Annotated in this window: 55 protein-coding genes, 1 tRNA gene and 1 riboswitch (1 of these 57 only partly in view); of the genes, 42 read left to right on the forward strand and 14 right to left on the reverse strand. The window is 71.8% G+C overall.

From position 1 onward, the window contains the following. Positions 1-358 precede the first annotated feature (358 nt). A complete protein-coding gene (locus ABEB03_RS37285; RefSeq protein ID WP_345657360.1) occupies positions 359-907 on the reverse strand; it encodes a MarR family winged helix-turn-helix transcriptional regulator in 549 nt (182 codons plus the stop codon). 194 nt (positions 908-1,101) lie between these two features. Here ABEB03_RS37285 and ABEB03_RS37290 point away from each other — a divergent pair, with 194 nt between their 5' ends. After that, positions 1,102-2,376, forward strand: a complete 1,275-nt coding sequence (locus ABEB03_RS37290) for an MFS transporter (protein ID WP_345657361.1) — start codon at positions 1,102-1,104, stop codon at positions 2,374-2,376. A 73-nt stretch (positions 2,377-2,449) separates the two neighbouring features. Here ABEB03_RS37290 and ABEB03_RS37295 read toward each other — a convergent pair whose 3' ends face one another. The 3 genes from ABEB03_RS37295 to ABEB03_RS37305 form a co-directional block, all read right to left on the reverse strand. Further along, complete coding sequence (locus ABEB03_RS37295; protein ID WP_345657362.1) at positions 2,450-3,265, reverse strand: class I SAM-dependent methyltransferase; 816 nt, start codon at positions 3,263-3,265, stop codon at positions 2,450-2,452. A 120-nt stretch (positions 3,266-3,385) separates the two neighbouring features. Continuing rightward, positions 3,386-5,044 (reverse strand): ATP-binding SpoIIE family protein phosphatase, encoded by a 1,659-nt coding sequence (locus ABEB03_RS37300; RefSeq protein ID WP_345657363.1) that lies wholly within the window; start codon positions 5,042-5,044, stop codon positions 3,386-3,388. A gap of 131 nt (positions 5,045-5,175) precedes the next feature. Then, positions 5,176-6,543, reverse strand: a complete 1,368-nt coding sequence (locus tag ABEB03_RS37305; protein WP_345657364.1) for an NAD(P)/FAD-dependent oxidoreductase — start codon at positions 6,541-6,543, stop codon at positions 5,176-5,178. 372 nt (positions 6,544-6,915) lie between these two features. Between ABEB03_RS37305 and ABEB03_RS37310 the strand changes: the two genes are divergently transcribed. Both ABEB03_RS37310 and ABEB03_RS37315 read left to right on the forward strand, forming a co-directional pair. Further along, positions 6,916-7,683, forward strand: a complete 768-nt coding sequence (locus ABEB03_RS37310) for a TetR/AcrR family transcriptional regulator (protein WP_345657365.1) — start codon at positions 6,916-6,918, stop codon at positions 7,681-7,683. A 459-nt stretch (positions 7,684-8,142) separates the two neighbouring features. Next, positions 8,143-10,188, forward strand: a complete 2,046-nt coding sequence (locus ABEB03_RS37315; protein WP_345657366.1) for a sigma-70 family RNA polymerase sigma factor — start codon at positions 8,143-8,145, stop codon at positions 10,186-10,188. Positions 10,189-10,201: 13 nt separating this feature from the next. Here the strand turns inward: ABEB03_RS37315 and ABEB03_RS37320 are convergent, their stop codons facing one another. Next, on the reverse strand, positions 10,202-13,498 hold the full coding sequence (locus tag ABEB03_RS37320) for a BTAD domain-containing putative transcriptional regulator (RefSeq protein ID WP_345657367.1): 3,297 nt from the start codon (positions 13,496-13,498) through the stop codon (positions 10,202-10,204). A gap of 700 nt (positions 13,499-14,198) precedes the next feature. Then, positions 14,199-16,295, reverse strand: a complete 2,097-nt coding sequence (locus ABEB03_RS37325; protein WP_345657368.1) for an asparagine synthase-related protein — start codon at positions 16,293-16,295, stop codon at positions 14,199-14,201. A gap of 805 nt (positions 16,296-17,100) precedes the next feature. Between ABEB03_RS37325 and ABEB03_RS37330 the strand changes: the two genes are divergently transcribed. The 4 genes from ABEB03_RS37330 to ABEB03_RS37345 all read left to right on the forward strand — a co-directional run bounded on the left by ABEB03_RS37330 (position 17,101) and on the right by ABEB03_RS37345 (position 22,384). Then, positions 17,101-18,525 (forward strand): MFS transporter, encoded by a 1,425-nt coding sequence (locus ABEB03_RS37330; RefSeq protein ID WP_345657369.1) that lies wholly within the window; start codon positions 17,101-17,103, stop codon positions 18,523-18,525. 133 nt (positions 18,526-18,658) lie between these two features. Continuing rightward, positions 18,659-19,864, forward strand: a complete 1,206-nt coding sequence (lhgO, locus tag ABEB03_RS37335; RefSeq protein WP_345657370.1) for an L-2-hydroxyglutarate oxidase — start codon at positions 18,659-18,661, stop codon at positions 19,862-19,864. Positions 19,865-20,036: 172 nt separating this feature from the next. Beyond that, positions 20,037-20,882, forward strand: a complete 846-nt coding sequence (gene trmB, locus ABEB03_RS37340) for a tRNA (guanosine(46)-N7)-methyltransferase TrmB (RefSeq protein ID WP_345657371.1) — start codon at positions 20,037-20,039, stop codon at positions 20,880-20,882. Positions 20,883-20,998: 116 nt separating this feature from the next. Beyond that, the gene (locus tag ABEB03_RS37345) at positions 20,999-22,384 is read left to right on the forward strand and encodes a PrsW family intramembrane metalloprotease (RefSeq protein ID WP_345657372.1); all 1,386 of its coding nucleotides are present in this window, start codon (positions 20,999-21,001) and stop codon (positions 22,382-22,384) included. Between the two features lie 12 nt (positions 22,385-22,396). Here ABEB03_RS37345 and ABEB03_RS37350 read toward each other — a convergent pair whose 3' ends face one another. From ABEB03_RS37350 to ABEB03_RS37370, 5 genes are all read right to left on the reverse strand, one after another. Further along, positions 22,397-23,341, reverse strand: a complete 945-nt coding sequence (locus tag ABEB03_RS37350; RefSeq protein ID WP_345657373.1) for an aldo/keto reductase — start codon at positions 23,339-23,341, stop codon at positions 22,397-22,399. Positions 23,342-23,813: 472 nt separating this feature from the next. Next, positions 23,814-24,854, reverse strand: a complete 1,041-nt coding sequence (locus ABEB03_RS37355) for a M23 family metallopeptidase (protein WP_345657374.1) — start codon at positions 24,852-24,854, stop codon at positions 23,814-23,816. An 11-nt stretch (positions 24,855-24,865) separates the two neighbouring features. Next, a riboswitch (cyclic di-AMP (ydaO/yuaA leader) is annotated at positions 24,866-25,020 on the reverse strand. 233 nt (positions 25,021-25,253) lie between these two features. After that, on the reverse strand, positions 25,254-26,459 hold the full coding sequence (locus ABEB03_RS37360) for a PP2C family protein-serine/threonine phosphatase (RefSeq protein WP_345657375.1): 1,206 nt from the start codon (positions 26,457-26,459) through the stop codon (positions 25,254-25,256). Between the two features lie 188 nt (positions 26,460-26,647). Beyond that, positions 26,648-26,721 (reverse strand) — tRNA-Met (locus ABEB03_RS37365). A 142-nt stretch (positions 26,722-26,863) separates the two neighbouring features. After that, complete coding sequence (locus ABEB03_RS37370; RefSeq protein WP_345657376.1) at positions 26,864-28,009, reverse strand: dihydrofolate reductase family protein; 1,146 nt, start codon at positions 28,007-28,009, stop codon at positions 26,864-26,866. A gap of 101 nt (positions 28,010-28,110) precedes the next feature. Between ABEB03_RS37370 and ABEB03_RS37375 the strand changes: the two genes are divergently transcribed. After that, positions 28,111-28,614 (forward strand): MarR family winged helix-turn-helix transcriptional regulator, encoded by a 504-nt coding sequence (locus ABEB03_RS37375; protein ID WP_345657378.1) that lies wholly within the window; start codon positions 28,111-28,113, stop codon positions 28,612-28,614. Positions 28,615-28,810: 196 nt separating this feature from the next. Continuing rightward, on the forward strand, positions 28,811-29,437 hold the full coding sequence (locus tag ABEB03_RS37380) for a GTP cyclohydrolase II (RefSeq protein WP_095935266.1): 627 nt from the start codon (positions 28,811-28,813) through the stop codon (positions 29,435-29,437). Between the two features lie 344 nt (positions 29,438-29,781). On the opposite strand, the gene ABEB03_RS37385 is transcribed toward ABEB03_RS37380, so the two are convergent. Both ABEB03_RS37385 and ABEB03_RS37390 read right to left on the reverse strand, forming a co-directional pair. Beyond that, complete coding sequence (locus tag ABEB03_RS37385; protein ID WP_345657379.1) at positions 29,782-31,422, reverse strand: site-specific integrase; 1,641 nt, start codon at positions 31,420-31,422, stop codon at positions 29,782-29,784. 429 nt (positions 31,423-31,851) lie between these two features. Further along, the gene (locus ABEB03_RS37390) at positions 31,852-32,271 is read right to left on the reverse strand and encodes a helix-turn-helix domain-containing protein (RefSeq protein ID WP_345657381.1); all 420 of its coding nucleotides are present in this window, start codon (positions 32,269-32,271) and stop codon (positions 31,852-31,854) included. A gap of 223 nt (positions 32,272-32,494) precedes the next feature. Here ABEB03_RS37390 and ABEB03_RS37395 point away from each other — a divergent pair, with 223 nt between their 5' ends. The 24 genes from ABEB03_RS37395 (at position 32,495) to ABEB03_RS37510 (ending at position 48,345) form a co-directional block, all read left to right on the forward strand. Further along, positions 32,495-32,836, forward strand: coding sequence for a helix-turn-helix domain-containing protein (locus ABEB03_RS37395; protein WP_345657382.1), 342 nt, complete (start codon positions 32,495-32,497; stop codon positions 32,834-32,836). Continuing rightward, positions 32,833-33,150: a helix-turn-helix domain-containing protein gene (locus ABEB03_RS37400; RefSeq protein ID WP_345657383.1), complete on the forward strand. Its 318-nt coding sequence runs from the start codon at positions 32,833-32,835 to the stop codon at positions 33,148-33,150. Before ABEB03_RS37395 ends, ABEB03_RS37400 begins: the two co-directional genes overlap by 4 nt. A gap of 16 nt (positions 33,151-33,166) precedes the next feature. Beyond that, positions 33,167-33,655 (forward strand): hypothetical protein, encoded by a 489-nt coding sequence (locus tag ABEB03_RS37405; protein WP_345657384.1) that lies wholly within the window; start codon positions 33,167-33,169, stop codon positions 33,653-33,655. After that, positions 33,652-33,897 (forward strand): hypothetical protein, encoded by a 246-nt coding sequence (locus ABEB03_RS37410; protein WP_345657385.1) that lies wholly within the window; start codon positions 33,652-33,654, stop codon positions 33,895-33,897. The genes ABEB03_RS37405 and ABEB03_RS37410 overlap by 4 nt, the downstream gene beginning before the upstream one ends. Beyond that, positions 33,894-36,773 (forward strand): DUF927 domain-containing protein, encoded by a 2,880-nt coding sequence (locus ABEB03_RS37415; protein ID WP_345657386.1) that lies wholly within the window; start codon positions 33,894-33,896, stop codon positions 36,771-36,773. The genes ABEB03_RS37410 and ABEB03_RS37415 overlap by 4 nt, the downstream gene beginning before the upstream one ends. Positions 36,774-37,101: 328 nt before the next feature. Next, positions 37,102-38,712, forward strand: coding sequence for a DEAD/DEAH box helicase (locus tag ABEB03_RS37420; protein ID WP_345657387.1), 1,611 nt, complete (start codon positions 37,102-37,104; stop codon positions 38,710-38,712). 59 nt (positions 38,713-38,771) lie between these two features. Continuing rightward, positions 38,772-39,890: a DNA cytosine methyltransferase gene (locus ABEB03_RS37425; protein ID WP_345657388.1), complete on the forward strand. Its 1,119-nt coding sequence runs from the start codon at positions 38,772-38,774 to the stop codon at positions 39,888-39,890. Further along, positions 39,887-40,210: a hypothetical protein gene (locus ABEB03_RS37430; RefSeq protein WP_345657389.1), complete on the forward strand. Its 324-nt coding sequence runs from the start codon at positions 39,887-39,889 to the stop codon at positions 40,208-40,210. Before ABEB03_RS37425 ends, ABEB03_RS37430 begins: the two co-directional genes overlap by 4 nt. Before the next feature lie 65 nt (positions 40,211-40,275). Continuing rightward, the gene (locus tag ABEB03_RS37435) at positions 40,276-40,878 is read left to right on the forward strand and encodes a DUF4326 domain-containing protein (protein ID WP_345657390.1); all 603 of its coding nucleotides are present in this window, start codon (positions 40,276-40,278) and stop codon (positions 40,876-40,878) included. Further along, positions 40,875-41,075, forward strand: coding sequence for a hypothetical protein (locus ABEB03_RS37440; protein WP_345657391.1), 201 nt, complete (start codon positions 40,875-40,877; stop codon positions 41,073-41,075). The genes ABEB03_RS37435 and ABEB03_RS37440 overlap by 4 nt, the downstream gene beginning before the upstream one ends. A 19-nt stretch (positions 41,076-41,094) precedes the next feature. Then, positions 41,095-41,316, forward strand: a complete 222-nt coding sequence (locus ABEB03_RS37445) for a hypothetical protein (protein WP_345657392.1) — start codon at positions 41,095-41,097, stop codon at positions 41,314-41,316. Positions 41,317-41,384: 68 nt separating this feature from the next. Next, entirely contained in the window at positions 41,385-41,741 is a 357-nt protein-coding gene (locus ABEB03_RS37450; protein WP_345657393.1) for a hypothetical protein, read from the forward strand. After that, positions 41,738-41,965, forward strand: coding sequence for a hypothetical protein (locus tag ABEB03_RS37455; RefSeq protein WP_345657394.1), 228 nt, complete (start codon positions 41,738-41,740; stop codon positions 41,963-41,965). The genes ABEB03_RS37450 and ABEB03_RS37455 overlap by 4 nt, the downstream gene beginning before the upstream one ends. Positions 41,966-41,969: 4 nt before the next feature. After that, positions 41,970-42,611, forward strand: coding sequence for a hypothetical protein (locus ABEB03_RS37460; RefSeq protein ID WP_345657395.1), 642 nt, complete (start codon positions 41,970-41,972; stop codon positions 42,609-42,611). Positions 42,612-42,640: 29 nt separating this feature from the next. After that, on the forward strand, positions 42,641-42,889 hold the full coding sequence (locus ABEB03_RS37465) for a hypothetical protein (protein ID WP_345657396.1): 249 nt from the start codon (positions 42,641-42,643) through the stop codon (positions 42,887-42,889). An 80-nt stretch (positions 42,890-42,969) separates the two neighbouring features. Continuing rightward, positions 42,970-43,284, forward strand: coding sequence for a hypothetical protein (locus ABEB03_RS37470; protein ID WP_345657397.1), 315 nt, complete (start codon positions 42,970-42,972; stop codon positions 43,282-43,284). Continuing rightward, positions 43,281-43,535: a hypothetical protein gene (locus ABEB03_RS37475; RefSeq protein WP_345657398.1), complete on the forward strand. Its 255-nt coding sequence runs from the start codon at positions 43,281-43,283 to the stop codon at positions 43,533-43,535. The genes ABEB03_RS37470 and ABEB03_RS37475 overlap by 4 nt, the downstream gene beginning before the upstream one ends. Continuing rightward, the gene (locus ABEB03_RS37480) at positions 43,532-44,641 is read left to right on the forward strand and encodes a hypothetical protein (RefSeq protein ID WP_345657399.1); all 1,110 of its coding nucleotides are present in this window, start codon (positions 43,532-43,534) and stop codon (positions 44,639-44,641) included. The genes ABEB03_RS37475 and ABEB03_RS37480 overlap by 4 nt, the downstream gene beginning before the upstream one ends. Then, complete coding sequence (locus tag ABEB03_RS37485) at positions 44,641-44,814, forward strand: hypothetical protein (RefSeq protein ID WP_345657400.1); 174 nt, start codon at positions 44,641-44,643, stop codon at positions 44,812-44,814. The genes ABEB03_RS37480 and ABEB03_RS37485 overlap by 1 nt, the downstream gene beginning before the upstream one ends. Beyond that, positions 44,811-45,125 carry a hypothetical protein gene (locus ABEB03_RS37490; protein WP_345657401.1) on the forward strand — a complete coding sequence of 105 codons (315 nt, stop codon included), beginning with the start codon at positions 44,811-44,813 and terminating at the stop codon, positions 45,123-45,125. The genes ABEB03_RS37485 and ABEB03_RS37490 overlap by 4 nt, the downstream gene beginning before the upstream one ends. 14 nt (positions 45,126-45,139) lie before the next feature. Then, positions 45,140-45,325 carry a hypothetical protein gene (locus tag ABEB03_RS37495; RefSeq protein WP_345657402.1) on the forward strand — a complete coding sequence of 62 codons (186 nt, stop codon included), beginning with the start codon at positions 45,140-45,142 and terminating at the stop codon, positions 45,323-45,325. A gap of 88 nt (positions 45,326-45,413) precedes the next feature. Further along, the gene (locus tag ABEB03_RS37500) at positions 45,414-47,555 is read left to right on the forward strand and encodes an FtsK/SpoIIIE domain-containing protein (RefSeq protein WP_345657403.1); all 2,142 of its coding nucleotides are present in this window, start codon (positions 45,414-45,416) and stop codon (positions 47,553-47,555) included. Positions 47,556-47,742: 187 nt separating this feature from the next. Continuing rightward, positions 47,743-48,129, forward strand: a complete 387-nt coding sequence (locus ABEB03_RS37505) for a DUF6221 family protein (RefSeq protein WP_345657404.1) — start codon at positions 47,743-47,745, stop codon at positions 48,127-48,129. A gap of 15 nt (positions 48,130-48,144) precedes the next feature. After that, complete coding sequence (locus ABEB03_RS37510; RefSeq protein ID WP_345657406.1) at positions 48,145-48,345, forward strand: helix-turn-helix domain-containing protein; 201 nt, start codon at positions 48,145-48,147, stop codon at positions 48,343-48,345. A 185-nt stretch (positions 48,346-48,530) separates the two neighbouring features. Here the strand turns inward: ABEB03_RS37510 and ABEB03_RS37515 are convergent, their stop codons facing one another. Further along, on the reverse strand, positions 48,531-49,100 hold the full coding sequence (locus ABEB03_RS37515; protein WP_345657407.1) for a hypothetical protein: 570 nt from the start codon (positions 49,098-49,100) through the stop codon (positions 48,531-48,533). A 68-nt stretch (positions 49,101-49,168) separates the two neighbouring features. Here ABEB03_RS37515 and ABEB03_RS37520 point away from each other — a divergent pair, with 68 nt between their 5' ends. From ABEB03_RS37520 to ABEB03_RS37560, 9 genes are all read left to right on the forward strand, one after another. Continuing rightward, positions 49,169-49,393, forward strand: a complete 225-nt coding sequence (locus ABEB03_RS37520) for a hypothetical protein (protein ID WP_345657408.1) — start codon at positions 49,169-49,171, stop codon at positions 49,391-49,393. Positions 49,394-49,640: 247 nt separating this feature from the next. Further along, entirely contained in the window at positions 49,641-50,096 is a 456-nt protein-coding gene (locus ABEB03_RS37525) for a phage terminase small subunit (RefSeq protein ID WP_345657409.1), read from the forward strand. Beyond that, positions 50,077-51,687 (forward strand): terminase, encoded by a 1,611-nt coding sequence (locus tag ABEB03_RS37530; protein WP_345657410.1) that lies wholly within the window; start codon positions 50,077-50,079, stop codon positions 51,685-51,687. Before ABEB03_RS37525 ends, ABEB03_RS37530 begins: the two co-directional genes overlap by 20 nt. Before the next feature lie 14 nt (positions 51,688-51,701). Further along, on the forward strand, positions 51,702-53,120 hold the full coding sequence (locus tag ABEB03_RS37535) for a phage portal protein (RefSeq protein WP_345657411.1): 1,419 nt from the start codon (positions 51,702-51,704) through the stop codon (positions 53,118-53,120). A gap of 3 nt (positions 53,121-53,123) precedes the next feature. Then, positions 53,124-54,209 carry a VG15 protein gene (locus tag ABEB03_RS37540; protein WP_345657412.1) on the forward strand — a complete coding sequence of 362 codons (1,086 nt, stop codon included), beginning with the start codon at positions 53,124-53,126 and terminating at the stop codon, positions 54,207-54,209. Positions 54,210-54,256: 47 nt separating this feature from the next. Further along, positions 54,257-54,916 (forward strand): hypothetical protein, encoded by a 660-nt coding sequence (locus tag ABEB03_RS37545; protein ID WP_345657413.1) that lies wholly within the window; start codon positions 54,257-54,259, stop codon positions 54,914-54,916. A 49-nt stretch (positions 54,917-54,965) separates the two neighbouring features. Further along, positions 54,966-55,925 carry an SU10 major capsid protein gene (locus tag ABEB03_RS37550; RefSeq protein WP_345657414.1) on the forward strand — a complete coding sequence of 320 codons (960 nt, stop codon included), beginning with the start codon at positions 54,966-54,968 and terminating at the stop codon, positions 55,923-55,925. A gap of 12 nt (positions 55,926-55,937) precedes the next feature. After that, positions 55,938-56,270, forward strand: a complete 333-nt coding sequence (locus ABEB03_RS37555; protein ID WP_345657415.1) for a hypothetical protein — start codon at positions 55,938-55,940, stop codon at positions 56,268-56,270. 9 nt (positions 56,271-56,279) lie between these two features. After that, positions 56,280-56,334 carry the start of a hypothetical protein gene (locus ABEB03_RS37560; RefSeq protein WP_345657416.1) on the forward strand. The gene runs 296 nt beyond the window's last position, so 55 of the gene's 351 nt are visible here — the first part of the coding sequence; it begins with the start codon at positions 56,280-56,282; the stop codon falls past the right edge of the window.

The raw sequence follows: 56,334 nt of genomic DNA on the forward strand, positions 1-56,334 counted from the left end.
TCCGATTTCCTCGGTGCTTTCCAGGTTCCCGCTCTCGCGTTTCCCTTTCCGGCGGTTCCGACTCTATCAGACTCTTTCGTGTCTGACTCCCAGTCAGGGGGGCTTGTCTTCCCGGCTGTTGGGCCGTTCCGACGTCCCAAACTTTAGCGGATCCTCCCGGCGGTTCCTAATCGGGCCGTCGAGCCCGAATCGAATTGAATTCGGGCATGCCGAATTCACCCCGGTTGGGAGATCGTGCTGGTGGTTGGGTTGCCGCATCAGCGGCGGAGGTGCTGTCGCAGAACCGTTACGGCCCCGTGGCAACTCGAAGAACCTTACGGATCCGGCAGGACGATGTCAACCATCCCTGTCAAGATCTTTAATCGAGATCGCTGAGCCGGCCGCCGGCGTCCGGCTGGGCGTGCTCCACGCGCCGCAGCAGGCGGGTCAGGGCCTCGCCCAGGACACCCCGCTCCTCGGCGGACAGGTCCTGGAGCAGGTCCTCCTCGAAGACGGTGGCGAGGCGCATCGCCTCCAGCCACTTCTCGCGACCCTCGTCCGTCAGCTCCACGATCACGCGCACACGGTTCGACTCGTCGCGCTCCCTGGTGACGAGCCCCTCCCCGACCATGCGGTCGATGCGGTGGGTCATCGCGGCCGGGGTCAGGCCCAGCCGCTTGGCGAGGTCGCTCGGGCCCATGCGGTACGGGGCGCCGGAGAGGACGAGGGCCTTGAGGACCTCCCATTCGGCATTGCTGATGCCGAGGGCGGCGGTCTGTCGGCCGTAGGCGACGTTCATACGCCGGTTCAGGCGGGAGAGCGCCGACACGATCTTCTCGACCTGGGGGTCGAGGTCCTGGAACTCGCGCTGGTAGGCGGCGATCTGTTCTTCGAGTGTCGGCTCGCTGACGCCGGGAGTGTCGCCCATGGCGGCAGTATCGCACGGCGTCGCTTGGCGTTGAAGTCCTTCAAGGTGTAGAGTTCAACTCCTAACTTTAGCTTCGAAGTCTTCAGGTCTGCATTCATGCCCCCTGAACATGCGCCCGCACCGGCGACATGGGCAGGGGGCACGTACGTGGCCCAGGGGCTTCACGACCAAGGCAGGTGAAAGTGACCAGGGCGATGGGCGCAGCGATGCGCCGGATCCACGTGGGCAACGCTCTCAGCGCGTTCGGGCTCGGCTTTACCGTCCCCTTCCTCTACGTCTATGTGGCGCAGGTGCGGGGACTCGGCTCCATGACGGCGGGCGTCGTGCTCGCCGTCTTCGCCGTCGCCGCCCTGGTCGTGCTGCCGTTCGCCGGGCGGGCCATCGTCCGGCGCGGCCCGCTGCCGGTCCTGCTCGCCGCCCTGCTCACCGCCGCCGTCGGAGCGCTCAGCCTCGGCCTGGCCGGCAGCGCGACCACCGTGCTCCTGTCGGCCGCCGCGCTCGGCGCGGGTCAGGCCGTGATGCAGCCGTCGCTGGCGACGATGATCGTGGACTGCTCCACCGCGGACACCCGCTCGCGCGCCTTCGCGATGCAGTTCTTCCTGCAGAACCTCGGTCTCGGCGTCGGTGGCCTGATCGGCGGCCACATCGTCGACACGAGCAGGACGAGCTCGTTCACCCTGCTGTTCGCGATCGAGGCGGCCATGTTCCTGCTGCTCGTCGTGATCATGTCGACCGTGCGGATGCCGCGAGCACCTCGCATCGAGGGGAACGCGCCGCAGGCCAGGGGCGGCAACTGGAAGGAACTGCTCGGCAACCGGGCCATGGTGCAGCTCTCCGTACTGGGCTTCGTGCTGTTCTTCGCCTGCTACGGGCAGTTCGAGTCGGGTCTGTCCGCGTACGGCGTCGAGGCGGCCGGGATCTCCACGTCCGCGCTCGGCACGGCGATGGCCGCCAACACCGCGATGATCGTGGTCGCGCAGTTCGCGGTCCTCAAGTTCGTCGAGCGCAGGAAGCGGTCCCGGGTGATCGCCGCGGTCGGGCTCATCTGGGCCGTGGCGTGGCTCGCGGCCGGGTACGCGGGGCTCGGGCACGGCAGCCGGATCATGGCGACCGCCGCCTTCGTGTCGACGTACGCGCTCTTCGGGCTCGGTGAGGCGATGCTGTCGCCGACGGTCGCCCCGCTGGTGGCCGATCTGGCGCCGACGGGCATGGCGGGTCAGTACAACTCCGCCTTCGCCCTGGTGAAGCAGCTCGCGCTGGCGATCGGTCCGGCGGTGGGCGGTCCGATGGGCGCGTCGCTGCACGGCCCGTACATCGTCACGTTCCTGCTGTTCTCGCTCGGCATCACGTTCCTCGCCGTGCGCCTGGGACGGCAGCTCACGCCCGTGCAGAACCAGCCGTCGCTCGTGAGGAGCCGGGTGGTCGCGCAGGGCGGCGCGCCGGCGGAGCCGGTCACGGCGAGCGCCTGACGCACGGACGGACCGGCACGGACGGACGACGGCCGTCACCACGGAGCACCGTGGTGACGGCCGTCGTCGTGTCTCAGCGCACCGCCGTGACCAGGTTGGCCGTGAACGGGACGGTCGCGCTGCCGTCGGGGGCGGTGCGGTCCGCGAGGCGGGCGTGGACGGCGCGGCCGGCCCCGGCGAGGGCCTCCTCGCCCCGGGTGTCGATGATCGTCTGGCCCCAGGAGGTCGAGGAGAGCTGGCCGGGTGCGTATGTGTCGAGGGGCGGGAGCGCGACTCCGAAGCCGACCTCGCGGGCGGTGACGTCGTGGAAGCCGGCGGTGCGCAGGGCGGCGGTGAGGCGCTCCGCGGTGCCGGAGAAGGCGCCCTCGTAGTCCGCGGCGACCTCGGGTCCGCCGTACTCCCTGACGGCCTCGTACTGGGCGGCGAAGTACGGGATCAGCTCCCGGGCGGCCCAGGCGGTGGCGGCGAACCGGCCACCGGGCCGGGTCACCCGGGCCACCTCGGCGAAGGCGGCGTCGAGGTCGGGGAAGAACTGGACGCCCTGCTGGCAGACGACCGCGTCGAAGGTGGCGTCCTCGTAGGGGAGCTTGTCGGCCGGGGCCGTCGTGAAGTCGATGTCCGGGTACATGCGGGGCGCGTGCGCCCTGGCCACCCTGATCATGCCCTCGTTGACGTCCGCGCCGAAGACGCGGCCCGGCGGGCCGACGCGGGCGGCGACCGCGCGGGCCACGAAGCCGGTTCCGCACGCCAGGTCGAGAACCGTGGCGCCCGGGTAGAGGTCGACGGCGTCCAGGGCCGCGTCGACGAAGGGCGCCATGAACAGCGCGGCGTACTGCTCGTACCGCTCGGGGGCGGTTCCTTTGAGTTGAAAGCCCGTTTCGTCTGCCATGGGGGAGCTACTAGCACCGGCGGGTGCGGACGGCTAGATGGCGCGCGCAGGTGCCTCCGGCGTGCACCCCCTTCCGCCCGCCCCGTCCGCGCGCCGGGAGATCTCAGGTGACGGACGGGCTCACTTGGTGCCGCCGCGGGGCAGGACGAACTCGCACCACACCGCTTTCCCGCCACCGGGTGTGCGGCGCGAGCCCCAGGCGGAGGCGATCGTGGCGACGATGGCGATGCCGCGGCCGGCCTCGTCCCCGGGCTCGGCGCGGCGCCGGCGGGGCAGGTGCTCGTCGCCGTCGGTCACCTCGATGGTCAGGCGCCGGTCGGTGCGCCGCAGACGCAGTCGCATCGGCGGGGTGCCGTGCTGCAGCGAGTTGGCGACGAGTTCGCTGACGGCGAGGACGCCCAGGTCGTGCAGATCGGCGGGGAAGCGCCAGCTGGTGAGGACACCGGACGCGAAGGCACGCGCGCGTGGAGCCGCTTCGACCCCGCCGAGGAGTTCCAGGGCGGCGTTGCGGAACAGGTCGCCGTCCGCTCCGGTGCGCGCCGGGTGCTGGAGGACCAGGACGGCCACGTCGTCGTCGTGGTCGGCCGTGACGCCCGCCGAGCGGACCAGCCGGTCGCAGACCACCTGCGGTGTGCCGGTGGCTCCCGCCAGGGCACGCTCCAGCGCGGCGATCCCCTCGTCCAGGTCCTCGTCGCGGCGCTCCACGAGACCGTCCGTGTACAGGACGGCCGTGGAGCCGGGACCGAGCGGGACCGAGCCGGAGGCGTGCAGCCAGCCGCCGGTGCCGAGGGGCGGCCCGGTGGGCTCGTCGGCGCGGTGGACGGTGCCGCTCTCGTCCCGTACGAGGATCGGCAGATGGCCGGCGGACGCGTACACGAGGCGCCCCTCGTTGGGGTCGTGAACGGCGTAGACGCAGGTGGCGATCTGGTTGGCGTCGATCTCGGCGGCGAGGCCGTCGAGGAGCTGCAGGACCTCGTGGGGCGGCAGGTCGAGGCGGGCGTACGCGCGGACGGCGGTGCGCAGCTGGCCCATGACGGCGGCGGCGCGCACGCCCCGGCCCATGACGTCGCCGATGACGAGGGCCGTCCGGCCGCCGCCGAGGGTGATCACGTCGTACCAGTCGCCGCCGACCGCGGCCTCCGTGCCGCCGGGCTGGTACGTCGCCGCGATCCGCAGGTCGTCGGGCTGCTCCAGCTCCTGGGGAAGCAGGGAGCGTTGCAGGGTGACGGCCGTCTCGCGCTGGCGGCGCTCGCTGGCGCGCAGCCGTTCGGCGGCCTCGGCGTGGTCGGTGACGTCGGTGGCGAAGACGAGCACCCCGCGGCCCTCGCCGTCCGGGGCGATGTCGACGGGCGTGCAGGTGAACGTGTAGGAGCGACCGCTCGGCACCTTGCGGGACTTGACCGTGCGGGGCTTGGCGCTGCGCAGTACCTGGTCGAGGAGCGGGAGCAGGCCGAGCGCGTCCAGCTCGGGCAGTGCCTCGTGCGCGGGCACGCCGACCGGACGGGCACCGAAGGCCGCCGCGTAGGCGTCGTTGACGTAGGCGAGGCGGTGGTCGGGCCCGTGCACGAGGGCGACGAGTGCCGGGACGCGATCGAGGACCTCGCGCACGCGCAGTTCGTCGACGGCGAGGCCGGGCGGCGCGTCGTCGGTCAGCTGCTCGACGCGGGCCGCCGGCACGGAGCCTTCCCCTCGTCGGTCCGGGGAGACCGTGTGTTCGGTCCGCGCTGCGGCGCGGCGCTGCGTTCCGGGGAGCCGGGCGCTCCAGCGCGTGAAGTTCACAGTGGGGAAAGCCTCGTGTTGAGAAGGGCGAGCGGTTCGCCCGCCCGAGGTCGTGGACCAGTCTGGCAGTCTGGCGGACCGCGCCGACATCCGTCAGACGCCGGTCCGGCCGGTGGAGTTCCGCGGTCCGGTCAGGACGACCCCTTCGGGTCGTGAGGAGGCTTTCCACCGGCCGCGAGTTCGAACTCCGCACGGGGGTGTTCGAGCGAGCCGAGAGACACGATCTCCCTCTTGAAGAGCCCCGCCAGGGTCCATTCGGCGAGCACACGGGCCTTGCGGTTGAAGGTGGGCACCCTGCTCAGGTGGTAGACGCGGTGCATGAACCAGGCAGGATAGCCCTTCAGCTTGCGGCCGTAGACATGTGCGACGCCCTTGTGCAGTCCCAGCGACGCGACCGAGCCGACGTACTTGTGGGAGTACGTCTCCAGGGGCTCGCCGCGCAGGGAGTGCGCGATGTTGTCGCCGAGGGTCTTGGCCTGCCGTACGGCGTGCTGGGCGTTGGGCGCGGTGTCCGTGCCGGGCTTGTCCACGGTGACGTCCGGGACGGCGGCGGCGTCCCCGGCCGCCCACGCGTGCGGTGCGCCGTCGACGGTCAGCTCGGGGGTGCAGCGCAGCCGGCCGCGCTCGTTCAGCGGCAGGTCGGTGGCGGCGAGGATCGGGTGGGGTTTCACGCCGGCCGTCCACACGACCGTGCGGGTCGGGAAGCGTGCGCCGTCGCTGAGGACCGCGACGCGGTCCGCGCACGATTCGAGGCGGGTCTCCAGGCGCACGTCGATGTTGCGGCGGCGCAGCTCGGTGACCGTGTACCTGCCCATCTCCTCGCCGACCTCGGGGAGGATGCGGTCCGAGGCCTCGACGAGGATCCACTTCATGTCCTCGGGCCGGACGTTGTGGTAGTACCGCGCGGTGTAGCGGGCCATGTCCTCCAGTTCGCCGAGCGCCTCGACGCCCGCGTACCCGCCTCCGACGAAGACGAAGGTCAGCGCGGCGTCGCGGATCGCCGGGTCGCGGGTGGAGGAGGCGATGTCCATCTGCTCGATGACGTGGTTGCGCAGGCCGATGGCCTCCTCGACCGTCTTGAAGCCGATGGCGTAGTCGGCGAGGCCGGGGATCGGAAGGGTGCGCGAGACGGAGCCCGGGGCGAGGACCAGTTCGTCGTACGCGATCTGCTCGGCGCCGGCTCCCTCCTCCTCGGTGGCGAGGGTGGTGAGGGTCGCGGTGCGCTTGGCGTGGTCGATCGACTGGGCCTCGCCGATGACGATCCTGCACCGGCCGAGGACCCGGCGCAGCGGGACGACGACGTGCCGCGGGGAGATGGAGCCCGCGGCGGCCTCGGGAAGGAACGGCTGATAGGTCATGTACGGGTCGGGGGACACCACGGTGATCTCGACGTCGCCCCGCTTCAGTTCGGCCTTCAACTTCTGCTGGAGGCGCAGGGCCGTGTACATCCCGACGTAGCCGCCGCCGACAATGAGAATGCGCGCACGTTCCTTCACCATCCCATGACGCACCCGACAACAGCGTTTGTCCACAGCCCCGACAATTTGTGTGACCGGCCGCCGACAACGCGAAGAGTTGGCCGATTTGCCGGGCTCTGCAAGAAAACCGCAGCTCAGAGTGGGTGCGAGGGGGGCACGGAGGGGGCGCAATCGGGACGTAACCGACCCGTACTCCGATCGGGGGGCGCTCCGTGCGGAACCTGCCCCTTCTGAATTGACTGCCTCTCAACTATGTTCGTGTGTCGACGGAGTGTAGGGGGATGCGCTCCACGGGTCCGACGGGGACTCGTGCGGACGAGTTCGTGCCCCATGCTCCGGCTATCAATGGCGGGGAGAGTCTCCGGGGGGAGACGTCATTACCGGGGGAACGTTATGCACATTCAGGACTCTCATTGGTCTTCCGCGTCTGCCATCGCGCCCGGCGGCGCGCCGGGCGGCAACGGCCGGGTGCCGGCGGACGGATCGCGCACCACGCCGCTGCGCGTGGACGCACAGCGCAATCTCGAGCACGTCCTGCGGGCGGCGCGCGAGGTCTTCGGCGAGCTGGGGTACGGCGCGCCCATGGAGGACGTCGCCCGGCGCGCCCGGGTCGGCGTCGGCACGGTGTACCGGCGCTTCCCGAGCAAGGACGTCCTGGTCCGCCGCATAGCCGAGGAGGAGACCTCCCGGCTGACCGACCAGGCACGCGCGGCACTCGGCCAGGAGGACGAGCCGTGGTCGGCGCTCTCGCGCTTCCTGCGCACCTCGGTGGCCTCGGGCGCCGGACGGCTGCTGCCCCCGCAGGTGCTGCGGGTCGGCGTCGCCGAGGACGGCTCCGAGACGGACGAGGCGCGGGTGCCGCAGCAGCGCTCGCAGCCCACGCCCGAACTGCGGCTCGTCGAGCAGCGGCCGGCACCGGCCGAGGAGGAGTCGATCCTCGCGGCGGACGACGCCGGCGCGGCGGCCCTGCTCGACGTGGTGGGCCGGCTGGTGGACCGGGCCCGTGCGGCGGGCGAACTGCGCGCGGACGTCACCGTCGCGGACGTCCTCCTGGTGATCGCGACGGCCGCCCCGTCGCTGCCGGACGCCGCCCAGCAGGCCGCGGCCTCGGCCCGGCTGCTCGACATCCTGCTGGAAGGCCTGCGCTCCCGCCCGGCGTGACCCACGCCAGGGGGCGCTCGATGTGAAGCGTGCGGTCCTGTCGCCCCGGCCCCTGCGCCGATGCGCTCCCGGACGGGGCGCCGGTTCGGGCCGCGGGCCACGGGGCCGCAGCAGGCCGTGCGCACGAAGACCATGGCCGGCCCGAGTCATGCGCACGAAGGGGCCCGCTGCGGGCCGTGCGCGCCAAGAACACCGGCGCGGTACGCGCCGTGCGCACGACGGCCGCGGAGCGGGTACGGACGGCACCCTCGCACCGCGCTCCACCCCTATCGGGACATAACACAACTCCCGTTCGAGCAACGGCTGTTGACCATTCCCCGAACGAGTGACCCGTAGTACTCCCGGGCGGGAAGTCCCCCCGGACGAGTGGTTGGCCCGTACGGGAAGGACCCGCCCCTGGAGCGTGTGGCACTCTTGCCCGGTATTCGGGTCCGAGTGTGCAGGCGGGGGCTTTCCGCGATGAGTTTTGACGGGCGGGACGAGTCACCCGGCGACGGTGACGCGGACGGCGGCGCGGACGACAACGCGGAGACCGGCAAAGGCCCGGCAACCGGCGGAAGCCCAGAAGTCGGCGGAAGCCCGGGAGCCGACAACAGCCCGGAAACCGGCGACGACCCGACCCCACATGTGCCCGGCCAGGTGCCCGGCCACATGCCAGGACAGGTACCCAGCCAGGGCGGACGCCAGGGCATCCCCTCACCCCCCGTGCCCACCGGTGGAGCCCCCGACGCCGGCGTCCCGGCCCAGCGCGACCGGCGCGAGGACGGCGTGCTGCCGCCCCCGGTCGAGCTGCCGCCGTCCGACGCCGACCTCATCGCGCGGATGCGCGCGGGCGACGACACCGCCTACGAAGCGTTGTACCGGCGGCACGCGGAGGCCGTCCGCCGCTACGCCCGCACCTGCTGCCGGGACGCCCACACCGCCGACGACCTCACGGCCGAGGTCTTCGCCCGCATGCTCCAGGCGGTACGCGGCGGCAGCGGCCCCGAACACGCCGTCCGCGCGTACCTGCTGACGACGGTCCGCCGCGTCGCCGCGAACTGGACGAAGTCGGCGAGGCGTGAGCATCTGGTCGACGACTTCGCGGTGTTCGCCGCGCAGGCCGCCCGCGGATCCGAGGTGTCCGACGACGACACGCTCGACCTGGGCGCGGACGTGCGCGCGATGCACGAGGCCGAGCAGTCCATGGCCATGCGGGCCTTCCGGTCGCTGCCCGAGCGCTGGCAGGCCGTGCTGTGGCACACCGAGGTCGAGGACGAGTCCCCGAGCGAGGTGGCCACCCTCTTCGGACTCGACGCCAACGGCACCCGCGTCCTCGCCAGCCGCGCCCGCGAGGGCCTCAAGCAGGCCTACCTCCAGGCGCACGTCAGCACCACGCTCACCATGGACGAGGAGTGCGCCCGGTACGCCGACCGGCTCGGCGCCTACGCCCGCGGCGGGCTGCGCACGCGTGCCGAGCGCGGACTGCGCAAGCACCTGGAGGAGTGCGCCAAGTGCCGGCTGGCCGCCGGCCAGATCAAGGAAGTCGCCGGCGGCATCCCCGCGGTCGTGCCGGTCGCCGTCATCGGCTGGTTCGGTGCCGCCGGGTACGCCAAGGCCGTCGCGCTCGTCGCCGGAGCGGCGGGGGCCGCGGGCGCGGCAGCGGCGGGCAGCGGCTCCGGCGGGGCGAGCGCCGGAGGCGGCGCGGCAGCCGCGGAAGGGCTCGGGGCGCCGGTCAAGGCGGGCATCGCGGCGGGCGTCGTCGCCGTCGCCGCGACAGCGGTGGCACTCGCCCTGGCCGGCAACGACAGCCCGGCGAAACAGCCCGAGGCGAAACCACCCGCCTCGCCCGCCGTCGAGGCGCCGCTGCCGTCACCGAAGCCTCCGAAGCAGGCGCCCGCGCCGAATCCCCCGGCCCCGGCGCCCACCCTGCCCCCGAAGCCGACGCCCAAGTCCTCCCCGAGGCCCACCCCCGACGCGTCCTCCACCCCCACCCCCACGCCCAGGCCCACCCCGACGAAGGCGCAGCCCACGCCCCGCCCGACACCACCGCCACCATCGACGCCGACCCCGCCGCCGCCCCCTCCCGCGCCGGTCGTCTACCAGTGGAGCGAGCTCGGCTACGGCATCGAGGGCGACCACACCGGGCCCGAGATGCGGCTCGGTGAGAGCAGCTGGGTGTGGCAGCGCGACGACCTGTCGATCGCGAACGACCGGTACGCCCACGGGGTGACCGTGCACGGCCGGTCCTCCGTCACCATCGACCTCAACCGCGCCTGCTCCTCGTACGACGCGACGGTCGGCGTCGACGACCTGACGATGGGCCTCGGCAGCGTGCGCTTCTCCGTCCACGCCGACGGGACGCGGCTGTGGCAGTCACCGCTGATCGAGGGCGGCGACCGGGCCGTCCCCGTCCACGTCGACCTCACCGGCCGCAGGACGGTCCGCCTCGAGGTCGAACCGCACGGCCCGTTCGACTCCGCGTCGCTGGCGGACTGGGCGGAGTCGAAGTTCCGGTGCAGGTGAGCGCGGTACACCGTTACCCTGCGGCGCGCTCCCGCAGTGCGGCGGCCAGGTCCCGCAGGGCCTCCTGCGTGGTGAAGTCCGCGCCCGCGGCCCGCTCGGACGCGTGGCGGACCGGGCCGAGGGCGGCGAGCGCGGCGGCCTCCGTACGCTCGACGAGGGTCTCCTCACGGGCGGGCCGCGGATGGCCGCCACGCCACCGTGCACCCGCGGAGAGCAGCCGGACCGCGAGCGGATGGTCGCCGAGCTCGCCGACGAGCCCCGCGGCGACATCGACGAAGGCGGCCGCCACCACATCGGCACACCGCAGGTCGACCGCCTCCCGCAGAGCGTCGACCATCTTCCGCAGACCGATGAGCGGTCCGGACTCGGCGACCGTCACCAGCGCGTCGACCCAGTTGAGCGCCGCGGTGAACTGCGGCGGCGGGCTGCCCAGGGCGGACTCGGCGCGCGCCCGCTCGCACAGCTCGCGCGCGAAGGCGACCTCCCCTTCGTCCAGGACCATCTGGGCACGCAACAGATGGACGAACGGCCTGGAATCCATCACCCCGTAGCGGTCGGCGGCGGCGCCCGCCTCGTCCAGGGTCGCCAGGGCCTTGGACCGCTCGCCGGAGCGGTACGCGACCTCCGCCAGCCGCGCGATCAGGAACGGCGTCTCCGCGTACGCCCCCACCTCGTGGGCGAGCCGCAGCGCCTCCTCGTACTCGCCCTTCGCCTCGCCGAAACGGCTGCGCGCCATGGCCGCCTCACCGGCAGCGCTGCACACCTGGGCCCGCATCCAGCGGTCGCCCACCCGGCGGCTGAGCACGCGCAGCTCCGCCAGGTCGTCATCGACGCCGGGCATGCCGCCGGGGGCGTCGACGACCATGTGCGTGCGGAACATCAGCATGACGCCGACCTCCCACTCGCCGCCGTGCTCACGGCAGTTGGCGATCGCCGCGTCGAGTGCGGGCTGCGCGTCGGTCGCCCCGCCGAGGAAGTAGGACGCCAGCGGCCAGACGAGCCCCGGCATCCGGGCCGCGTCCGGGCCACCCGTCTTGAAAGCGGCCTGCACACGCTCGATGTACTCCCGCGACCAGCCGTCCGCCCAGTCGCCGGGCGGCCCGGCTTCCAGCTTCATGAACAGGTCGAACATCCGCAGCCTCATCCGCATCGGACGCAGCGGATGAGACGCGTCGCGCCCGGGTGCCTCCATGAACACCGCCACGGGGTCGACCGCCTGCAGCGCGGCGAGGAACGAGTGCGAGTCCTCCGCCGCGGGCATCGTGCCCAGTTCGGCCGCCGTGCCCAGCCGCAGCACGAGCTCCGTCCATTCCGTGCCCTCACGGCGGTAGTTGCGCAGCCACCAGAACCAGCCCATGGCGAGGACCACGGCGCCGGCCGTCTCCTCGTCGGCGGCGACGACCGTTCGGTGCAGGGCGGCCCGGATGTTGTCGAGCTCGGTCTCCAGCCGACGGATCCACGGGAGCTGCGCGGCGGAACGCAGCAGCGGTTCGGCCTCCTCCACGAGCGCCCGGACCCACGCGCGGTGCCGGCGCTCGGCCGCGGCACGCAGCCCGGGGACCTCGGCGGCGCGCTCGGCGGCGTACTCGTGGATCGTCTCCAGCATGCGGTACCGCATGCCGCCCCACTCGTCGTCGTACGGCGTCGCGACGATCAGGGACTTGTCGACGAGCGCCCCGACGAGATCGGCCGCCGGTCCGGTGCACACGGCCTCCGCCGCCGCCAGGTCCCAGCCGCCGGCGAACACGGACACCTCGCGCAGCACCGTCCGCTCCCGCTCGTCGAGCAGGTCCCAGGACCAGTCGACGACGGCACGCAGCGTCTGCTGGCGGGGCAGCACCGTACGGCTTCCGGAGGTGAGCAGACGGAAACGGTCGTCGAGCCGGTCAGCGATCTGACGGGGGGTGAGCAGCCGCAGCCGCGCCGCCGCCAGTTCGATGGCGAGGGGGAGACCGTCGAGCCGCCGGCAGATCTCGTCCACCGCCGCCGCGTCGTGCGGCGCGACATCGGTGTCGGGACGCACGGCCGACGCCCGCTCCATGAACAGCCGACGGGCCGGATCCGGCGGCAGGGGCTCCACCGGGCGCAGCAACTCGCCCGGCACACCGAGGGGTTCACGACTGGTCGCGAGGATCGTGAGCCCGGGACAGTGCGTCAGCAGGGTCTCGGCGAGCTCGGCCGCCGCGCCGATGACGTGCTCGCAGTTGTCGAGGATCAGGACCTGGCTGCGTGGGGCGCAGTGCTCGACGAGCAGCGCGACCGGGTCGTCCTGCGGCACGCCCGCCATCTCGTTGGTCATCAGGACGGTCTCACGCAGGCCGAGCGCGTTGACCACGGCGCCCGGGACCGCCTCGGGCCGGTCGAGCGGGGCCAGCTCGACGAGCCAGGCCTGCGGGAGCCCGGCGGCGGCCTCCTCCGCGAGGCGTGTCTTTCCCGAACCGCCCGGTCCGGTCAGGGTGACCAGGCGGGCCCTGCCGAGATCCGAACGGATGGCGTCGAGTTCGGGCTCCCGCCCCACGAACGAGTTCAGCCGAGGGCGCAGATTCCCGCCCCGCAAGGGCTCGGCCGGCCCGGCCTCGGGACCGCCCCCGGACGGCCCGTTCAGCAACTGCGCGTGCAGGGAACGCAGTTCCGGCCCGGGATCGGCGCCCAGGCCCTCCAGCAGTCCGCGGCGCACCTCCTCGTACGCGGCGAGGGCGTCCGCTCCGCGCCCCGCGTCGCGCAGGGCGCGGATCAGCAGGACCTGCAACCCCTCGTCGTACGGATGGGCCGTCGTCAGCTCCCGCAGCTCCGGTACGACGTCGGCGGCACGGCCGAGCCGGAGGTCCGCCTCGGCCCGGGCCCGCGTCGCCTCCAGACGCAGCGCCTCCGGACGGGTCGCCGCCGAGCGGTCGGGCAGGTCGGCGAGGGCCGGGCCGCGCCACAGGGCCAGGGCCTCGCGCAGGCGGCCGGCTGCGGTCGTGGGGTCGCCGCGGTCCAGAGCTGCCCGGCCCTCCGCGGCGAGCCGCTCGAAGACGAACAGGTCCACGTCGTCACCGGTGGCACGGAGGCGGTAGCCGCCCGCCTCCGAGGTGACCTCGTCCTTGCCGATGGCCCTGCGGAGACGGCCGACCAGCGCCTGGAGCGCGGCGGGGGCGTCCGCGGGGGGAGCGTCCGCCCAGACCTCGTCGATGAGGGTGGCCGGGCTGGTGGGGCGGGCGGGGCGCTGGGCGAGTGCGGTGAGCAGGGCGCGTACGCGGGGGCCGCCCACGTCCACCTGGGTTCCCCGGTCGTCCTCCGCCTGGGTGATCCCCAGAATTCTGTACCGCACCCGCCCATTCTCGCCGCCCGCACCCGCCGGAACACCGCCTTTCCCCGGCGAGCCGGTCCACACCCCCACCCGCACCCTCCCCGGGGCTCCGCCCCGGACCCCGATCGGCCTGAACGGCCTCGTCCTCAAGCGCCGGACGGGCTGAAGGGTGCGCCCTCCGCTCCCGGGCGGGACAGGCCGGGAGGGCCCACCGGAACTCGTAAGCCGCCCGGACCTGCCGTGGATCGGCCTGGACGGCCTCGTCCTCAAGCGCCGGACGGGCTGAAAGGTGGCTCTCTGCCCTCACGGCGGGACGGGACAGGAGCCGGCGCCGGACAGCCTGGGAACTGCCGCCGGACAGGCTGGAGAGGGGACCGGACGGGAGTCAGCCGCGGACGACCGCCCGGGGCCTCGACGACCGCCTGGGAGCTCCCGCCGGACCGGCTGGAGAGGGCACCGGACGGGCTCAGGGTTGCCCGGCCCCAGAGTTGTGCGGGAACCCGCGAGCTGTGCGGGAACCCGCGATGGACGCACCCGCAGCCGCCATCCCACCGAAGGGGCCGTGCCGGTGAATCAAATGCCCGTTGCGGACAGCGCCACGCACCCACCGAGGTCCTACCAGCACCGCCCCGCACAAGGGCTGCAACGGGCGGATNCGGACCGGAGGCAACCCACCGGACAGACACAGACAGCGAAACGACCCCGCCCGGCGGGCCCCGGCTCAGGCGTGACGCCCCGCGCCCGCCCCCAGAGCCCGCCCCTGCGGCACTATCCCCGCGGGAACGGCCCGCTGGCGAGCCGGAGTCCCCGTCCAGCACGTGCCGCGGCGGGACAGCAGCCGGCGCAGCCACACCTCCAGGGAGACGAGATCGGCGAGGCCGTCCAGCGGCAGGGTCTCGCCCTCCGAGGCCGCGCGGAGCGCCTTGCGGACGACCCGGGCCTCGACCAGCCCCGCCTGAGCCAGCAAGGGCGTGTCGAACAGCCCGATCAGGGGATCCGCGAACGCCCGCAACCCCGTCCGCGCGGCCGCCGCCGACGACGCATGGGACGGCGCACCCCACCCCGGCGGCAGATCCCCCACCCCGGCCCCCTCCAGCACCGTACGGAGAATCGCCGCCCGCGCCCCGGGCTGCACCCGCAGCGCCTCCGGAAGGCTCCGGCACGCCCGCACCACCTGGTTGTCCAGGAACGGAGCGTGCAGCCGCTGGAAGCGGATCTCGGCGGCCTGCTCCAGCACCCGCACGTCCGCCGCATACCGGGCCAGCGCGGCCCGCGCCCGGAAGTCGCCGGGCCGCTGCCCGGGTCCGACCCCCGCCCGCCCCCCGCCCGCCTGGAGGCGAACCGATACTTCAGCCAACGCCTCCCCGGTCAGCCAACGCGCCGCGGGCCCGGGTCTGGCCCAGGTGAGCGCGGCGAGCGACGCCCCCACGGCCCCGCCGGGCTCCTCGAACCGCCGGTGCAGCAGCCGCTCGGCGAGGACGTCGACCCCGCTGCGGTAGGGCGTACGGGCCAGCTTCCGCGCCGCGGCGTACACGCGCGCGGGGACCATCACCGACCCGTCGGCCTTCGCCAACGCCGCGACGGGCCGCACCAGATGGCGCCGCTTGCGGTCCATCAGGAGGTCCGCGAGCCGGGCGGGATGCGCGTCGAGGACCTGCCGGGCGCCGTACCCCGTGAAGTGGTCCGCGCTGCCGGAGGCGAGGCGCGCGCGGTGGCGCGCGGCCGACACCAGGGAGGGCCCCGGCTCGTCCGTCAGCGGGCCGTCGAGGTCGGCGTAGGGGAGGACCTCCTCGCCCCCGGCGACGACGACGTGGTGCAGCCGGGGATTCGCGGCCAGCGTCCCGGCCCGCTCCAGCTCGGCCTCCCGCCCTCTGACGGCGAGGTCGTTGAAGGTGACCGCGAGCAGCCGCTCACCGGCGCCGGTGCCGTGTCCGAGGACCGTGCCGGGCGCCCCGGGAAGCCCGGCGGCGAGCAGCGCCAGCGTCCCGGACGCGGGTCCGCCGGAGAGGTCGGCGCCGATGCCCGGCACGGGCATGCCGCGCGCGGCGCGCCGCTCGGCCGGCCCCATCCCGGGCACCGGTCCGGGGTCCACGTCGGTGCCGGGCACGTGCCGCGGCGCGGCGAGACGCGCGCGGACGGCCTCCACCAGGGCGTCCCGCACGGCGTCCACGGCGCTGTCGGGGTCGGCGGAGGGGGCGGCGACGGCGAGGGACGCGACGGGTTCGTACCCGGCGATCTCACGCGCCCCCGCGCGCAGGATGAGTGCGTGCCCCGGCGGAATGCGCCGTACCCCTTCGTACGGGGTCGAGTCGTGCACGGCGTCCGGCACGTCGGGGGCGGCGAGCAGGGCCGCGAGATGCCCGAAGTCGAGGTTGGCCTCGATGAGGTCGGCGAGGGGCAGCGCGGCGGTCGCGTACGCGGTGCCGCCCGCCCAGGGCGTGTAGAAGACGGGCCGGGCGCCCGCGAGGTCACCGCAGACGGTCACGCGCCGGCCCACCTGGACGACGGCGGTGTAGCTGCCCGCCCAGTTGGTCAGGTGCCGAAGTGCCCCGCCGCGCGCGGCGAACAGCCCGAGGCGGAGCTCCTCGTCGGAGGCCGCGCAGGTGCCGAGGACGGCGATGCGGTTCTGCGGGTCGGCCTTCACGACGCGGACCTCGTCGGGGCGCCAGTCGCCGACGGCCCAGAGGGGGTCGGGGTCGCCCCACAGGAGGTGGGAGCCGACCGGATGCACTGTCTCGCCGTCGTTGCCGGTGGCGCCCGCCGAACCGATCTCAGGCGCTCTGGCGGCGGTACTGCTCCACCCCACCAACCATCGCATCGCCGCCTCCACAGGCTGTGGACAACCAGTGCACCGTACGAACTGGGCACCATGCTGCCACGAAGGAAGCGCGCGGGAGGGCCCCTGCGGCGGCTTGCGCTCCCTGAAATGCGCCCCTGTGCATGCGTCCGCGCTGCTCCGCACCCGCCACGCGCCCACCAGGACCCGCACACCCGGGCACAGAGAGTCGGCGCTCAACCGCCTTGGCCCGCAGGCGAATCCGCCCGGGGAACCCGGCGCGACCACCTCGCGCCGCAGCCCGCACGGGGCCCGCGCGGGCGTCCCCTGCCCCCCACCCGGCCGACGCGAATGCGCCCCCGATACGCTCCCCCAAAACCCCCTACGCGCCCTCAACTGACGTGGTAGGAGCCCTATTCGCCGCGGAAAGCCGCCATCGATTTTCGGCCAAATCGGCTACGGGCGCGCAGGCATGCACACTCTCCGTACAGGCCCTGCGCACCGCTTCGGCAACGCACAGTCCGGGAGGCGGAGTTCGCCTCCCGGACCGGTCCGCCGCCCGCGGGGATGGAGGCGGCGGTGTCCCCCAGCCCACTGGATCCAGTACAGCGGGCCGACCCACGCAGGGTCCATGGAAGCGCTCCCCGGATGGCCGGAGAAGAGCGCACGGGCGGGCGCACAGCCACACAGCGGGAGCACATCGCAACCGTCCGTACAGTCGTACGGACCACAATCCCGCCATCCGGAAGAACGCCCCTTAACGCTTGGGATCGGGCGAACTACGCTGGGTTTACGAATGCCGCGTGGTTATGCCAGCGCGGCAGCCGTCTGTGTCGAGGGGTGGCGCATGTCCAGGGAGCAACGCGGGCCGAACGAAAAACTCGGCGCCGTTCTCGCCCTCGCGGGAATCAGCAACGCAGGACTCGCGCGACGCGTCAACGACCTTGGCGCCCAACGCGGGTTGACTCTTCGCTACGACAAGACGTCGGTGGCGCGCTGGGTGTCGAAGGGAATGGTGCCGCAAGGTGCGGCGCCGCACCTCATCGCCGCCGCCATCGGCCAGAAGCTCGGCCGCCCCGTGCCGCTCCACGAGATCGGCCTGGCGGACGCGGACCCCGCGCCGGAAGTGGGCCTCGCCTTCCCCCGGGACGTCGGACAGGCGGTGCGGTCGGCCACCGAGCTGTACCGCCTCGACCTCGCAGGTCGCCGCGCAGGTGGCGGCGGCATCTGGCAGTCGCTGGCCGGCTCCTTCGCAGTGAGCGCATACGCAACTCCCGCTTCCCGTTGGCTGATAACACCGGCCGACAGTTCGGTGGCGCGCGAGGTGAGCCCCGCTGAGGGCTCCGGAGCACCGCTGAAAGTCGGCCACAGCGACGTGCAGAAGCTGCGCGAGGCAGCCGAGGACGCCAGGCGCTGGGACTCCAAGTACGGAGGCGGCGACTGGCGTTCGTCGATGGTGCCCGAGTGCTTACGGGTGGAGGCGGCTCCGCTGCTGCTCGGCTCGTACTCCGACGAGGTCGGCAGGGCCCTGTTCGGGGCCAGCGCCGAACTCACCCGTCTCGCGGGCTGGATGGCCTTCGACACGGGCCAGCAGGAGGCGGCCCAGCGCTACTACATCCAGGCGCTGCGGCTCGCGCGCGCGGCCGCCGACGTCCCCCTCGGGGGCTACGTCCTGGCGTCGATGTCCCTCCAGGCGACCTATCGCGGATTCGGCGACGAGGGCGTCGACCTCGCCCAGGCCGCCCTGGAGCGCAACAGGGGACTGGCCACGGCCCGCACCATGAGCTTCTTCCGTCTCGTCGAGGCACGCGCGCACGCACGCGCGGGTGACGCGCAGGCGGCGGGCGCGGCCCTGAAGGCCGCCGAGGGCTGGCTGGAGCGGTCCCGGGAGGGCGACAACGACCCGTCCTGGCTCGGCTTCTACTCCTACGACCGCTTCGCCGCCGACGCGGCGGAGTGCTACCGCGACCTGAAGGCGCCCCGCCAGGTGCGCCGCTTCACCGAGCAGGCGCTGTCGAAGCCGACGGAGGAGTTCGTCCGCTCCCACGGCCTGCGCCTGGTGGTGTCGGCGGTCGCGGAGCTGGAGTCGGGCAATCTGGACGCGGCGTGCGAGCAGGGCGTCCGGGCGGTGGAGGTCGCGGGGCGCATCTCCTCGGCCCGCACCACCGAGTACGTCAAGGATCTCCTGCACCGGCTGGAGCCGTACGGCGACGAGCCGCGCGTGGTCGAGCTGCGGGAGCGCGCACGGCCGCTGCTGATGGCTCCGGCCTAGCGGCGCCGGGGCCGGGCCCCGAGAAGCGGGCACGACGCGGACCGGTATGCGTCGCGCGCGTCCTCGGGGCACCTTCCGGGTTTGAGGGCATTGTCAGTGGCGCAGTGCACTATCGAGTCGGGAGGTGTGGCAGGTGCGGAGCACGTACGACTGCGATGTGCTGGTGATCGGCGGCGGGATCGTCGGTCTGTCGACGGCGTATGCGATCACGCGCGCGGCGCCGGGCACGCGGGTGACGGTGCTGGAGAAGGAGCAGGGCCCCGCCCGTCACCAGACGGGACGCAACAGCGGGGTGATCCACAGCGGGGTCTACTACCGCCCGGGCTCCCTCAAGGCGCAGTACGCGACGCGGGGCGCCACCGAGATGGTCAAGTTCTGCGCGGAGTACGGCATCGCGCACGCCGTCACCGGCAAGCTGATCGTCGCCACGGAGAAGCCCGAGCTGCCCCGGCTGCACGCGCTGGTGCAGCGCGGCCGGGAGAACGGCATTCCGGTGCGCGAGCTGGGCCCCACCCAGATCGAGGAGTACGAGCCGGAGGTCCGCGGCCTCGCCGCGATCCATGTCGGCACGACGGGGATCTGCGACTTCGTCGCGGTGGCCCGGCAGCTGGCGGAGGCCTCCGGGGCCGAGATCCGGTACGGGGCCGAGGTCCTGCGCATCGACCGCCGCCCGGCCCTGGGCGCCGCGGTGCGCACCGCCGACGGCACGATCGTCCGCGCCCGCGTCCTCGTGAACTGCGCGGGACTGCACTGCGACGAGATCGCCCGGCTCACGGGCGACGACCCCGGGATGCGCATCGTGCCGTTCCGCGGCGAGTACTACACGCTGGCGCGACCCGAGCTGGTCCGGGGACTGGTCTATCCCGTGCCCGACCCCGCGTTCCCCTTCCTCGGGGTGCACCTCACCCGCGGCATCGACGGCGGCGTCCACATCGGCCCGAACGCGGTGCCCGCGCTCGCCCGCGAGGGGTACGACTGGAGCGTCGTACGCCCCCGCGAGCTCGGTTCGACCCTGAGCTGGCCCGGTTCCTGGCGGATCGCCCGACGGCACTGGCGGTACGGCGCCGGGGAGCTGCGGCGCTCCCTGTCGACAGCGGCGTTCACCACGGCCGTCCGGCGTCTGCTGCCCGCGGTGACCCCGGAGGACCTGGTCCCCGCGGCGGCCGGGGTACGGGCCCAGGCGGTCCTGCGCGACGGCACCCTGGTGGACGACTTCCTGATCAAGGAGGGCCCCCGGACCGTCCACGTGCTGAACGCGCCGTCACCCGCGGCGACGGCCTCGCTGCCCATCGGAAGGGAGGTCGCCCGCAGGGCACTGGCCGCGCTGGCCGGCACATGACACCCCGGTTTCCCCTGCCGGACCCGCACCCTGCCCCTGCCCCTGCCCCTGCCCCTGCCCCTGCCCCTGCCCCTGCCCCTGCCCCTGCCCCTGCCCCTGCCCCTGCCCCTGGGGGACCTTGTCCCGGACCCGGATCCCCCAGCCCGCACACCCCCGTAAAATCGACACCACTGTGTCTGACTTCCTTGACTCCCCCGAAGAGGCCGGGCCGGCCACCGACGCCGGCTCGCTGCGGCATACCCGTGCGAAGGGCGAGCCCCGGTTCCCCGACGGCCCGAAGGCCGATCCCGCCGGGTCGCACTTCGAGCGGCGCATCCGGAGCTTCCAGCCGCGTCGCAGCCGGGTGACGGCCGGGCAGGCGGACGCGCTCCAGCGGCTGTGGCCCAAGTGGGGTCTGGACATCGACGGGCAGCGGACGATCGATCTGGCCGAGCTGTTCGGGACCGACTGTCCCGTCGTGCTGGAGGTCGGCTTCGGGATGGGCGAGGCGACCGCGCAGATGGCGGCCGAGGACCCGAAGACCGGGATCCTCGCGGTCGACGTGCACACGCCGGGCCAGGGCAACCTGCTCAATCTCGCCGACCGGGGCGGCCTGTCCAATGTCCGCGTGGCCAACGGCGACGCGATCATCCTGCTCAGGGAGATGCTCCGGCCGGAGTCCCTGAGCGGTCTGCGGGTGTACTTCCCCGACCCCTGGCCCAAGAAGCGGCACCACAAGCGGCGGCTGATCCAGCCCGAGTTCCTCAGCCTGGTGGCGACCCGCCTCAAGCCGGGCGCGATCGTGCACTGCGCGACCGACTGGGAGCCCTACGCCGAGCAGATGCTCGAAGTGCTGAGCGCGCACCCCGACTTCGAGAACACCCAGCCCGACGGCGGTTACGCGCCACGTCCCGGCTTCCGGCCGCTGACCCGTTTCGAGGGCCAGGGACTGGACAAGGGTCATGTGGTGAACGACCTCCTCTTCCGGCGCGTACAGCAGCTCGAAGAACACCCGGACCAGCAGTCCGCCGACGGCTGAAGGGCCGCTGAAGCCCCGGGAGCCACCCGGGCCGTCCCTTCGGTGTCCGTGCGGGTGCCCCGGGCAGCACCAGGCACCGTCGCGGGCTGCGCCCCTCCCTCGTTAGGGTCGATGCCGTGGCCACCTGCCCTCCGTACCCGACGTACCCGACGCACCCCGGCGGTCCCGCCGGCGGTGGGCTGCGGCACGCGCACTGGTGGCAGCGCCGATGGGTCCGGTACGGCGCGCTGATCACCCTGCTCGCGATGTCGGGGCTCGTGATCCTGGCGCTCGTCCGCGAGCAGACCGGCACCGAGGGCTTTCTGGTCGGCCTCGGTCTCGCCGTGTTCCCCGTGCCGCTCCTCATCGCCGCGTTCCGCTGGCTGGACCGTGTCGAACCGGGCCCCTGGCGCAATCTGATCTTCTCGTTCGCCTGGGGCGCCTGCGCCGCCGCGCTCATAGCGATCGTCGCCAACAGCTTCGCGACCAGATGGATAGCGACCTCGACCGCGGACCCGTCGAGCGCCGACACGCTCGGCGCGACCGTCATAGCGCCGATCGTCGAGGAATCCGCGAAGGCGGCCGCCGTGCTGCTGGTCTTCCTCTTCCGCAGACGGGACTTCACCGGGATCGTCGACGGGGTCGTCATAGCCGGGATCACGGCCACCGGCTTCGCGTTCACCGAGAACATCCTCTACCTCGGCACCGCGTTCGGGACCGACCAGCTCAGCGGGGAGCGGGGGCTCGCCTCCCTCACCGCCGCGACCTTCTTCGTCCGCGTGGTCATGTCACCGTTCGCGCATCCGCTGTTCACCGTGCTGACCGGCATCGGATTCGGCGTCGCGGCACTGTCCGCGGAACGCCAGCATCTGCGCCGCGTGCTGCTGCCCTTCGGCGGACTGTTGCTCGCCATGGGCATGCACTCCGTCTGGAACGGCTCCTCGACGTTCGGGGAGTACGGATTCTTCGCGGTGTACGCCGCGTTCATGGTGCCCGCGTTCGGACTGCTGACCTGGCTGGTCGTCTGGACACGGCAGCGTGAACTGCGCACCGTGCGCACGGAGCTTCCGGCGTACGCCGTCGCCGGCTGGCTGATCCCGGCCGAACCCCATGTGCTCGGCTCCATGCGGGCGCGGCGGCTCGCCCGCGAGTACGCGGGGCATCACGGCGGGAAGGCCGCGGCGCGCTCGGTCGCGGAGTACGAGGCGTACGCGACCTCGCTCGCGTTCCTGCGTCACCGGGGCCGCCGCGGCCGTGCCGGCGCCGACTTCGTCGTGCGGGAGCGGGAGTTGCTCGACGAGCTGTGGCGGCGCAGGGAGATCGCCCGGCCCGCCCTGGCGTACGCGGCACGGGCGGTCGCACCGCGGATTCCGGCACCGCCGTGGCCCGCCCAGGGAAGCGGCTACGGGTACGGGTACGCCTGGGCGTACGGACACCCCGCGGAGCAACCGCAGGGACAGCCGTACGGGAACCCGTACGGCCCGGTGGCCCCGTACCCCGCCTACAACCCCTACCGCACCTAGCGGCAGCTCCTGTCAGGCGGACGCCTTCGTCAGCTTCGCCAGCTCCCCCTCCGTGAGGACGAGGTCCGCCACGCCCAGCAGCGCCGGGAGCTGTTCGACCGTGCGGGCGGAGGCGATGGGGGCCGCGACCGTCGGCTGGGCGGCCAGCCAGGCCAGGGCGACCGTGGCGACCGGTGCGCCGTGCGCCTCGGCGACCTCGTCCAGGGCGGCCAGGACACGGATGCCGCGTTCGGAGTCGAGGTGCTTGCCCGCCCCTGCGGCGCGGGCCGAGTCGACGCTCGTACCCGGGCGGTACTTGCCCGTGAGGAAGCCGGACGCGAGGGCGAAGTACGGGACGGCGGCGAGGCCGGCGCGGGAGGCGACGTCGTGCAGGGGCCCCTCGTACGTGTCGCGCGAGACGAGGTTGTAGTGGGGCTGCAGGGCGACATAGCGCGCGAGGCCCTCGCGGTCGGAGAACTCCAGGGACTCGCGGAGCCGCTCGGGGGAGATGTTGGACGCGGCGATGTGCCGCACCTTGCCCGCGCGCACCAGTTCGTCGAGCGCGCCGATGATCTCCTCGACCGGCACCTCCGGCTTGTCGAAGTGCGTGTAGTACAGGTCGATGCGGTCGGTGCCGAGGCGGCGCAGGGACGCGTCGGCCGCCGCCTTGATGTTGGCACCGGACAGGCCCGGGTACCGGGGGTGCTGGCTGACCTTGGTGGCGAGGACGACGTCCGCGCGGTTGCCGCGCTTCTTCAGCCACGAGCCGATGAGGGTCTCGGACTCGCCGCCCTCGTTGCCGTCGACCCACGCCGAGTAGGAGTCGGCGGTGTCGATGAAGTTGCCGCCGGCGGCGGTGTACGCGTCGAGCACGGCGAAGGAGTGCGCTTCGTCGGCGGTCCAGCCGAAGACGTTGCCCCCGAGGGCGAGCGGGAAGATCTCGAGGTCGGACGGACCGAGCTTGCGGAGAGGAGTCATACCTCGCCCCAACACCCTTACCGGATGGGTGTATTCCGCATGCATCCGAAGACATCCGAATGCACCTGACCGGCAGCCCTGACGTCGGGGGGTTGTCGTCAGGGCTGCCGGAGACCGTTGCCGCGGAGGAAGTGGCGCCGCCTCGGCGGAGGATGTGCGGTCGCGCCTCAGGAGTGGCGCCCCTCGCACCGGGGGCCGGGCCCCTCGGCTCGGGATGAAGCCCGTGCGCCCAGGGCGCTGAGCCCTGGGTTCGGGTGGAGACCCTCGGCCCAGGCTCGGATCCCTGAGCACAAGGGTGGAGACCCTCGGCCAGGGGAGATCCCCCGGCACGAGCGTGGAGCACCTCAGCCAGGAGCCGGAGCCCTCGGCACAGAGCTGGAGACCCTCAGCCCAGGGGAGATCCCTCGGCGCAAGGGTGGAGACCCTCAGCCCGGAGCCGGAGCCCCTCGGCGCAAGGGTGAAGACGGTCGGCTCAGGGGTTGAGGCCCTTGCCGCGCAGCCAGGCCATCGGGTCGATGGAGTCGCCTCCGCCGGGGTGCACTTCCAGGTGGAGGTGCGGTCCGGTGACGTTGCCCGTCGCACCCACGCGCCCGATCACTTCGCCCGTGGTGACCTTCTGCCCGGCGGTGACACTGATCGACGACTGGTGGCAGAACCACAGCTCGGTGCCGTCGTCGAGGGTGAGGACCGTGCGGTAGCCGTACGCGCCGGCCCAGCCGGCCTCCGTGATGGTGCCGCCGTGGATCGCCTTGATGAGCGTCCCGGTGGGCGCCGCGAAGTCGAGGCCGGTGTGGTAGCCGGAGGACCACATGGAGCCGGCCTCACCGAAGGTGGAGGTCAGCGTGTACGAGGAGGTGGGCAGCGAGTAGCTCTTGGCCAGCTCGGCGAGGCGCTCCGCCTCGGCCTTGGCCTTGGCCTCCTCCTCCGCCTTCTTCTTGGCGGCGGTGGCCTTGGCCTCCGCGGCGTCCTGCTGCTTCGCGGCGGTCTCGGCGGCCTGCTTCGCGGCGGCGGTCTCGGCGGCCTCCTGGGCCGCGCTGTCGACCTGGTCCTGCTGCGACTCGGCCTGCTGCATGATGCGGGCACGCAGCGCCTCACCGGCGTCGGCGCTGCCCTGCGCGGCGTCCGCGCTGGTCAGTCCGGCGGTGGTGAGAGGAGTGTTGGAGCCCTTGGGCGCGCTGGACTCGCCGCCGTCGGAGATCAGGGCCTTGGCGGACTCGGTGACCGAGGAGAGGTCGGGCAGGGAGATCGAGACCGGCGGCTTGCCGGGCGCCGCGGTGGCCATGCCACCCGCGCCGACGGCGGCTATGACCCCGACACCGAGGACGGTGGAGCTGCGGGCGAGTCCTCCGCCGCGCTGCTTGCTGACGCGGTGCCGGCCGCGGACGGGACGGACGGAATCCGCGGTGGGATTCCACTCCTCCCAGGGGCCCTCGTCGTTGCCGTGCGCGTAGCCGATGGACTGGGTTTCGTCCGGCGCGAACGAGGTTGGCTGGGCAGGCCGGTTGGACGCCACGTGGGCGCGCTCCTTTCCTTCCTTCTCGCCTACCGGGTTAGCTGACGGGTTCGGAGCAGGAAGGTCTCCTACGCGCGTCCCCCACGGATATGACCGCGAAGAACGCCCGATTCACCCCAAGTTGGTGGTTCCCCGGCTCCCTTGCGGGATTCGGCGCGTGCGCACGGAGCCATCTCTTGTGACGGCTGGGACGACCGCGCTGCGTTATCGAACGTTAATAGACGCGGACCCCGGATTCCAAGCCGTTCGGACTGATCGTTAACGCTTTTGGCCTGGACTTTGGGGGCACCACCGTCGGAAACCGGGCGAGTTGACCGCACCTCGTAAACACACCTTTCCTTGATGGTGCGTCAGTCGTTATGCGGAGGGATACGGTCCGGTCACCCCCGGTGACGACGATCAAGGACGTCGTACGGCGAGCAGCGCCATGTCGTCCGTCGTGCCGCCTCCCGCGTGCCGCCGGACCTCCTCGGCCAGGACGGTCAACAGGGCGTCGGGACCGGGGAATACGCGTCCGGCGAGACGTTCCGCCGGGTCGTAGAAGTCCCCACGCCCGTCGCGCGCCTCGGACAGACCGTCGGTGTAGAGGAGCAGCGTCGCCCCGTGCGGGAACTTCTCGCACACCGCACGGTCGGGCCAGCTGCCCAACTCGCCCATCCCGAGCGGCAGTGCCGCCGGCCCGCCGTCGAGCGTGACGAGCGTGCCGTCGGCGTGCAGCAGCAGGGGTGGCGGATGGCCGCGGTTGAGGATCCGCACGACACACTCGCCGTGCGGGACCTCCGCGAGCACGGCCGTGGTGAAGCCCTCGAAGGCGTCCAGACCTTCCCGCCGGGTGCCCTCACGCGCCAGCGCCCGTTCGAGACGGCCGGCGACCGCCTCCAGGGTCGCCTCCTGCTCGGCCGCCTCCCGGAAGGCGCCGATCACTACGGCGACGGCGGCCACCGCGCCCATGCCCTTGCCCCGTACGTCTCCCACGACCACGCGTACGCCGTGCGGCGAGTCCTGCACCGCGTAAAGGTCGCCGCCGATGAACGCGTCGGCCTGCGCCGCCTCGTAGCGTGCGGCGACCTCCAGACCGCCGATCCGCTCGGCCGGTTCCGGCAGCACCGCGCGCTGCGCGGACTCGGAGACCTCCCGGACCGAGGCGAGCCGTTCGTCGCTGCGGCGCACGAGGACGTTGATGAGCGCGGCCAGGCCGGCGGCGGTCGCCACGGTGACGACTTCCGTGACCGCGTCGACGTGCATGACGATTCCGAGCCTGAGGTGGACCGCGAGGACGGCGACGACGGCCAGCAGGCCGGTGAGCGCCGTGCTCAGCAGCGTGTAGAGAGGCGCGGCCACCAGCGGGGCGGCGGTGAAGAAGGGGGCGGCGGTGAACTCCCTCGGGGTCAGGTAGTCGTAGAGGACCCCGGCGACGACGAGCAGCGCGGGCAGCACCCGGACGAAGGTCCGCGCGGAGGAGACCCCACGCTCCCCGGCGCCCGCGGGACGGGGCCGCGGGGTGTCCCCGAGGCCGGGGTCGGGCACGGGGTCGCCGGGCAGCCGTCCACCGGACCGGTCGTACGGGCCCGTGGCCGCTCGCCGCTCGCTTCCTGGTCGCCCCACCCGTCCAGATTTCCCGGCACGGGGGCGGGCGGCGACCGGTGTGGACCGACCGGGGGAATGCGCGAGGTCGTGCCCTGCCGCCACCCGGGGCGCGGGGCAAGGGTGCGAGGAAAGGCCGAGGACCGGGAACAGGCCGGGGGAAAGACCAAGGGCCGGACTCGTCATTCCGAGTCCGGCCCTTGTTTCAGTAGCGGGGACAGGATTTGAACCTGCGACCTCTGGGTTATGAGCCCAGCGAGCTACCGAGCTGCTCCACCCCGCGTCGGTGAAACCAGTGTACGCCATCCGCGGGACCCGAAGCACACACGTTTCTCCGCGCCCCCTCCCGGCGTGTCGCGCGAGGCCGGGGACCAGGGGGCTTCGTTCGGATCGGCTCGGGCCCGCGGCGATCCGAACGAAACCCCCTAGCCGAGCAGGTGCCGGTTGGGCGCCTTCGCCCGCTCCTCGAACTCCGGCAGTTCGAGGACGTGGACGCCCGCGGCGGCGAGCAGCCCGCTTCCGTCGGCCTCCGCGACGAACGTGTCGGGCTCGCGCCACGCGGTCACCACGCGCCGCACCCCGGCGTCGAGGATCAGCCGGGCGCAGGGGGCGGGCCGGGAGGCGCGTCGGGCGCACGGCTCCAGGCTGCTGTACACGGTGGCGGAGGCCAGCCGGGGGTCGGCGGGGTCGATCTTGGCGAGCGCGGCCTCCTCGGCGTGCACGACGGGGTCGTCACCCTCCCGGGAGTGACCGCGGGCCAGCTCGGTGCCGTCGGCCGCGACCACCACCGCGCCCACGCTGAACGCCGTCTGCGAGGGCGGGCACAGCGCGGCCAGCTCGCAGGCGAGGGCCAGCCACTGCCGGTCCGCGGCGCCGGCGAGCTCGCCGGTGCCGGGTGCCGTGGGGACGTACCGGATGAGGACGACGTCTCCGACGGCCCGCGTCTCCACGAGGCGCATCCGCCCGGGGGGATACGCGCCCGGACCGAACAGCCGCGGCGCGTCCGGCTGGCCCACGAAGAGCGGTGCGACGGCGAGATGCAGCTCGTCCGCGAGCCCTTCCCGCATCAGCTGGGTGTGGACCCGCCCGCCCCCTTCGACCATGAGGCGGCGCACGCCCCGCACGTCGTGCAGGTGCTCCAGCACGGCGCGCCAGTCGAGCTCGGGGCCGGTGGAGACGATGTCGATGCCGAGGTGGTCGAGCCCGCGCAGGGCCTCGGCCGCCCGGCCCGCCCCCTTGTCGGTCGTGTAGACGGCCTTCTCGCCGCCGGTGTGCCAGAACTGTGCCGCCGGGTCGAGATCGCCGGACCCGCTGACGGTGACCTTCAGCGGGTACTCCGGACGCCCCTCGGCGACGCGTGCCGTGCGGCGCTCGGCCGAGTTGACCAGGAGCCGCGGATTGTCCGCGCGGATCGTGCCGGCCCCGACGAGGATCGCGTCGCTGGACGCCCGCACCTCGTCGACCCGGTCGAAGTCGGCCGCTCCCGAGAGCAGCAGCCGCTCGGGGCCAGTGTCGTCCAGGAAGCCGTCGAGGGAGACGGCGGCGGACAGCAGGACGTAGGGATGGGGCATGAGGACGCACCCTCCGGCTCTCGGCGGTTCGAACCGGCTCGCGGCGGCCCGGCCCGGCTGACTCAGTGGTTCAACTTTTAAACAATACCTAGACTGGCAGCATGACGACCCGCTGGCTCTCCCCCGCCGAACAGCGCGCCTGGCGCTCGTACGTCTCCGCCTCCTCGCTCCTGGAGGACACGATCGACCGCCGGCTCCAGGCGGAGGCGGGCATGCCGCACCTTTACTACTCCATCCTCGCCATGCTCTCCGAGGCGCCGGACCGGCGGCTGCGCATGACCGAGCTGGCCGAGATCCTGAAGATCACCCGGAGCCGGCTGACGTACGCGGTGACACGGCTGGAGAACGACGGGACGGTGCGCCGCGAGGGCTGCCCCACCGACAAGCGCGGCCAGGTGGCGACCCTCACCGACGAGGGCATGGCCGTACTGGAGCGGACGGCGCCGGGGCACGTGGAGACGGTGCGGGCGGCGATCTTCGACCATCTCACCCCGGAACAGGTCGGCCAGCTGGAGGAGATCTGCGGGGCCATCACGCGGGCGATCCAGGGCGAAGGGGCCGGGACCTGCGGGGAAGATCTGCCCTGGCGGCGACGTTCTTCGTGAGGTCCGCGCGCGAGACGCGCGGACGGGGGGCACGCGAGTCGCCGCCGGCCTCGGGCCGCGCCGCACGGCACACCGGGCGACAGGCGACGCGGAACGCATTGCTTGAACTTTAAAGCACCGTGTATTGTCTCCCTCCGAGGGCTTGCTTCAAATCTGAAGCACCGTCTCGAACGAACCCGCTGGACGGAGAGACAACATGCGCGACTACCCCACCGCCACGGTGCGCACCCGCGTCCGCGTACCGCTGCGCTTCGGTGACGGCTACTCGGTCGACGCGGAGCTGGTCACCTTCCACGGCCTCGCCGACGAGCAGGAGCACCTGGCGGTCGTGCTCGGCGAGCCCGGCCCCGACCCGCTGGTGCGGCTGCACTCCGAGTGCCTGACCGGCGACGTCTTCGGCTCGGCCCGCTGCGACTGCGGCCCGCAGCTGCGCGAGGCGGTGGAACGGATCGCGGACCGGGGCGGCGTACTCCTGTACCTCCGTCAGGAAGGCCGCGGCATCGGCCTCTACAACAAGCTCGACGCGTACGCCCTCCAGGACCAGGGCCTCGACACCTACGCCGCCAACGCCGCGCTCGGGCTGCCCGAGGACGGCCGCGACTACACGGCCGCCGCCCAGATGCTCCGGGCCCTCGGCATCGACTCCGTGGACCTGCTCTCCAACAACCCGGACAAGGCCGACCAGCTCCGCGACCTCGGCATCACGGTCGCCCGGCGTGTCCCGACGGGCGTCTTCACCACCGCGCACAACGTCCGCTACCTGCGCGCCAAGGTCCTCCAGACCCAGCACACGCTGCCCCTGCCGGAACTGACGGCGGGCTGACGCCCCGCCGCCCCCGCGGCACTCGCCGGCACGCACGACGACGGCGCCCCACCCGAGACCGGGTGGGGCGCCGTGCGCGGTAGACCCTGTGGGACTCGAACCCACAACCAATGGATTAAAAGTCTGCGGTCCGCTCATCGCGTCTCGTATCGCGTTGAATCGCCAAGTGCTGCGTCATGCCGTCCAGTGCTGGTCAGAGGCGTTTAGCGTACGTTCATCACCGCTGCTTCGCACCGTCTCGTACCGTCTCGTATCGCGTCGTTGCGTGGCCTTGGGGCCAGCACGGGGCCAGCAGTAAGGGCCTCCGACCCGCAGGTCAGAAGCCCTTTGCCTGTTCGTCAATTCTACGCCGAGGCCTGCCCGTTGTCAGTGACCGGGCGTACCGTGGTGCTCATCCCATCCGCGCTCGCTGGCTGCGACGCGGCAGGCCCCGTCTCCGGTACAGCGGCCGGCGGCGGGGCCTCGCTCTGTCCGCGACGAGCTCGCGGCACAAGCGCGGCGGCGCGCTCGGCAATCTCCAGGTCGACTTCCTGGAGCAGCGAGGTGTACGTGTCCGAGGCGAGTTTGATGGTGGAGTGCCGCAGCGTCTCTTTGATGGCATGGAGGTCGCCGCCGCCCGCATGGATGAGTGTGGCGGCGCAGTGCCGGAGGTCGCGCAAGTTGATGGGCGGTAGGCCCGCGGCCTCGTACAGGCGCCGGAACGTCTTGCTGACGACGTCCGGGTGCAGCCACTCGCCGGACTCGGTCGTGAAGACCTTGCCCGTATCAACCCAGGCGGCGCCCGACGCCGCCCTCTCTGCTTCCTGGCGTGCTCTGTGCTCGCGCAGTACCTGCACGGTGACGGAGTCGAGGCCGATGGTGCCGGCGGAACCGTCTGTCTTGGGCGCCGTTTCGGTGGGCGTCCACCCGTCCACCACGATTTCCTTGGCGACGGTGAGGGCCTGCCCGTCGAGGTCGACGTGGACCCAGTCCTGCCCGACGCCCTCGCCGCGGCGCAGCCCGCGGAACGCGATGAGATGGAAGAACGCGTAGAGCCTGTGCGGCTCGGCCTCGTCGAGGAACACGCCGAGCTGCTGCGGAGTCCAGACCATGACGCCGGATGGCGTCTCCCCTGTCTCGCGCCAGCGGTCGACGTGCTGCTGCGTCCAAAGGATGGCCTTGGGTCGCTTCCCTGAGTCCAGCTCTACCCAGGCCGCCGGGTTGAAGGTGATGAGCTGGCGCCGGATCGCCGCGTTCAACGAGGTTCGGAGCGTCGCCCTGATGCGCTGCTTGGTGGCGGCCCCGGTGATCCTGCGGTAGGGCGGCATGGCCGCCAGCTTGGCGCGCTCGGCCTCCAGCCGTTCGCGCTCCGAGGCCTTGGGTGCGCCAGGTCTGCCCAACGAGCAGCGCGCTTCCTGCTCGCGCCGAGCCGCGTTCTCCGCGGCCACGGTCTCGTTGGCGTCGTCGATGGCGTCAAAGAACTCCTGGACCTGACCTACGTTCAGGCGGTCCAGGCGGTAATGCCCGAGGCCTGGACGCAGGTGGACGCGGATGTGCGAGGCGTAGCCAGCGTTCGTCGTCTTGCGTGTCTTCTTGGCGGCGAACCAGGTGTCGAGCCACTCCCCGACGGTCGCCTTGCCATCGAGGGGGATGCCGACGCCGAGACGGCGCTGTACCTCGGCGGAAGATGGGATGTCGGCGCGCCGCTTCATCGTGTCGGCGAGCAAGTCACCGACGCGCCGTTGCTCATCCTCATCGTCGCCGGGTAGGTCAAGGATCGCCTGGAGCCGGGAGAGGTCGGCCGAGGCGTCCCGCACGCTGCCGTATCCGGTGCGCCGGAAGGTGCGGCGCTTTCCGTCTGCGTCGGGCGGCAGCTCCTGACGCAGAGATAGGGAACCGTGGCTCTTCTTGCTGAGCTGCGGACAGGACTTGCCCAGCAGCTTTCCGTCTGCCCCGCGGCACTCGCAGCGCTTGGTGATGCTCCCGGCCCGGCGTGCAGACGGCATTACTCACTCCTCTCGCTCGGGCGGAGCGCCCTCCTGTCCAGGCTGCCAGAGACCCACCCCGATCAGATGCCGCAGGACGGCATTGAGCTCGGTCATGAGTGCCTCCGTCATCTCTCCGGGACGTACGGCCAGAGCCGTTCCGTGCTCGGTGAGGATGGGCATGAGGATTTCGCCGTCGGGCAATGCGTCGCTGAACACGTACCAGGCGCGGGCAGTCGCGCCGAGGTGGTGTGGCGGCTCCCCATCGGACTCAGGCGGTTGTGGTGACCCCATGTAGCCTCCCCATCTCCCGCAAATGCGTTCGAATGTGGACCTAGACCTGCACCCCTTCGGTTACGGGGTGCTTCGACATGATCGCACCACGAGCCCCTCTTGTGTACTCCCCGCTTCAAATGCTCACCCAGGGTGATTCACAGGGGAATGCATGCGTTACTGATCTTCGTCCGCGTCCGGGGGAACAAGGGTGTCGATGAACGCAAAGAGGCGGTCCCGCTGCTCTGGGTCAAGCTTGTCCAGCTTGCGCACGTAGGCGACCGAGACGGGCGACCCTCCCTCGACGGGATCCCTGCCGTGGAACTGGCTGCCGGCCGCATCCTGGAGCGTCCTGAGCGGCAGCTCGGTGGCGGCGGCGAGCGCACACAACTTCTCGTAATCGGGAGACTCGACGTTCTCCCCCGTCTCCAGGCGGTAGATCCAGCCACGCGTTACACGTGTCCCGCTCACCGGGTCGACGGCCCTCTCCGCGAAGGCATCGAGCCCCAGCCGCAAGGCCTTACGGCGCGCGCGGATCAAGTCAGCAAAAGCGGTGCGCCGTTCAGGGTCACTCGGTGTCTGCTCTCTGGCCGCCATGGGGGTCATCCTGCCACTCCTGTGGTCTGAGCGAATCGTCGGGCGTTCAGGGTCGCGCGCGGATCACTGTGACGTACGGGCAGGTTGCACAGGTTGTTCATTCCATGCACTGAACGAATTGTTCAGTAGATAGGTCGACAACGCCAGGTAGCGCGGAGTCATTGGCCGATTACAGACGCGCCCCCTTCATTCAGCAGACTGGACAAAGCGTTCAGCTCATGGAATGCTCTCGCCCACAGCGTTCAGCAAGATGAACGTGGCTTTCAGCGAGGTGAACGTGAGAGAACCCGCACCCACGATGTACGCGGTCCACAGTGGGGACCGACTCAAGCTCCTGATGGAGCGCACCGGCACCGGTGAAGCAATCACCAGCCGCGAACTGGCCGCCATCGCAGGCGTAGCCCACGGAACGATCGGCGCCCTCATGTCCGGCGCCCAGCAGTCCGTACCCGAGCACAAGGCCAAGTCCATCTGTGCGGCGCTCGGCGTGGACCTGTTGGTCCTGTGGGTCCCGCTGGAGCGTGCCGGCCGCGCCTTCATCCCGGTACAGGCGGCGGTGTCATGACGACCGCCACGCCGCTTACCCCCGAGCAGGTCCGCGACCTGCCCGCGATGCCCACCGTCAAGCAGGCCTTTGCCGCACTGAACATCGGCCCGACCAACGGCTACGCCCTGGTCAAGGCAGGCGACTTCCCCATCGAGGTCGTACCGCTCGGGCGCGCGTTCCGCGTCCGCAAGGCCGACTTGCTCGATTTCCTCGGCCTCTCCGAGACCGCTGCTTCCGAGGTCCAGTCGGCAGCAGCCACAAGCGACGACGCCCCCGGGGTCCAGCCGGGAGCGCCGTCCGAGCAGTCCGCACCCACAAGCGCCAGCAAGTAGAGAACGGGGTCCGCTCATGGAGCACACTCCCACGGCCGCAGGAAACGCGACCAGCCACTCGCCCGGCGTCGCCGAGGCCCTCGCCCGCCTCGACGCCGTCCGCGCCGACGACGCGAACCCTGCCTACCGGCGGATGGTCGACGCCATCGCGGAACTCATCATCAAGACCGGCAACCCGGCCATGGTGTTCGAGAGGGTCCTCGAAGGGCTCGCCGCCCAGGACGTCACCGAGACCGCCGCCAGGCACGGGCTCCTCCTGCATCGCGCCGACCAGGCCGCGACGGAGGACGGCACGTTTGCCGAGCTCGCCGTGTTCTGGCCCGCGCACCTCGCCGTCCTCCCCCATGGGCAGCCCGCGACCGTCACCCTCGTGCAGCTGCGCGCGGCCGTCGCCGAGCACGAGCAGAGCGAGCGGCTCGCCGCTGACTTCCAGGCCTCCGTCGCGGCCGGCCACGTCGAGGACCTCAACACCTGGCACGCCCGCACCACCCAGGCCGCCAAGTGACCGCCCGCACGGCGCAGGCCCGGGACACCCCGGGCCGCGCGCCGACCCCCCAGCAGGTCGTCGCCGAACTGCTCGTCGACCTCGACGGCAGACGCGCCCGCTACGAATGCCGGCGCCCCAACTGCCCGCAGCCCCTCGAAGGGCCCATCACTGCCGCACGGCACGGCCTCGCCGAGCTGCGCGCGTTCATCGCCGGGATCAAGGACGTTCACCTGGCCGCGTTCCACAAGGAGCAGCGTTGACCGACTCACAGCCCACCGAACTCCGGGCCGAGGCCCGCGAGCTGCACGACGCTGGCCTGTGCGTCCTGCCCATCAAGGCCGACGGGAGCAAGCGCCCCGCCGTGACCTGGCTCCCCTACAAGGTGGCCCGGACCACGCCAGAGCAACACGACGCATGGTTCGGCGGCGACCAGGCCCGCGGCATCGCCGTCGTGTACGGCGCCGTCTCGGGCGGCGTAGAGCTCATCGAATTCGAGGGCCTCGCCATCCGCGAGGGCCTGCTCGACGCCGCCACCGAGATCATGGAGGCAACCGCACCATGGCTCGCCGAGGCCTGGCAGTCCGTCCTGACCGGATGGGTCACCGAGTCGCCCTCAGGCGGCCGGCACTACCGCGTCCGCGTCGAGGGTGGCGACGTCCCCGGCAACACCAAACTGGCTTCACGCCTCGCCGAAGAGCACGAATACACCGACGAGGAGCGGCAGCGGCTCCGCGAGAAGCCCAACGCCCGCATCGTCCGCGTCCTGGTTGAGACGCGCGGCGAGGGTGGCTACGGCCTGGTGGAGCCGTCCGGCGGCACGGTCCATGCGTCCGGGCGGCCGTACGTCCGGCTCGCCGGCGGGCCCGCCAGCATCCCCACCCTCGACGCCGTGACGGTCGGCGCTATCCGCGACGTTCTGCGGATGCTCGACAAGCTGCCGCAGCCCGAGGCGGTGAAGACTGCCCCGCGCCCCGCGGCGCCCCGGTCGGACGGGTCCCTCCGTCCCGGCGATGACTTCGAGGCCCGCGCGTCCTGGGAGGACATCCTCTCCGGGATCTTCCGGCCGCTGCACACCCGCGGCAGCGAGACCTACTGGGGATGGGCGGACGGCGTCGGCGGCGTGAAGGCCACGACCGGCAAGGACGAGCACGACCGGCTGTTCGTCTTCGCCACGGGGTCCGAGTTCCAGAGCGAGACGCCCTACAGCAAGTTCGGCGCCTACGCCTTGCGCGAGCACGGCGGTGACCACAAGGCCGCCGCCCGGGAGCTGGCCCGCCAGGGCTACGGCACCCGTCACCTCGCGTCGGTCGGCGCCGGCCCTGCCGCACCCGCACCCGCACCCGCACCCGCACCCGCACCCGCACCCGCCAGCCCTACCCCGGACGCCGCGCCTGCCGAGGATGAGCACGCGAGGGCCGACGACGAGCAGGCGCTCGACCCTGAGGGCTTCAACTACGCCGACACGTTCGGGCTCCCCGCTGCCGTCCGCACCCCTTACGACTACCGAGTGACCGGCCGCGGCGTCGAGGTGCTCAGCACCAGCGGCGAGAACTGGCAGCGCGTCACGTTCGCGCCTCTCGTCATCACGGCGACGTTCGAGGACCCCGAGGGCGACCAGTACGTCGAACTGTCCTGGATCGACCGCAGCCTCGGCCGGCCGCGCCGCATCTCCCGCATCGTCTCCCGCGAGACCGCAAAGCGCGGGAGGAAATTGATCGAGACCCTCGGTAGTGCCGGACTGCCCGCCGTCGAGGGCGACGCGCGGGCCGTCGAGAAGTGGCTCGCCGAGTTCGAGGCGGGCAACGTCGGGCGCATCCCGTCCGAGCAGCTGGCCCGCTGGCTGGGCTGGCAGGACGACGGCACGTTCGTCTCGTCGCCCGAGGACGGCATCAAGGTCGACACGCCGTTCGAGGAGCAGCGCGGCCCTGCCCGAGCGCACGCCAGGAAAGGGACGCTGGACGGTTGGCGGGACACCGTCGCCCACCTCGCAGGCTTCCCGGTGCCGCGTGTGGCCGTGGCCGCCGCGCTCGCCGCTCCCCTGCTCAAGCCCCTCGGCCTGAACTCCTTCACGCTCGATATCTCCAGCAGGTCCACCAAGGGCAAGACGACCGCGCTTCAGTGCGCCCTGTCCGTGTGGGCCGACCCGTCCGAGCACGCGAGCGCCATGTCCAACTGGAGGACGACGCTCTACGCGATCGAGAAGCGGCTCAACCTGGTTCGCGGCATCGTCACAGTGTTCGACGAGACGATGGCCGTCACGGACGACACCCTCATCGACGAGGTCCTCTACCAACTCCCGATGAACCACGGGAAAGCGCGCAGCGGCGGCGCGTTCGGCAACATGCTGCCCTGGGAGACCATCCTCCTGTCGTCCGGCGAGCGGCCCGCGCTGTCCTTCACGACCAGCCAGGGCGCCGCGGCCCGCATCCTCGGCACGACCATTCCCCCCTTCGGCGACGGCGGCGGGCCGACGGCGGCAGCGGCCCGCGAGGGCGTCCTCGCCAACCACGGCCACGCGGGACCGGAGTTCATCCGGTACATCCTCAGCGGCCTCGCGCAGCCGAACGGCAGGGAGAAGCTCAAGGAGCACCACCGCACACTGGTCGATGAGTTCCGCGGCAGCGGCGACATGACCAACCGGCGCGCGCCGATGGTCGCCGCTCTGGTCCTCGCCGAGACCCTGGCCTGCCGAACGGGCCTGCTGCCGTACGAGCCGCTCACACACGACAAGTGGCGGTCCCTGTTCACCGCGCACAACCCCACCGACAACAGGCCCGACATGGCCCTCGACGTCCTGCGGGAGTACGTGGCGGGCCACGCGCACGAGCTCTTCAGCGCCACTCGCGCGGCCATGAACGAGAAGCCCCCGTACTCCGGTTGGCTCGGCGTCCTGTCCACCAAGGACGGCGTCACCGAGGTCGCCCTCCTGCCTGAGCGGGTCCGGAAGATCCTCGCGGACGCCGAGTACTCCCTCGACGCCGTGGTCGGTAGCTGGGTCGATGCCGAGTACCTGAAGACGCTGAAGAGCCAGCGGCCGGCGCATCTCGTGCCGCGACGATTCGACGGCGTCCGCGCAAAGTGCCTGGCGTTCACGCCCAAGGGCCTCAGCTTCGGCGACGAGGACGAGGCGGCATGAGCGCCGCCACGGCGGTGGTACGCACTGAGTGCGTACCACCCAGCCGCCCGAATCTCCGCAGGTCAGAGGCATTCCAAGGCCCACTTTCGGGGTGGTACGCACTCGCCCGGAAATGGCACCCCTCAGGCGTGTGCGTGCGTGCGGGCGCGTGCGTGCGAGCGCGCACACATAGACCCCTGTGTGTTTCTGCGTACCTGCGTACCACTAGCTCTCTAGAGAGAGATAACGGCAGGTCAGAGCTGCTTTTGCCCCGGTACGCAGCCGGTACGCAGCCGGTACGCAGTGCGTACCGCCCCTCTCCCCCCTCCACCGAATCGAGGTGACCCGTATGTCCTTCACCCCCCGCCCCTATCAGCTCGAAGCCATCGAGGCACTGCGCAAGGGATGGGCCGACGGCCGCAACCGCCTGGCCGTCGTCCTGCCGACCGGCGCCGGCAAGACCGTCGTCTTCTCTCACCTGGCCCATCAGATGCTCGACAGCCTCGGCGGTCGCCGAGTCCTCGTCATCGCCCACCGAGAGGAGCTCATCGAGCAGGCCGCTTCCAAGCTCTTGGCGGTCGACCCCATGCTGCGCGTCGGCATCGTCAAGGCGGAGCGCGACAACCACCACGACGCCGACGTGATCGTGGCCAGCGTCCAGACCCTCGCCGTGCAGCGGCGTCGCGAGGCCATCCGCGATATCGGCCTGATCATCGTCGACGAGTGCCACCACGCGGCGGCCCGCTCCTACATGGAGGTACTCAGGCACTTCGGCGCCTGGGACCCGGACGGCGCGAAGGTGGCCGGCTTCACCGCGACCATGACCCGCACCGACGGCGGCCTCGCCGAGGTCTGGGACGACGTCGTGTTCCGCCTCGACATCCTCGACATGATCGGCGACGGCTACCTGTGCGACGTCCGCGGGAAGTCGATCACGGTCGACACCCTCGACCTCAACAAGGTGAAGACCCGCGGCGGTGACCTCGTCGAGGGCCAGCTCGGCAAGGCCCTCGAAGACTCGGGCGCCCTCGACGCCATCGCCGCGGCCTACCGCGAGCACGCGGCAGACCGCCCCGGCGTCGTCTTCACGCCGACCGTGGCGACCGCCCAGCAGGCCGCCGCCGCCCTCACCGCCGCCGGTATCACCGCGGCCCCGGTGTGGGGCGACATGGGCCGCGACGAGCGCCGCGCCACCCTCGCCCGGTACGAGGCGGGCGACGTGCAGGTGCTCACCAACTGCATGGTCCTGACGGAGGGGTTCGACGCCCCGCACACGTCGTGCATCGTCGTCGCTCGCCCCACCAAGAGCCCCGGCCTGTACGTGCAGATGGTCGGCCGCGGCCTGCGGCCGGCGCCTGGAAAGCGGGACGCGCTGCTGCTCGACGTCATGGGTGCCGCGTCCCGCCACAAGCTCGCGAGCATGGTCGACCTCACCGAGCGGGAGATCGGCGAGACCTCGGAGGGCAAGAGCCTGCGCCAGGTCGCCGAGGAACACGCGGCCTCGGAGAAGCGCCGGACGCTGGTCGCCCAGGTCACCGCCGAGGAGATCAACCTGTTCGGCGGCTCCTCCATCTGCTGGCTGCGCACCCCGGCCGGAACCTGGTTCATCAGGGTCTCGAACGCCATGACCCTTTTCCTCCAGCGCGACGCCGGCACCCGGCTGTACCGCATGCGCCGCTGGACAGCGGACGGCGGCGTGCAGGCGCCGCGCGAGGACACCGCCCGCCCCCTCGGCGACGCGCTCGCGTGGCTGGAGCAGCAGGCCCGCGTACTGGCCCCGGGCGCATTCGTCGACCGCCGGGCGCGCTGGCGAGCGGGCAAGCCGAGCCCCAAGCAGCTCGGACTGTGCCGCCGTCGCGGGATCACCGTCCCGCGCCAGGCCACGGCCGGCGAGGTCGCCGACCTCATCGACACCGAGCACGTGACCTCGGTCCTGGACTCCCTGCTCACCGCCGCGTAGCGGTCCGGGCCTGTCGCTATCAGGCCCGGACCTCCACCCATCACATCACGGAGGACTCCATGAATCACCCGCCACCCCCGCCCCGCATCGGCTCCCTGTGCTCCGGATACCGCGGCCTCGACATGGCCGTGGAGCAGGTCTTCGGCGGCACCACGGCGTGGGTGTCCGACGTCGACCCCGGCGCGAACAAGATCCTCGCCCACCACTGGCCCACCACCCCGAACATCGGCGACCTCACCACCACCCGCTGGGACGACGTCGAGCCCGTCGACATCGTGTGCGGCGGCTACCCCTGCCAGCCCTTCAGCCTCGCCGGCGAACTGAAAGGAACCGACGATGTCCGACACCTCTGGCCCTTCATTGCCCGTGCCCTTGGGGTTCTACGACCCCGAGTCGCGATCTTTGAAAACGTCGCGAACCACCTTCGAGTCGGCTTCGACGCTGTCCTCCGCGACCTTGCCGACCTCGGGTTCGATGTTGAGTGGGACGTTGTACGCGCGGACGAGGTCGGAGCTCCCCACCAGCGGCGCCGGCTCTTCATCTACGCCACTGCTCAAGACACCGACAGCGCAACTCGCGGTGAACGGCGGCTCGCAGCACCCGGACAAGCGGAAGGCCGGCGGGCGCGGGCCGACGCTGGCCGACGAGGTGGAACACCTTCTGCCGACCCCGGCAGCGCGCGACTGGAAGTCGGGCGAGTCAAATCTGATCGGGACCAACTCGCGACCGCTGAACGAGGTGGCAGTGAATCTGCTGCCGACACCTGCCGTGGCGAGCTGGCCGAGCAACCGGTCTCCAACCGAGGGAGCCACGACCAGGCCGACCCTGCATTCGGTGTCGGAGTTGCTGCCAACACCGACAGCGGCCGACGGGGACCGGAGCAGCCCGACGTACCCGCGGGGCAACCCGACGCTGACTGGGGCGCTTTCGCGCCCGCGATCACGCGGTGGGAAGCGGCGACCGGCCGCCGCGCCCCCTGGGCAACTGACGATCGACGCCGACTGAACCCGGCGTTCGTCGAGTGGATGATGGGCCTCCCCGCCGGCCACGTCACCGACGTCCCCGACCTCACCCGCACCCAGCAGCTCAAGGCACTCGGCAACGGCGTCGTCCCGCAGCAGGCCGCCGCCGCGCTCCGACTGTTGGCCGCGCGCGCGGGCATGGGGGTGGCGGCATGACGCACCGCCCGCCCCTCGGGGCCCCCGCCGTATGGCAGACCGTCATGGACCGCGCCGGCGCCCACTGCCAGTGCGAGGGCGGCCTGTGCGGCAACCAGCATTCCAAGACCGGAATGCGCTGCATCAACGGCACCGCGCACGGGCGGCTCATCGTCGCCCCCGCCGACCTGACCCTGTCGCCCGTCGCCGCGGCGGCCGTGCCCGTCGAGCAGCTGCGCGTGTGGTGCGCCGACTGCCACAGCAAGGCCCAACGGCGCCAGTTGGCCAGCAAGCAGGAGCAGGAGCGCCAGCAGGCCGACGAGCCCTTGGCCCTGTTCTGACCGCGAGACGGCCGCCCGCAGTCGAGTTGCGGGCGGCCACCGCCCATCACACCACGGAGGAACCCATGGATAACCGTCAGGTCACCACCGGAACGCCCTGCCGTATCCAACGCCGCCGCACCAAGGGATGGCGCGCACCCGCAGACGCCGTATACGTCGGCCGCGGCACCAAATGGGGCAACCCCTGCACCCAGATCCGCACACCCGCCCTCGACGGCACCGAGTGGGAACGCGAAAGCCGCCTCGGCAAGACCTCCGGCCAACACCACGGCTACCGGCACCCCGACGGCCACACCACCTCGCACCTCATCCTCGACGCCACCCCCGAGCAGGCGGTCGCCATGTACCGCCAATGGATCGCACAACGCCCCAGCCTCGCCGCAGCAGCACGCGAACACCTCGCCGGCCGCGACCTCATGTGCTGGTGCCCGCCACCCCAGCCCGGCCAGCCCGACCACTGCCACGCCGCCGTGCTCCTGGAGATCGCCAACCCGCCCGCCGCTCCCGCCGAGGAGTCGACCGTGGGGCCGCGCTGCGGCAACAACCCGAACGTCACCCTCACGGACGGCGACCGGCAAGCCGTCGAGGACTTCAAGGCGTACCTGGCACGGCGCCGAGCCGGCGGGCCGCCCGAGCGCGACCCGTTCAACACGGAGCCGACCCGGTGAGCGTCGTCGAGGGGCTCGTCTGGGCCAGCACCGTCTGGGCCGTGTTCCTCGCGTTCGCCATCACCGACGTGCCCGACCTGCTCGACCGCGCCGCCACCCGCATGCGGCAGCAGCACCTCCCCCACTGGGCCCGGCACGGACACACCCCGCCGCCCCACAACATCGCCCCGAAGCACCGGCGCCACGCCCGCCGGTAACCCAACCCAGGAGGAACCCATGCCCGAAGCACGCCTCATCTGCCTCGACGAGCAGCACGCCGCCGCCGTCACCGAGGAAGCCACCCGGCCCGGCGACGACGTCCACACCGTCCGCCAAGAGGGCGCCGTCGTCGTCATCGGCTATTTCGACAAGCGCTGGCCGCTCAACGTCGCCGACTGGGCCGGCGAGAACGGCCACGCCTCGGACTCCGCCGCCGCCCGCGTGATCGCCCAACTGTGAGCAGCAGGACGGCCGGCCCCGTCGCTATCGGGGCCGGCCGCGCCACCAAGCACACCACGGAGGACCGCATGACCCGACTGGACCGCGCCGTCTGCGCCATGTACGGCGCCAGCTTCCTGTTCATCGCCTACGCCACCGTCCAACAGGCCCGCTACGGCGAGAAGTGGGCCGTCGCCGCCCTCGCCTTCTGCTCCCTCATGCCGCTCGTCGCACTCATCCGCGAGACCGCGACCACGCGCACCCTCGACCAGTCCCGCGCCATGGTGGCGCACGCCGAGGACCTCATGGGCCGCGCCGAGCAGGTCGCCGCGCGGGCGACCGATGTGGCGCTGGAGCAGGCCTGCTGCGAGCGCTGGTGGACGAGCTTCGCCACCGACCACGACCCGACATGCAAGCACCAGCAACAGCAGGGGAGGGCCGCATGAGCAAGCGGCACACCGCTAGCACGATCACCGACGACGCGCTCGACGAGCTGTACAACAACGCGACCGAGGGATGGCGGCGCGGCGACCGATGGAAGGAGCGCGCCGAGGCGGCCGAGGCCGCCCTGGGGCGCGCCGAGCAGCTGGCCACCCGGTGGGCCGTCCTCCGCACCCACGGCGGCGCCGCCACGGAGCTGCGCGCAGCCCTTGCCGAGCCCAAGGAGTAGAGCCATGAGCACCACGTGCGGCCTGTGCGAGCGCCAGCTAGAGGGCGGCTACCTGTGCCCCGGTGACACGCTCGCACTGGCCGAGCGGCTCGACCGCCTGCCCACCCTGTGCACCCGCCTGAGCGCCGCTCTCGCCCCCGTAGTCCGCGGGGCCACGGAACGCGTCAGCACCGGGCACCCGGGCCCGTCGGCGCCCGTCAACGAGGACGCCCTCGACCTCTGGTACGGCGGCATGGCCTGCGTCCTGGAACGCTGGCGGTCCGACGTCCAGGCCTGGCGCGGCTGGGGCGAGCCCGTCGTCGAGGGCAGCGTCGACCGCCGCATCATGGCCGCCGCCCGCTGGCTCGGCATGAGCCTGGAATGGATCGCCGCCGAGTACCCGTCGGCCGGCGACCTCGCCCGCGAGGTGCGCGAGCTGGAGGGTGCGGCCCTGTCCATCCTCGGCGAGGGCGAGGACCGGGGGCGCCGCATCGGTAAGTGCGTCGCTGTCGTCGACCGCGAGGGTGCGGCGTGCGGCGGGCCGATCCGTCACCACCGCGGCGAGACGCGGCTCGTGTGCCCGTGGTGCGAGTGCGTCTACGAGGCCAGCGATTTCCTGATGTTGGCCCACTTCCAGCCTGTCGACAAGACAGAACCCGTTGCGTAGGACCCTAGGGTCCTAGTACCGTGGATGGCGTGCCAACAACCGATTGGCGCATACGCGTTGCTGCCGAAGACGAGCGGCGGCGCGACCTGCTGGCCGAGCTCTCAGCCAGCGCCGAACGACGCGCGAAAGCGCTGGAAGACGGCGTAAGAGAGCTCGGCAGCAAGTCGGCCGTAGCGAGAGACCTGGGCATCGACGTCAGCGCAGTCCGAAGAGCCATCCGCGAGCACGGCACGGGCACCCTACGCCCGTCGAGCGGCTCCCCGACCACAACCGAATAGGCCCGGAAAGCGGGCAGCCCCGGCAAAGCCGACCCTACCGGCCGCCGGGGACCACCACTTGATCACGAGGAGTGCACCTCATGACCCAGCGGAACCCTATCGCCCCACCTCGGGCGACCGGCACCGCGCACCCCGCGCAGCTGCTCCAGCGCTGCCAGGACGACTACCAGGGCAACGCAGCCCGCCGCGACCAGGACCACCGCGACGATGCGCACCTGGTCACCTACACCCCGAGCGCGGTCACCCCCGTCCGCGAGCCGCGCGAGCCGAGCGACCTCGCCGTCGCCGCCGAGCTCGCCGAGCGGACCCTCGCCGCCGGCAACGACCTCGCCATTCGTGAAGCGCTCCGCATCCTGTTGCGCGCCGTCCGCACCGCGGCGGTGACCGCCCGATGAGCATCCGTGACCGGGCCCGCGAAGCCCTGTACAACGCCATGAACACCGACGACGGCTCGCCCGCCTCGGCTCGCCGCGCCACCCAGGCCGCCTCGGTTCTCGCGCAGGCAGCGTCCACCCACGGGCACACCGCGACCGCCGCCACCGTCGCCGCCCTCGGCGCCGCCGCGGTGGCCGCCGAGGGCGCCCTCTCCAACTACGTCTATCCGCCCGGCGACTACGCCGACTTCCGAGAGGGAAAGAAGCGGTGACCACCCGCAAGCTCACCCAGGGGCAGGCCGTCGTCCTCGGCGCCGCCGCCGTCGTCATGGTCGCCGTCGGCGCGGCCGGCGGTATCGGCACGTTCTCGAACGTCGTGCACGAGTTCCACCGCGCGGCCACCGCCGTCGGCGTCGTCGCCGCCGGCGAGGGCCTTACCCTCATCCTCGCCCTCACCATGCTCGGGCTGACAATGCTCGGCCAGCCCTCGCCCACATGGGTCCGCGGCGGGCTCTGGGGCGCACCGATCGCCGCATGCCTCATCGGCCTCTCCCTCGCGAACACCGTCACCGAGTACGCCGTGTACGGCATGACCCCGCTCGCCATGTCCGGCGCCGCCGAGGGCCTCGGCCTCATCGCCCGCCGCATCGTCACCTACACCACCGGCGTGGACGCCGACGCCCAGCGCCGCCAGGCCGACGCCGTCCAGCAGTTGGCCTATCACCAGGCCGCCGCCGAACGGCACCCCGACAAGAAGGTGCGCGAGGACGCGCGCCGCAAGAGCTGGACCCTGGCCAAGGAGGTCGGCCGCGGCGACCAGGTCCTCGGGGCCGCGCTCGTCGGCGTGCAGCGCGAGCGCATCACCGGCGGCGCCGACGCCGCCCTCGGGGCCATGTACGGCGCACCGCCCGCGCAGCAGGCCGCACCACCGGCCCGCAGCGCCCGCGCACAGGACGTCATCCGCGCACGGTTCGCCGAGATGGACCCGGCCAACGTCGTCCGCATCGTGCACGAGACGCACCCCGACGCACCACCCGCCGAGCTCGCCGAGCTGCTGCTCGCCTACGGGGTCGTCGTCGACGCCGTACAGGTCGCCGTCCTGCTCGACACGCGGCCTGCCGAATACGAGGTGCACCGCACCGGTACACCTGGTGCGCCGCAGGTCACGGCCCTGCCCGCCGTGAATCTACAGGGCGCCGTCGAGGAAGCAGCATCCGCGCTCGGCACGGACGCATCACCCCGCGATATCGCCACCTACCTGGAGGCCCGCCGGCGCCTCGTCGTCGACGAGCCGTACATCCGCAACGCCCTCTCCAGGGCAGCCAAGCGCACCACCCCCGCACCCGAGGGGTCGACGATGGAAGGCGGGTACGCGTGATGCGCTGGCTTCTCCTGGGCGCCCTGCTCGGCCTGCTGCTCGTCTTCCCGCAGCTGCTCGCCGTCGTCCTCGCCGCCGCCGCGGCCATCCTGTCCAAGCCCGTGGTCGTCGCGTTCGGTCTCGGCCTCGCGGCCCGCTCGCACCTGCCTCGGATGCGGGGGTGGACCCGATGAGCGACTCGCTCGCCAAGGCCGAGGCGGCAGCGGCCGAGGCCGCCGTCAACACGGCCGCCGTACAGGTCGCGCTCGCCGCGGTAGAGGTCGCCAAGCTGGCAAACGCCCAGCAGCAGGCGCCCGCCCAGCCGCCCGCCCCGGCGCGGCAGGAGTTCGACGTCCGGAAGTGGCTGACCATCGGCGCCATCGGCTGTGGCCTCGGCCTCGTCGGCGCGCTGTTCGCGGTCGCGGTGGCCATCGGCGCCGTGTCCGTCGCCATCCTCGCCCTCGTGCTCCGCTCCATCTGGAGCGACATCCAAAAGCGCCGCTGACCAGGAGATATGACATGGCACTCACCGATAAGGACCCGCACAACGCCCGCGAGCTCGCCTCTGTGCTCATCCTCGGCGCCCGTATCCGGCGCCGTGAGGCCCGCGGCAAGTCCACCAAGAGGCTGGATGCCCGCGTCGACCGGATCCGCGAGGAGGCGCAGAAGCGCGAGGACGCCAAGGACGCCAAGCGTCGCAAGTAGCTCGACCCCGGGGACGGCCGTTCACCGCCAAGCGTCCCGCCGTCCCCGGGCATCCCGCACCTCACCAAGAAGGCAGGACCAGACCAGCATGACCGAGACCGCGATCCAACTCCACAAGGACACCCAGCAGGACGCCCCGGACGCCGACCAGGACGCACACCGCTTCACCGAGGAAGCCAGGGACACCCTCACCGAGACCATCATCGACGTCGTCCAGGACGCCGCCCCGCGCCCCGTCGACCCGCCCGCCGAACAGGCACCCGCCGGCACATGGATTGCCGAGCGACAGGCCTACCTCGCCGACGCCCCGCCCGTCGTCCCCACCTTCCTGCGCAACGCCGCCGAGTTCGTCACCGCAACCCGCTGGACCGCGTCCTACTACGGCCACGTCACCGCATTCCACGCCATCCGCCTGCCCGTATACGCCCTGCGCCTGCTCACCCGCGCACCCCGCGGCCTCGCCCGCATGGTCATCCGGTGGGGCAAGTGGGTCGCCGACACCGAGGCCCGCCCCGTCGAGGCCAAGGCCGCCGCATCCGCGGACATCGAGGCGTGGCTCTCCCTGTCCCGCGAGCACTCCCGCCGCGTCCGCCCGCGCCGCATCGCCTCCCTCGCCATCGCCACGACAACCGGCATCACCAGCCTCACCGGGTGCTTCCTCGCCCCCGGCTGGACGCTCACCGCGACCCTCGCCGCCACCACCCTCATCGGCCTCAACGGCAAGAAGCGCGACGGAAAGCCGCTGGTCACCCGCTACGTGGCCACCAACGTGCTGCGCCGCCTCGACTCCACCGAGGTCCTCGACGCCCTCGCCGCCATCGGCATCGAGGGCAAGAAGGGCAAGAAGGGCGCCGAGTTCGCCTCCGAGGTCATGCGCGACGGCCCCGGCTGGCGCGCCGAGGTCGACCTCCCCCCGGGCGTGAAGGCCGCCGAGGTCCTGGAGAAGCGGGAAGCGCTCGCCGCCGCCATGCGACGCCCCATCAGCACCGTGTGGCCGTCCGTGGACCGCGCCGCCCACCCCGGGCGCCTCGTGCTGTGGGTCGCCCAGCGCGACCCCGCCAAGTCCGGCCGCAAGCTGTGGCCGCTCATGAAGCAGGGCACCGCCGACGTGTACGAGCCGCTCCCCTACGGGTTCGACCCGCGCGGAAACCTCATCGAGATCACCCTCATGTACTCAAACCTGCTGGTCGGCGGCATCCCCGGGTCGGGTAAGACGTCGTGCGCGCTCGCCATCGTCCTCGGCGTGGCCCTCGACCCCACCGCCGAACTGTGGATCTACGAACTCAAGGGATCCGGCGACCTCGACGCGGTCAAGCCCGTCTGCCACCGCTACGTGTCCGGCGATGAGGACGAGGACCTGGAGGCCGCCCTCGGCGGCATGCGCTCCGGGATCGCCGAGTACCAGCGGCGCGCCAAGTTCATCAAGGGCCTGCCCGCCAGCGAGGTACCGGACGGCCGCCGCGTCACCAGGGCGCTCGCCGAGAAGTACCCCGAGCAGCAGCTCGGCCCCCGCGTCATCGTCATCGACGAGGTACAGGAGCTGTTCACCCACCCCGAGTACAAGGATGAGGCCGCCGCCCTGGCCACCCGCCTCATCAAGAAGGGCCGCGCCTACGGCATCATCCTCATCCTGCTCACTCAGAACCCGGACGCCCCGAGCCTGCCCTCCAGCGTGTCCAGCAGCGTCGGCACGCGCCTGTGCCTCGCGGTCATGGACTGGCGGGCCAACAACAACGTGCTGGGTACTGGGGCCTACGACCGGGGCCTGCGCGCCACCGATATCAGCATCGACGAGCAGGGAACGGGCATCCTCGCCCGGGGTCGTGAAGGCTTCACCGTGCGGGCCGCGTTCATCAAGCAGACGGAGGCCGAGGACATCGGCAAGCGCGCCCTGGCGCTGCGCACGGCCGCCGGCACCCTCACCGGGCAGGCGGTCGGTGTGCAGGTAGAGGAGCAGGACGTCGAGACGGTCGTCGACCACCTGCGCGCCATCTGGCCGGACGGAGTCGACTCGGTACACTCCCACCGTCTCGTCGAGGCCCTCGCCCGGTACCGCGCCGACCTGTACGGGCCGTGGCTGGAGATGGACGCCGCCGCCGCCTCCACCGCCCTGTCCGCCGCCCTGAAGCCCTTCAAGGTGTCCACCCGGCAGCTCACGATCCGCGAGTGCTGCGGCGGCGCCAAGGGCCTTCGGTGGGCCGATCTCCCGGCGGCTGAGGACGGCGAGTAGGGGCTCGCGGGACGGTTTCGGATCAAGGCTGTGGTTTCGCCTTGATCCGAAACCGGTTTCGCCCCCGATATCGGACCCGACCTGCGAAGTTTCGAGTTTCGGGCCTCCGTCGCGAGGGCCGAATCGGCGCCGAAACGGGGCTCGGGAGACGGGTCCACACCCGACACCGGTACGAGAGGATGACCCCATGACTGAAGACCTAGCGCGGTGGCTCGGTGAGCAGCTCGACGAGGACGAGCGGATCGCGCTCGCAGCGAGCCCGGGGCCCTGGAGCGCCAACGCCGAACATGACGAGGTCGTGGCCGTCGACGGCATCCCAGTCGCCGAAGGGTTCGCGCTCTCCGGTCGACAGCTGCGCGCAACGGTCGACCACATCGCCGCCCACGATCCGGCTCGTGTGCTGCGCGAGATCGAAGCCAAGCGGCGGATCCTCTACCTGGCTGTCCAGCTGCCGAAGGTGACAGCGTCGACGGACCTGTTCGACAACAACCGGGACGCGTGGGCTGAGGTATTGAAGCAGCTCGCCCTGTCCTACACGGACCGGCCCGGATTCCGCGAGGACTGGCGGCCGTAGCCGCATCATGGAGGCATGGAGTCGCTCATGATCCGGCCCGGCTACCTCACCGCGCACCAGACCGCCCGCGTCCTCGGCATCAGCCTCGACGGCGTCCGCCAGCTCGTGCGGCGCGGCCGACTGAGGCCGTCGGGCGGCACGCCGCGCCAGCCCTGGTACGCCGTCGCCGACGTCTCAGCCCTCGCCGCCGAACGCGCCAAAGTCAAGGTCGCTTGACCCGCAGGTCAGAGCGGTGTCACGATCTGCGTGTACAACTGTGCCCTGAAGCGGGCACACACAGACGCACACGAGCCCCCGGTGACCTGAACCCGGGGGCTTTGTTGTGCCGCGGCGGCGCGGAAGACGGGTTGCGAACCGTCCGCATGCAGGGTGGGCGCCTGCCCGCGCCGCCGCCCTCTACTTCACCGGTCGCGCCGCCACGGCCGGCCCTCGCCACCTGGGCGCACGGTCACGTCCGGTGCAGGCCCTGTCCGGCGCTGCCTCATCGTCGATGCCACCGCGCCCAGCATGAGTAGGGCGCCCACCGCCAGCAAGGCCACGTTGAACTCCGCGGCCACCCCGACCATCAACACGGCCAGGCCGACCACGAACACGCCGAGCGCTGCGCTCGCCTTCATCCTCACCACCCCCAAGGGCGACACGGTAGCGAGCAGGGGGTGACCATGCCCAGGACTCAATGGCGCGTCTGCTCCGTACCCCGGTGCCCCGAGTACACCCGGCACGGCAAGTGCGACGAGCACAGACGCGAGGCAGAGCAGCAGCGTGGCAGCGCACGGCAGCGCGGCTACGGGCGACAGCATGAGCGACGCTTCCGGCCGGCCGTCCTCGCCCGTGACCCGCGCTGCGTCTGCGCCAGCACCGAGCACGGACACGACGACCCGTGCGGCGAAGCCAGCGTGCACGCCGACCACTGGCCACTCAGCAGGCGCGAGCTCACCGACCGAGGCCACGACCCCGACGACCCACAGCACGGCCGCGGACTGTGCGGCCCATGCCACAGCAAGAGCACCGCACGCGAGCAGCCAGGAGGGTGGAACCGATGACCACCAAGGCCAAAGCCAAGGGCGACGACCACGAGGCAGAGCAGGAGGCGCAAGCAGCAGCGGCGGCCGGCGAGGCAGAGCAGGCCTGCGGCAAGCCTCACCACCTGCCCGCCCTGGCGCACATCACGTGCACCGAGCCGGCGCCCGACCCGGACCGTCCGCCCGGCACCCCCGAGCACGAGCACCGCTACCAGGACGGCGACGCCCTGTACCAGTGGTGATCGTCCAGGGTGGCTGGCGCAGATTGATCAAGGGTCCATGATCGCTACGGAGAGTGATCTTGGACCAAGATCATCCCGGGGGGTGACCCCAAGATCAACGATCATGAAGGACCGCCGGGGAGGTAGCTCGCCCTGTGTACGGGTCTCCAGACCTAAACGATCATGGCCGCTCGTGGCCCTGAGTGACCGCCGACGGCCGCAACGGCCGTCGCCTTGATGCCGCAACGGCACACCAGAGGTGATCTCAATGGCAGGCACCGGACCGCTTCCCAAGGACGCGTCCCAGCGACGCCGGCGCAACGCCGACGCCGTCCCCGGGACCGTGCTCCCTGCGGACGGACCCGACGGACCGACCCCGGAACTCCCGGGCGGTCACGACTACGACACTCGAACGCTGTCCTGGTACGAGACATGGCGGAGCAGCCCGCAGGCCGCCACGTTCCTGCCGACGGACTGGCAGCGGCTGCACATGCTGGCGCAGCTCGTCGAGCAGTACTGGGGCGGTCCCACCAAGGAGCTGCTGTCCGAGATCCGGCTCAACGAGGCCGCCCTCGGCGGCACGGCCGCTGACCGCGTCCGGCTGCGCTGGACGGTCGCCGACCCGGACGACGGCGCCGACCGGCCCACCAGGGCCCGCAGCAAGGCCGCCACCGCCCGCCGGGACCGGGTGCTGCGAGTCGTCGATGACCAGACCGGAGGCTGACCGTTTCGTCTCCCTCGGTTTCACCGCGATCGACTGGATAGAGACGTACCTGTGCCACGGTCCGGGCGACGTCCAGGGCCAAGAGCTCGTCATCGACGACGAGATGGCCGCATTCATCGTCAAGGCCTACCGGCTCGACGCGGAGACCGGCCGCCGCAAGGTCAACCGCGCTTTCCTGTCCCGCCCCAAGGGGCGGGCCAAGAGTGAGCTGGCCGGCGCCCTCGTGTGCTTCGAGGCGCTCGGCCCGTGCCGTTTCGACGGCTGGGACGCCAACGGCGACCCCGTGGGCCGGCCGCAGGTCTACCCGTTCATTCGGTGCCTGGCGACCGAGGAGAACCAGTCGGGCAACACCTACGACAACGTCACGGCGATGCTGGAGCACCTGCTGGAGACGGCAGGGGATGAGTTTCCGGGCATCGACTTGGGGCGCAGTGCGCAGACGTCGAGCCGCATCTACATCGAGGGCGGCGGCGAGATCGTGCCCTCGACGTCGTCCGGGGCCGCCAAGGACGGCGGCAAGGAAACTTTCGGCGTCTTCGATGAGACGCACCTGTACGTGCAGCCCGAATTGCGGGCGATGCACAAGACGGTGCGCCGCAACCTGGTGAAACGGCGGGCCGCCGAGCCCTGGTCGCTGGAGACGTCGACCATGTACGCGGTCGGCGACGCCAGTGTCGCCGAGGCGACGCACGAGTATGCCAAGGCTGTTCGGGCGGGCCGCGTGAAGGACGGCGGCCTACTCTTCGACCACCGCGAGGCCCCGCACGTCGAGGACCTGCACGACGACGCGCAGCTGCTCCCCGCGCTGCGGTACGTGTACGGCGACGCCGCCGAGTGGATGGACTTGGAGCGCATCGCAGCGGACATGCGGGAGCCGGACACGGACCCGGCGGACGCCCGCCGCTACTTCCTGAACCAGCCCGGTACGGCCTCGGCCAAGGCCTTCAACAGGGCCGAGTGGGACGCGCTCGCTCGACCGGACTTCACCGTCCCCGAGGGCGACCCCATCGTCATCGGATTCGACGGCGCCAAGTGGAAAGACTCCACCGGGTTCGTCGCCACGCACCTGGAGACCGGCTATCAGTGGCCTCTTGGGGTGTGGGAGGCGCCGCTGAACAAGCAGGAAGCGGAGCGCTGGGAGGTCCCCGAGCGCGAGGTCGACCTGTGCCTCGCCCTGGCGTTCGACACCTACAACGTGGTGCGCGTCTACGCCGACCCACCCTGGTACGAGGAAGCGGTCGCCCGGTGGCAAGGGAAGTACGGCGAAAAGACCGTCGCGGAGTGGTGGACGCACCGGGACAAGCAGATGGCCTTTGCGCTGCGCGCGTACCGGACCGCCATGTCCGGCGGCGACCTCAGTCACGACGGCGACGAGGCTTTCGCCCGCCACATCGGGCAGGCCGTGAAGCGGCCGGCTCGGGCCAAGGACGACGACGGTAAGCCGATGTGGACGATCCAGAAGGACCGTCACGACTCGCCGCGAAAGATCGACCTGGCCATGGCGGGGTGCCTGTCCTGGGAGGCCCGCCTCGACGCGATCGCCGCTGGGCTGAACAAACGCAAGCGGAAATCCACTGTCATCGTCCTGTGAAAGGGGGTGCATCCGTGGACCCCAAGGACCGCGCCCCCGAAGAGTGGGTGGCCTACCTCGCCCGCGTGCACGAGGGCCTCCAGTCTGGGCTGGAGGACCTGAACCGGTACTACGAGGGCAAGCAGCCCCTGGCGTACCTGAACCCGGAACTCCTGGAGGAGCTCGGCGACCAGATCAAACAAGTGGTCATCAACTGGCCGCGCCTGGCCGTTGATGCGCTGGACGAGCGCTTGGACGTCGAGGGTTTCCGGTACGCCGACGACGAGTCGGCCGCGGCAGACCTGTGGCAGATCTGGCAGGCCAACAACATGGACGGCAAGAGCCAGCAGGCGCACATTGACGCCCTGGTGATGCGCCGCTCATTCCTGGTGGTCGGCACGAACGAACGGGACGCCGGCACCCCGTTGGTCACGGTCGAATCGCCGCTACAGATGCAAGTCGACTGGGACCCGCGGACCCGCGACGTGCGGGCGGCCCTGAAGCGGTGGCACGAGCAGGACCCACTGACCGACGCGGTGCTGAACCGGTACGCGACGCTGTATCTGCCGGACAAGACGGTGCACTACGCGCAGACTTCGGCGACCGGCTGGCGGGAGACGGACCGCGACGAGCACAAGCTCGGCGAGGTGCCCGTCGTGCCGCTGGTGAACCGGGGCCGGATCATGAAGCCCGGCGGTGTCAGCGAGCTAACGGACGTCATCCCCATCTCGGACGCCGCCTGCAAGATCGCCACCGACATGATGGTGTCCGCCGAGTTCCACGCCGTGCCCAGGCGCGTGGCGTTCGGCGTCGACGAGGAAGACTTCCAGGACGCCAGCGGCAACAAGGTCTCCAAGTGGTCCCGGATCGCCGGCCGCATTTGGGCCATGTCCAAGCGGCGGGGCGCCGGCGAGGACGGCGGCGCCGACGTCATCCAGTTCCCCGAGGCGCAGCTCGCCAACTTCCACAGCACCATCGAGATCCTCGCCCGCCTCGTCGCGGCCCTGTCCGGGCAGCCTCCGCACTTCCTGGGCCTGGACACGAACAACCCACCCTCGGCGGACGCGATTCGCAGCGCCGAGACGCGCCTGGTGAAGCGTGCCGAGCGGCGTCAGGACTGCTTCAGCGGCTCTTACGAGCGCATGAACCGTCTGGTCCTGCGTTTCCGCGACGGCGACTGGGACCCGCGGGCGATGAACCTGGAGACGCTGTGGCGCGACCCGTCCACGCCGACGTTCGCGCAGAAAGCGGACGCGGTCGTGAAGTTGCGGCAGGCGGACATCCTGCCTGTGGAGCAGGCCCGCGAGGACCTCGGGTACACGGCGGTGCAGCGGCAGCGCATGCGGCAGATGGACGAGGACGCCGTACAGCGCGCCGTCGGCGGAGACTTCGCAGCGGACTACGGGCCGAAGCCCGAGGCGGTCCCGGCGGACGATCCACAGCCTGTGGAGTAGGCGGTGGTCACCGACGAGCTGCGCGGTATCGCCCTCGCCCAGTACCGACGCCAGCAGGTCATCGTCCGGCGGTCCGCGAATCGCGTACAGGCCATTTGGCGGCAGATCAACCGGGGCGACATCAGTGGCTCTTGGGAGCAGCTGTCGCCGCTCCTGGTGGCCGCTGTCGCCGACGCGCAGGCCGAGGCGGCACGTCTGGCCGACCCCTACCTCGACGAGGTCCTCGACGCCGAGGGCGCCGATCCGGCACGGGCAGGACGGGTGAACCCGGGGGCGCTCGCCGGAATCGCCTCGGACGGCCGCCCGCTTGTTTCCCTGCTCTACCAGCCAGTCATCGACTGGAAGGCGCGGATGCTGGCCGGTCAGTCGATGGAGGACGCGTTCCGCGGCTCGCTGGCCAGCGCGCTGCGCATCACGGCCACTCAGGTGGCGGACGCAGGCCGCGGGGCGACGGGTGTGGCCATGGCGGGCCGCCGCACGATTCAGGGCTATGTCCGCGTCGTGCAACCGCCCGCCTGCTCCCGCTGCGTCATCCTCGCCGGGCGTGAGTACGGCTGGAACAAGGGCTTTCAGAGGCATCCGCGCTGCGACTGTATCCACCTGCCGACGACCCTGATAGCCCGCAACCAGCACCGCGGCCGGCTCGGCGCGGACTCCTTCAGCCCGACGACCCGACCGGGCGCAGGCTCGCCGGGATTCATCGACCCGCGCGCCTACTTCAACGGCCTGTCCCGCGCCGAGCAGGTCCGCGTGTTCGGCGAGGACGGCGCCCGCGCAATCCGCGAGGGCGCCGACATGTCGCAGGTCGTCAACGCTCGCCGCGGCATGCAGACCATGACCGCGTATGGCCGCCGCGTACTGGCCACGACCGAGGGCACGACCAGGCGCGGCGCCTTCTACCGGCTGGAGCGGGCCCGCACCGAGGCCCGCACCGGCACACGGTTCGCCCGCGACCGCATCGACGCACGGCGAGGCCTGCCTCGCTTCGAACTGCGCACCCCCCGGCTCATGCCGGAAGAGATCTACCGGCTCGCCGAGAGCCGGGATGAGGCGGTCGCCATGCTGCGGCGCTTCGGCTACCTGACCTGACCCCAGCGCAACGCTGCGGTCGCCACCTCCTGCAACGGGAGCAGCACATGAGCACACCCGAAGAGCCGAGCACCGAGCCGGCGGCGGGCAACCCGCCGACCTCCGGACCGGACCCGGCAACGCCCCCCGTCGACCCGCCCGCCGATCCGGCCACGCCGCCGGCGGACGACGATCCCGCACTCGGCCCGGCCGGCGAGAAGGCCCTCGCCGAGTGGAAGAAGCGGGCCAAGGACGCCGAGGCCCTCTCCAAGACTCAAGCCACGCGGCTCCAGGAGTACGAGGACCGCGACAAGACCGAGGCGGAGCGCCAGGCAGACGCCCTCAAGGCCGCCCAGGACCGGGCGGAGCAGGCTACGCGGCTCGCCGTGTCCTCGAAGGTTGAGGCGCTCGCCGCGGGCCGGTTTCAAGACCCCCTGGACGCGGTCGATGCACTCCAGAGCGGCTCGTACCTCACCGAGGACGGGACCGTTGACGGCGCCGCCATCACGGCCGCCCTCGACGACCTGCTGACCCGCAAGCCGCACTGGGCAGCGGCCGAACCCGGGCCCCGGACGCCGCGGCCGGACCCCGCACAGGGCGCCCGACCGGGCACGCCGCCGAACCTGGCGCAGCAGATCGCCGACGCCGAGCAGGCGGGCGACATGAAGCGGGCGCTCGCGCTGAAGACACAGCAGCTGCGCGAGCTGAAGCCAGCAAGCAGCAAGTAGCAGGGCAGGCGGTGCGCCTGGCCCTCACCCACAGGAAGGAAACCCACCCATGGGTGCAGTCAGCGGGCAGGGCACGACCTACAACCTGCCGAACTACCACGGTCAGCTGTACGCGGTCACCCCGACCGAGACGCCGTTCCTTGCGGCGATCGGCGGCCTCAACGGCGGCAAGCGGACCAAGTCCGTAGAGTTCGAGTGGCAGACGGTCGACCGCAGGGCGTCGACCGCGAACAACAGCGTTGTTGAGGGCGCCGCCGCGCCCACCGGCGTGGCCCGCTCGCGCTCCGCTGTCTCGAACGTCGTCGAGATCCACCAGTCCGCCGTCGAGGTGTCCTACACCCGGCAGGCCGCGACCGGCATGTACGGCGGAATCAACATCGGCGCGGACGACAACCCGGTCGACGACGAGCTCACCGCGCAGATTTCCGCCGAGCTGGAGTCGATGGCGGTCGACGTCGAGATGTCGTTCCTGTCCGGCGCCTACCAGAAGCCTGCGAACAACTCGACGGCCCGCCGCACCCGCGGCCTGCTCACGGCGATCACGACCAACGTGAACGCCAACGGCGGCACGCCCCGTGCCATCAGCAAGGCCATCGTGGACTCGACCCTGTCCACCATGTTCGGCAACGGCGCCAAGCTGCCGCAGGACTCCACCGTGCTGATGTGCGGCCCAGGCCAGAAGGTCGCACTGTCGAACCTGTACACGGCGTCCACCACGCTCAACCAGCCGACGATGTCACGGAACATCGGCGGCGTGGCCGTGGACACGATCGTCACGGACTTCGGCACGTTCGGCGTGATGCTCGACCGGTGGATGCCCACCGGGCAGGTCGCCGTCGTCGACCTGAGCGTCTGCGCCCCGGTGTGGCTGGAGATCCCGGGCAAGGGCCTGCTGTTCGCCGAGCCGCTCGCCAAGACGGGCGCCTCGGAGAAGTGGCAGTTGTACGGCGAGGTCGGCCTGGAGTACGGCGCCGAGGTCTACCACGGACTCATCAAGGACCTCTCGTAAGGAGGCGCCGCCATGGCGACATTCAAGAGCAGCAAGTACCCGGGCCTGACGCTCCAGGACGACAAGGGCGTCTGGGCGCGATTCGAGGGCGGAACCTTCGAGACCTCCGACTCGGGGGTCGCCAAGCGGCTGCGCGCCCTGCCAGACGAGGAGGGGATCGCCGAGGTGAAGACCTCGGAGAAAGCTGGCGGCAAGGACAGCGGGCCGAAGGCTCCGGCCAAGAGCGCGTCCAAGGACGACTGGATGACGTGGGCCGTGGCCTGCGGCGCCGACCCTGCGGAGGCCGCCGACACGACCCGCGACGATCTGGCCGCCAAGTACGCCGACGCCACCCCGCAGCAGTAGGGGGCAGCCGTGGCCCTGGCAACCCTCACCGACCTCGCGGACCGGTTGGGCCGCGATCTGACGG

The sequence above is a fragment of the Streptomyces siamensis genome (assembly GCF_039543605.1).
Classification (GTDB): domain Bacteria; phylum Actinomycetota; class Actinomycetes; order Streptomycetales; family Streptomycetaceae; genus Streptomyces; species Streptomyces siamensis.

Bases quoted from the DNA above. Each gene is read 5' to 3' on its own strand.
- ABEB03_RS37285 (WP_345657360.1), bottom strand. From the start codon at position 907: ATGGGCGACACTCCCGGCGTCAGCGAGCCGACACTCGAAGAACAGATC.
- ABEB03_RS37290 (WP_345657361.1), top strand. From the start codon at position 1,102: ATGGGCGCAGCGATGCGCCGGATCCACGTGGGCAACGCTCTCAGCGCG.
- ABEB03_RS37295 (WP_345657362.1), bottom strand. From the start codon at position 3,265: ATGGCAGACGAAACGGGCTTTCAACTCAAAGGAACCGCCCCCGAGCGG.
- ABEB03_RS37305 (WP_345657364.1), bottom strand. From the start codon at position 6,543: ATGGTGAAGGAACGTGCGCGCATTCTCATTGTCGGCGGCGGCTACGTC.
- ABEB03_RS37310 (WP_345657365.1), top strand. From the start codon at position 6,916: ATGCACATTCAGGACTCTCATTGGTCTTCCGCGTCTGCCATCGCGCCC.
- ABEB03_RS37315 (WP_345657366.1), top strand. From the start codon at position 8,143: ATGAGTTTTGACGGGCGGGACGAGTCACCCGGCGACGGTGACGCGGAC.
- ABEB03_RS37325 (WP_345657368.1), bottom strand. From the start codon at position 16,295: ATGCGATGGTTGGTGGGGTGGAGCAGTACCGCCGCCAGAGCGCCTGAG.
- ABEB03_RS37330 (WP_345657369.1), top strand. From the start codon at position 17,101: ATGTCCAGGGAGCAACGCGGGCCGAACGAAAAACTCGGCGCCGTTCTC.
- ABEB03_RS37350 (WP_345657373.1), bottom strand. From the start codon at position 23,341: ATGACTCCTCTCCGCAAGCTCGGTCCGTCCGACCTCGAGATCTTCCCG.
- ABEB03_RS37370 (WP_345657376.1), bottom strand. From the start codon at position 28,009: ATGCCCCATCCCTACGTCCTGCTGTCCGCCGCCGTCTCCCTCGACGGC.
- ABEB03_RS37375 (WP_345657378.1), top strand. From the start codon at position 28,111: ATGACGACCCGCTGGCTCTCCCCCGCCGAACAGCGCGCCTGGCGCTCG.
- ABEB03_RS37380 (WP_095935266.1), top strand. From the start codon at position 28,811: ATGCGCGACTACCCCACCGCCACGGTGCGCACCCGCGTCCGCGTACCG.
- ABEB03_RS37385 (WP_345657379.1), bottom strand. From the start codon at position 31,422: ATGCCGTCTGCACGCCGGGCCGGGAGCATCACCAAGCGCTGCGAGTGC.
- ABEB03_RS37390 (WP_345657381.1), bottom strand. From the start codon at position 32,271: ATGGCGGCCAGAGAGCAGACACCGAGTGACCCTGAACGGCGCACCGCT.
- ABEB03_RS37395 (WP_345657382.1), top strand. From the start codon at position 32,495: ATGCTCTCGCCCACAGCGTTCAGCAAGATGAACGTGGCTTTCAGCGAG.
- ABEB03_RS37400 (WP_345657383.1), top strand. From the start codon at position 32,833: ATGACGACCGCCACGCCGCTTACCCCCGAGCAGGTCCGCGACCTGCCC.
- ABEB03_RS37405 (WP_345657384.1), top strand. From the start codon at position 33,167: ATGGAGCACACTCCCACGGCCGCAGGAAACGCGACCAGCCACTCGCCC.
- ABEB03_RS37420 (WP_345657387.1), top strand. From the start codon at position 37,102: ATGTCCTTCACCCCCCGCCCCTATCAGCTCGAAGCCATCGAGGCACTG.
- ABEB03_RS37425 (WP_345657388.1), top strand. From the start codon at position 38,772: ATGAATCACCCGCCACCCCCGCCCCGCATCGGCTCCCTGTGCTCCGGA.
- ABEB03_RS37430 (WP_345657389.1), top strand. From the start codon at position 39,887: ATGACGCACCGCCCGCCCCTCGGGGCCCCCGCCGTATGGCAGACCGTC.
- ABEB03_RS37435 (WP_345657390.1), top strand. From the start codon at position 40,276: ATGGATAACCGTCAGGTCACCACCGGAACGCCCTGCCGTATCCAACGC.
- ABEB03_RS37445 (WP_345657392.1), top strand. From the start codon at position 41,095: ATGCCCGAAGCACGCCTCATCTGCCTCGACGAGCAGCACGCCGCCGCC.
- ABEB03_RS37450 (WP_345657393.1), top strand. From the start codon at position 41,385: ATGACCCGACTGGACCGCGCCGTCTGCGCCATGTACGGCGCCAGCTTC.
- ABEB03_RS37455 (WP_345657394.1), top strand. From the start codon at position 41,738: ATGAGCAAGCGGCACACCGCTAGCACGATCACCGACGACGCGCTCGAC.
- ABEB03_RS37460 (WP_345657395.1), top strand. From the start codon at position 41,970: ATGAGCACCACGTGCGGCCTGTGCGAGCGCCAGCTAGAGGGCGGCTAC.
- ABEB03_RS37470 (WP_345657397.1), top strand. From the start codon at position 42,970: ATGACCCAGCGGAACCCTATCGCCCCACCTCGGGCGACCGGCACCGCG.
- ABEB03_RS37475 (WP_345657398.1), top strand. From the start codon at position 43,281: ATGAGCATCCGTGACCGGGCCCGCGAAGCCCTGTACAACGCCATGAAC.
- ABEB03_RS37485 (WP_345657400.1), top strand. From the start codon at position 44,641: ATGCGCTGGCTTCTCCTGGGCGCCCTGCTCGGCCTGCTGCTCGTCTTC.
- ABEB03_RS37490 (WP_345657401.1), top strand. From the start codon at position 44,811: ATGAGCGACTCGCTCGCCAAGGCCGAGGCGGCAGCGGCCGAGGCCGCC.
- ABEB03_RS37495 (WP_345657402.1), top strand. From the start codon at position 45,140: ATGGCACTCACCGATAAGGACCCGCACAACGCCCGCGAGCTCGCCTCT.
- ABEB03_RS37500 (WP_345657403.1), top strand. From the start codon at position 45,414: ATGACCGAGACCGCGATCCAACTCCACAAGGACACCCAGCAGGACGCC.
- ABEB03_RS37505 (WP_345657404.1), top strand. From the start codon at position 47,743: ATGACTGAAGACCTAGCGCGGTGGCTCGGTGAGCAGCTCGACGAGGAC.
- ABEB03_RS37510 (WP_345657406.1), top strand. From the start codon at position 48,145: ATGGAGTCGCTCATGATCCGGCCCGGCTACCTCACCGCGCACCAGACC.
- ABEB03_RS37520 (WP_345657408.1), top strand. From the start codon at position 49,169: ATGACCACCAAGGCCAAAGCCAAGGGCGACGACCACGAGGCAGAGCAG.
- ABEB03_RS37525 (WP_345657409.1), top strand. From the start codon at position 49,641: ATGGCAGGCACCGGACCGCTTCCCAAGGACGCGTCCCAGCGACGCCGG.
- ABEB03_RS37530 (WP_345657410.1), top strand. From the start codon at position 50,077: ATGACCAGACCGGAGGCTGACCGTTTCGTCTCCCTCGGTTTCACCGCG.
- ABEB03_RS37545 (WP_345657413.1), top strand. From the start codon at position 54,257: ATGAGCACACCCGAAGAGCCGAGCACCGAGCCGGCGGCGGGCAACCCG.
- ABEB03_RS37550 (WP_345657414.1), top strand. From the start codon at position 54,966: ATGGGTGCAGTCAGCGGGCAGGGCACGACCTACAACCTGCCGAACTAC.
- ABEB03_RS37555 (WP_345657415.1), top strand. From the start codon at position 55,938: ATGGCGACATTCAAGAGCAGCAAGTACCCGGGCCTGACGCTCCAGGAC.